Annotated in this window: 57 protein-coding genes (1 of these 57 only partly in view); 27 read left to right on the top strand and 30 right to left on the bottom strand. The window is 62.1% G+C overall.

The features are described 5' to 3' along the window. Nucleotides 1–45: 45 nt before the first annotated feature. The 3 genes from yedA to ACJ8HB_RS04125 form a co-directional block, all read right to left on the bottom strand. A complete protein-coding gene (gene yedA, locus ACJ8HB_RS04135) occupies nt 46–966 on the bottom strand; it encodes a drug/metabolite exporter YedA (RefSeq protein ID WP_094859702.1) in 921 nt (306 codons plus the stop codon). 110 nt (nt 967–1,076) lie between these two features. Continuing rightward, nucleotides 1,077–1,571, bottom strand: a complete 495-nt coding sequence (locus ACJ8HB_RS04130) for a DUF2878 domain-containing protein (RefSeq protein WP_033646919.1) — start codon at nt 1,569–1,571, stop codon at nt 1,077–1,079. 177 nt (nt 1,572–1,748) lie between these two features. Continuing rightward, nucleotides 1,749–2,402 carry a helix-turn-helix transcriptional regulator gene (locus tag ACJ8HB_RS04125; protein WP_033653420.1) on the bottom strand — a complete coding sequence of 218 codons (654 nt, stop codon included), beginning with the start codon at nt 2,400–2,402 and terminating at the stop codon, nt 1,749–1,751. A gap of 103 nt (nt 2,403–2,505) precedes the next feature. Between ACJ8HB_RS04125 and ACJ8HB_RS04120 the strand changes: the two genes are divergently transcribed. From ACJ8HB_RS04120 to ACJ8HB_RS04100, 5 genes are all read left to right on the top strand, one after another. Then, nucleotides 2,506–3,960 carry an MFS transporter gene (locus ACJ8HB_RS04120; protein ID WP_033646916.1) on the top strand — a complete coding sequence of 485 codons (1,455 nt, stop codon included), beginning with the start codon at nt 2,506–2,508 and terminating at the stop codon, nt 3,958–3,960. 187 nt (nt 3,961–4,147) lie between these two features. Then, on the top strand, nt 4,148–4,717 hold the full coding sequence (locus ACJ8HB_RS04115) for a helix-turn-helix domain-containing protein (protein WP_033646915.1): 570 nt from the start codon (nt 4,148–4,150) through the stop codon (nt 4,715–4,717). Nucleotides 4,718–4,719: 2 nt separating this feature from the next. Next, nucleotides 4,720–5,238 (top strand): GNAT family N-acetyltransferase, encoded by a 519-nt coding sequence (locus ACJ8HB_RS04110; protein WP_049212860.1) that lies wholly within the window; start codon nt 4,720–4,722, stop codon nt 5,236–5,238. Nucleotides 5,239–5,303: 65 nt separating this feature from the next. Further along, on the top strand, nt 5,304–5,690 hold the full coding sequence (locus ACJ8HB_RS04105; RefSeq protein WP_236672597.1) for a GNAT family N-acetyltransferase: 387 nt from the start codon (nt 5,304–5,306) through the stop codon (nt 5,688–5,690). Between the two features lie 127 nt (nt 5,691–5,817). Continuing rightward, nucleotides 5,818–5,949 (top strand): hypothetical protein, encoded by a 132-nt coding sequence (locus tag ACJ8HB_RS04100; protein WP_255170871.1) that lies wholly within the window; start codon nt 5,818–5,820, stop codon nt 5,947–5,949. Between the two features lie 123 nt (nt 5,950–6,072). Here the strand turns inward: ACJ8HB_RS04100 and ACJ8HB_RS04095 are convergent, their stop codons facing one another. The 3 genes from ACJ8HB_RS04095 to ompC form a co-directional block, all read right to left on the bottom strand. Further along, nucleotides 6,073–6,903 carry a 5'-nucleotidase, lipoprotein e(P4) family gene (locus tag ACJ8HB_RS04095; protein WP_047568644.1) on the bottom strand — a complete coding sequence of 277 codons (831 nt, stop codon included), beginning with the start codon at nt 6,901–6,903 and terminating at the stop codon, nt 6,073–6,075. A gap of 17 nt (nt 6,904–6,920) precedes the next feature. Next, complete coding sequence (locus ACJ8HB_RS04090) at nt 6,921–7,772, bottom strand: GNAT family N-acetyltransferase (protein ID WP_047568642.1); 852 nt, start codon at nt 7,770–7,772, stop codon at nt 6,921–6,923. Between the two features lie 179 nt (nt 7,773–7,951). After that, entirely contained in the window at nt 7,952–9,049 is a 1,098-nt protein-coding gene (ompC, locus tag ACJ8HB_RS04085; protein WP_033646909.1) for a porin OmpC, read from the bottom strand. 241 nt (nt 9,050–9,290) lie between these two features. Between ompC and ACJ8HB_RS04080 the strand changes: the two genes are divergently transcribed. The 4 genes from ACJ8HB_RS04080 to dinG all read left to right on the top strand — a co-directional run bounded on the left by ACJ8HB_RS04080 (nt 9,291) and on the right by dinG (nt 13,051). Beyond that, nucleotides 9,291–9,947: a glutathione S-transferase family protein gene (locus ACJ8HB_RS04080; protein ID WP_047568639.1), complete on the top strand. Its 657-nt coding sequence runs from the start codon at nt 9,291–9,293 to the stop codon at nt 9,945–9,947. Between the two features lie 124 nt (nt 9,948–10,071). After that, entirely contained in the window at nt 10,072–10,404 is a 333-nt protein-coding gene (locus ACJ8HB_RS04075; RefSeq protein ID WP_033653414.1) for a carboxymuconolactone decarboxylase family protein, read from the top strand. Then, nucleotides 10,394–10,786, top strand: coding sequence for a tautomerase family protein (locus ACJ8HB_RS04070; RefSeq protein WP_033646903.1), 393 nt, complete (start codon nt 10,394–10,396; stop codon nt 10,784–10,786). Before ACJ8HB_RS04075 ends, ACJ8HB_RS04070 begins: the two co-directional genes overlap by 11 nt. Nucleotides 10,787–10,852: 66 nt before the next feature. Continuing rightward, entirely contained in the window at nt 10,853–13,051 is a 2,199-nt protein-coding gene (dinG, locus tag ACJ8HB_RS04065; protein WP_047568637.1) for an ATP-dependent DNA helicase DinG, read from the top strand. Here dinG and ACJ8HB_RS04060 read toward each other — a convergent pair whose 3' ends face one another. Beyond that, nucleotides 13,052–13,486, bottom strand: a complete 435-nt coding sequence (locus ACJ8HB_RS04060; RefSeq protein WP_033646897.1) for an Lrp/AsnC family transcriptional regulator — start codon at nt 13,484–13,486, stop codon at nt 13,052–13,054. Nucleotides 13,487–13,622: 136 nt separating this feature from the next. On the opposite strand from ACJ8HB_RS04060, the gene ACJ8HB_RS04055 reads away from it, so the two are divergent. Further along, entirely contained in the window at nt 13,623–14,531 is a 909-nt protein-coding gene (locus ACJ8HB_RS04055; RefSeq protein WP_047568635.1) for a DMT family transporter, read from the top strand. A 3-nt stretch (nt 14,532–14,534) separates the two neighbouring features. Here the strand turns inward: ACJ8HB_RS04055 and prpR are convergent, their stop codons facing one another. Beyond that, nucleotides 14,535–16,124, bottom strand: a complete 1,590-nt coding sequence (gene prpR / locus ACJ8HB_RS04050) for a propionate catabolism operon regulatory protein PrpR (protein WP_047568634.1) — start codon at nt 16,122–16,124, stop codon at nt 14,535–14,537. Nucleotides 16,125–16,368: 244 nt separating this feature from the next. Between prpR and prpB the strand changes: the two genes are divergently transcribed. The 4 genes from prpB (at nt 16,369) to ACJ8HB_RS04030 (ending at nt 20,667) form a co-directional block, all read left to right on the top strand. After that, entirely contained in the window at nt 16,369–17,259 is an 891-nt protein-coding gene (gene prpB, locus ACJ8HB_RS04045) for a methylisocitrate lyase (RefSeq protein ID WP_033646893.1), read from the top strand. Nucleotides 17,260–17,292: 33 nt separating this feature from the next. Beyond that, a complete protein-coding gene (prpC, locus tag ACJ8HB_RS04040; RefSeq protein WP_033646891.1) occupies nt 17,293–18,456 on the top strand; it encodes a bifunctional 2-methylcitrate synthase/citrate synthase in 1,164 nt (387 codons plus the stop codon). A 50-nt stretch (nt 18,457–18,506) separates the two neighbouring features. Beyond that, on the top strand, nt 18,507–19,958 hold the full coding sequence (locus ACJ8HB_RS04035; protein WP_047571670.1) for a bifunctional 2-methylcitrate dehydratase/aconitate hydratase: 1,452 nt from the start codon (nt 18,507–18,509) through the stop codon (nt 19,956–19,958). A 79-nt stretch (nt 19,959–20,037) separates the two neighbouring features. Next, nucleotides 20,038–20,667, top strand: coding sequence for a LysE family translocator (locus ACJ8HB_RS04030; protein ID WP_033653411.1), 630 nt, complete (start codon nt 20,038–20,040; stop codon nt 20,665–20,667). Here ACJ8HB_RS04030 and ACJ8HB_RS04025 read toward each other — a convergent pair. Further along, nucleotides 20,664–21,503 (bottom strand): helix-turn-helix transcriptional regulator, encoded by an 840-nt coding sequence (locus tag ACJ8HB_RS04025; protein WP_033637650.1) that lies wholly within the window; start codon nt 21,501–21,503, stop codon nt 20,664–20,666. The two genes, ACJ8HB_RS04030 and ACJ8HB_RS04025, sit on opposite strands and share 4 nt — an antisense overlap. 99 nt (nt 21,504–21,602) lie before the next feature. On the opposite strand from ACJ8HB_RS04025, the gene ACJ8HB_RS04020 reads away from it, so the two are divergent. The 4 genes from ACJ8HB_RS04020 to ACJ8HB_RS04005 are packed head-to-tail and all read left to right on the top strand — an operon-like array spanning nt 21,603 to nt 26,614. Continuing rightward, nucleotides 21,603–23,027 carry an MFS transporter gene (locus ACJ8HB_RS04020; RefSeq protein ID WP_094859703.1) on the top strand — a complete coding sequence of 475 codons (1,425 nt, stop codon included), beginning with the start codon at nt 21,603–21,605 and terminating at the stop codon, nt 23,025–23,027. 56 nt (nt 23,028–23,083) lie between these two features. Beyond that, nucleotides 23,084–23,713, top strand: a complete 630-nt coding sequence (locus ACJ8HB_RS04015) for an FMN-binding negative transcriptional regulator (protein WP_047568631.1) — start codon at nt 23,084–23,086, stop codon at nt 23,711–23,713. A gap of 38 nt (nt 23,714–23,751) precedes the next feature. Beyond that, the gene (gene ybiB / locus ACJ8HB_RS04010) at nt 23,752–24,711 is read left to right on the top strand and encodes a DNA-binding protein YbiB (protein WP_094859704.1); all 960 of its coding nucleotides are present in this window, start codon (nt 23,752–23,754) and stop codon (nt 24,709–24,711) included. Nucleotides 24,712–24,757: 46 nt separating this feature from the next. Beyond that, complete coding sequence (locus ACJ8HB_RS04005; RefSeq protein ID WP_047568629.1) at nt 24,758–26,614, top strand: M3 family metallopeptidase; 1,857 nt, start codon at nt 24,758–24,760, stop codon at nt 26,612–26,614. Between the two features lie 66 nt (nt 26,615–26,680). Here ACJ8HB_RS04005 and ACJ8HB_RS04000 read toward each other — a convergent pair whose 3' ends face one another. The 3 genes from ACJ8HB_RS04000 to ACJ8HB_RS03990 all read right to left on the bottom strand — a co-directional run bounded on the left by ACJ8HB_RS04000 (nt 26,681) and on the right by ACJ8HB_RS03990 (nt 28,661). Continuing rightward, complete coding sequence (locus ACJ8HB_RS04000) at nt 26,681–27,316, bottom strand: carbonic anhydrase (protein ID WP_004939270.1); 636 nt, start codon at nt 27,314–27,316, stop codon at nt 26,681–26,683. 287 nt (nt 27,317–27,603) lie between these two features. Continuing rightward, nucleotides 27,604–27,864, bottom strand: coding sequence for a multiple stress resistance protein BhsA (gene bhsA / locus ACJ8HB_RS03995; RefSeq protein WP_015377148.1), 261 nt, complete (start codon nt 27,862–27,864; stop codon nt 27,604–27,606). A gap of 167 nt (nt 27,865–28,031) precedes the next feature. Continuing rightward, nucleotides 28,032–28,661, bottom strand: a complete 630-nt coding sequence (locus tag ACJ8HB_RS03990) for a flavin reductase family protein (protein ID WP_033646882.1) — start codon at nt 28,659–28,661, stop codon at nt 28,032–28,034. Nucleotides 28,662–28,779: 118 nt separating this feature from the next. Between ACJ8HB_RS03990 and rlmF the strand changes: the two genes are divergently transcribed. The 5 genes from rlmF to ACJ8HB_RS03965 all read left to right on the top strand — a co-directional run bounded on the left by rlmF (nt 28,780) and on the right by ACJ8HB_RS03965 (nt 33,753). Continuing rightward, complete coding sequence (rlmF, locus tag ACJ8HB_RS03985; RefSeq protein ID WP_165791075.1) at nt 28,780–29,745, top strand: 23S rRNA (adenine(1618)-N(6))-methyltransferase RlmF; 966 nt, start codon at nt 28,780–28,782, stop codon at nt 29,743–29,745. A 295-nt stretch (nt 29,746–30,040) separates the two neighbouring features. Beyond that, nucleotides 30,041–31,345 carry a methyl-accepting chemotaxis protein gene (locus tag ACJ8HB_RS03980; RefSeq protein ID WP_047568624.1) on the top strand — a complete coding sequence of 435 codons (1,305 nt, stop codon included), beginning with the start codon at nt 30,041–30,043 and terminating at the stop codon, nt 31,343–31,345. Between the two features lie 193 nt (nt 31,346–31,538). After that, nucleotides 31,539–32,108 (top strand): TetR/AcrR family transcriptional regulator, encoded by a 570-nt coding sequence (locus ACJ8HB_RS03975; RefSeq protein ID WP_047568622.1) that lies wholly within the window; start codon nt 31,539–31,541, stop codon nt 32,106–32,108. Nucleotides 32,109–32,119: 11 nt separating this feature from the next. Continuing rightward, nucleotides 32,120–32,758 (top strand): GNAT family N-acetyltransferase, encoded by a 639-nt coding sequence (locus ACJ8HB_RS03970; protein WP_047568620.1) that lies wholly within the window; start codon nt 32,120–32,122, stop codon nt 32,756–32,758. Beyond that, complete coding sequence (locus tag ACJ8HB_RS03965) at nt 32,746–33,753, top strand: alpha/beta hydrolase family protein (protein WP_047568618.1); 1,008 nt, start codon at nt 32,746–32,748, stop codon at nt 33,751–33,753. Before ACJ8HB_RS03970 ends, ACJ8HB_RS03965 begins: the two co-directional genes overlap by 13 nt. Here ACJ8HB_RS03965 and ybiO read toward each other — a convergent pair. The 6 genes from ybiO to dps all read right to left on the bottom strand — a co-directional run bounded on the left by ybiO (nt 33,750) and on the right by dps (nt 39,601). Next, nucleotides 33,750–35,975 (bottom strand): mechanosensitive channel protein, encoded by a 2,226-nt coding sequence (ybiO, locus tag ACJ8HB_RS03960; protein ID WP_047568616.1) that lies wholly within the window; start codon nt 35,973–35,975, stop codon nt 33,750–33,752. The genes ACJ8HB_RS03965 and ybiO overlap by 4 nt on opposite strands. A gap of 154 nt (nt 35,976–36,129) precedes the next feature. Then, entirely contained in the window at nt 36,130–36,852 is a 723-nt protein-coding gene (gene glnQ, locus ACJ8HB_RS03955; protein WP_004939230.1) for a glutamine ABC transporter ATP-binding protein GlnQ, read from the bottom strand. Further along, on the bottom strand, nt 36,849–37,508 hold the full coding sequence (gene glnP / locus ACJ8HB_RS03950; protein ID WP_004939229.1) for a glutamine ABC transporter permease GlnP: 660 nt from the start codon (nt 37,506–37,508) through the stop codon (nt 36,849–36,851). Before glnP ends, glnQ begins: the two co-directional genes overlap by 4 nt. A gap of 101 nt (nt 37,509–37,609) precedes the next feature. After that, nucleotides 37,610–38,353, bottom strand: coding sequence for a glutamine ABC transporter substrate-binding protein GlnH (gene glnH, locus ACJ8HB_RS03945; protein ID WP_004939223.1), 744 nt, complete (start codon nt 38,351–38,353; stop codon nt 37,610–37,612). Nucleotides 38,354–38,690: 337 nt separating this feature from the next. Then, nucleotides 38,691–38,957 (bottom strand): DksA/TraR family C4-type zinc finger protein, encoded by a 267-nt coding sequence (locus tag ACJ8HB_RS03940; RefSeq protein WP_033637659.1) that lies wholly within the window; start codon nt 38,955–38,957, stop codon nt 38,691–38,693. Nucleotides 38,958–39,097: 140 nt separating this feature from the next. Beyond that, nucleotides 39,098–39,601 (bottom strand): DNA starvation/stationary phase protection protein Dps, encoded by a 504-nt coding sequence (gene dps, locus ACJ8HB_RS03935; protein WP_004939215.1) that lies wholly within the window; start codon nt 39,599–39,601, stop codon nt 39,098–39,100. A gap of 355 nt (nt 39,602–39,956) precedes the next feature. Between dps and ACJ8HB_RS03930 the strand changes: the two genes are divergently transcribed. Continuing rightward, on the top strand, nt 39,957–40,508 hold the full coding sequence (locus ACJ8HB_RS03930; protein ID WP_047571668.1) for an AAA family ATPase: 552 nt from the start codon (nt 39,957–39,959) through the stop codon (nt 40,506–40,508). Here ACJ8HB_RS03930 and ACJ8HB_RS03925 read toward each other — a convergent pair. After that, entirely contained in the window at nt 40,490–40,957 is a 468-nt protein-coding gene (locus tag ACJ8HB_RS03925; RefSeq protein ID WP_033646871.1) for a YhcH/YjgK/YiaL family protein, read from the bottom strand. The two genes, ACJ8HB_RS03930 and ACJ8HB_RS03925, sit on opposite strands and share 19 nt — an antisense overlap. A gap of 132 nt (nt 40,958–41,089) precedes the next feature. Next, on the bottom strand, nt 41,090–41,977 hold the full coding sequence (rhtA, locus tag ACJ8HB_RS03920; protein WP_094859705.1) for a threonine/homoserine exporter RhtA: 888 nt from the start codon (nt 41,975–41,977) through the stop codon (nt 41,090–41,092). A 400-nt stretch (nt 41,978–42,377) separates the two neighbouring features. On the opposite strand from rhtA, the gene ompX reads away from it, so the two are divergent. Continuing rightward, nucleotides 42,378–42,896, top strand: coding sequence for an outer membrane protein OmpX (ompX, locus tag ACJ8HB_RS03915; RefSeq protein ID WP_033637662.1), 519 nt, complete (start codon nt 42,378–42,380; stop codon nt 42,894–42,896). Between the two features lie 87 nt (nt 42,897–42,983). Here ompX and ACJ8HB_RS03910 read toward each other — a convergent pair whose 3' ends face one another. After that, entirely contained in the window at nt 42,984–43,967 is a 984-nt protein-coding gene (locus tag ACJ8HB_RS03910; protein WP_094859706.1) for a nitrilase family protein, read from the bottom strand. Between the two features lie 91 nt (nt 43,968–44,058). Between ACJ8HB_RS03910 and ACJ8HB_RS03905 the strand changes: the two genes are divergently transcribed. Continuing rightward, entirely contained in the window at nt 44,059–44,931 is an 873-nt protein-coding gene (locus ACJ8HB_RS03905; protein ID WP_094859707.1) for a LysR family transcriptional regulator, read from the top strand. A 3-nt stretch (nt 44,932–44,934) separates the two neighbouring features. On the opposite strand, the gene ACJ8HB_RS03900 is transcribed toward ACJ8HB_RS03905, so the two are convergent. From ACJ8HB_RS03900 to ltnD, 6 genes are all read right to left on the bottom strand, one after another. After that, a complete protein-coding gene (locus ACJ8HB_RS03900) occupies nt 44,935–45,465 on the bottom strand; it encodes a GNAT family N-acetyltransferase (RefSeq protein ID WP_033646867.1) in 531 nt (176 codons plus the stop codon). Nucleotides 45,466–45,528: 63 nt separating this feature from the next. Next, nucleotides 45,529–46,899 carry a GntP family transporter gene (locus tag ACJ8HB_RS03895; protein ID WP_033646865.1) on the bottom strand — a complete coding sequence of 457 codons (1,371 nt, stop codon included), beginning with the start codon at nt 46,897–46,899 and terminating at the stop codon, nt 45,529–45,531. Between the two features lie 105 nt (nt 46,900–47,004). Beyond that, nucleotides 47,005–47,781, bottom strand: coding sequence for an HPr family phosphocarrier protein (locus ACJ8HB_RS03890; protein WP_047568602.1), 777 nt, complete (start codon nt 47,779–47,781; stop codon nt 47,005–47,007). 3 nt (nt 47,782–47,784) lie between these two features. Continuing rightward, nucleotides 47,785–48,417 (bottom strand): 3-oxo-tetronate 4-phosphate decarboxylase, encoded by a 633-nt coding sequence (gene otnC, locus ACJ8HB_RS03885; RefSeq protein ID WP_033637668.1) that lies wholly within the window; start codon nt 48,415–48,417, stop codon nt 47,785–47,787. Next, nucleotides 48,414–49,673: a 3-oxo-tetronate kinase gene (otnK, locus tag ACJ8HB_RS03880; RefSeq protein ID WP_080289896.1), complete on the bottom strand. Its 1,260-nt coding sequence runs from the start codon at nt 49,671–49,673 to the stop codon at nt 48,414–48,416. Before otnK ends, otnC begins: the two co-directional genes overlap by 4 nt. Further along, nucleotides 49,673–50,587 carry an L-threonate dehydrogenase gene (gene ltnD / locus ACJ8HB_RS03875; protein ID WP_033646860.1) on the bottom strand — a complete coding sequence of 305 codons (915 nt, stop codon included), beginning with the start codon at nt 50,585–50,587 and terminating at the stop codon, nt 49,673–49,675. Before ltnD ends, otnK begins: the two co-directional genes overlap by 1 nt. 283 nt (nt 50,588–50,870) lie before the next feature. Here ltnD and ygbI point away from each other — a divergent pair, with 283 nt between their 5' ends. Beyond that, nucleotides 50,871–51,641, top strand: coding sequence for a DNA-binding transcriptional repressor YgbI (gene ygbI / locus ACJ8HB_RS03870; protein WP_033637671.1), 771 nt, complete (start codon nt 50,871–50,873; stop codon nt 51,639–51,641). Nucleotides 51,642–51,718: 77 nt separating this feature from the next. On the opposite strand, the gene ACJ8HB_RS03865 is transcribed toward ygbI, so the two are convergent. The 3 genes from ACJ8HB_RS03865 to ACJ8HB_RS03855 all read right to left on the bottom strand — a co-directional run. After that, complete coding sequence (locus ACJ8HB_RS03865) at nt 51,719–52,318, bottom strand: hypothetical protein (RefSeq protein ID WP_047568598.1); 600 nt, start codon at nt 52,316–52,318, stop codon at nt 51,719–51,721. A 122-nt stretch (nt 52,319–52,440) separates the two neighbouring features. Beyond that, nucleotides 52,441–53,208, bottom strand: a complete 768-nt coding sequence (locus tag ACJ8HB_RS03860) for a molybdopterin-dependent oxidoreductase (RefSeq protein ID WP_033637672.1) — start codon at nt 53,206–53,208, stop codon at nt 52,441–52,443. Next, nucleotides 53,201–53,575: the 3' portion of a cytochrome b/b6 domain-containing protein gene (locus ACJ8HB_RS03855; protein WP_039566882.1), read on the bottom strand. Its footprint extends 231 nt past the window's final position; only the last 375 of its 606 coding nucleotides appear in the window; its start codon lies off the right edge, out of view; it ends in the stop codon at nt 53,201–53,203. Before ACJ8HB_RS03855 ends, ACJ8HB_RS03860 begins: the two co-directional genes overlap by 8 nt.

Raw genomic sequence — 53,575 nt, 5'->3', positions numbered from 1 at the left:
AAGAATCGTTTTTAACGGCGGCCCGCAGACCGCCCTTTGCGATCGCTACCGTTCGCTGTCGATGGCCTGCACGCGGGCCGGGCGGGCGAACAGGTATTTTCCCAGCGTCACCAGCACCACCGCCGCCACGATGATCACCAGCGCCAGCCACTCGCGCGGCGCCAGCGATTCGCCGGCAAAGCCGATGCCGAGCAGCACCGCCACCACCGGGTTGACGTAGGCGTAGCTGGTGGCGACCGCCGGGCGCACGTTCTTCAACAAGAACATATAGGCGCTGATCGCCAGCATCGAGCCGAAGACGATCAGATAGCCCAGCGCCAGAAAGCCGCCGGTGCTCGGCATCTGAGTCAGACGCTCGCCGCTCAGCTGACTGGCTGCCAATAACACCACGCCGGCGACCAGCATCTCCGCCGCGCCGGCCATCGGCCCGGCCGGCAGCGAGATGCGCGATCCCAGTACCGACCCGAAGGCCCAGCTGGCCGACGCCAGCAAAATCAGCAGCGCGCCGGTCGGGTTGCCCACCAGGTTGTTACCGGTATTAAGCAGCACGATGCCCACCAGACCGAGCGCGATGCCGGCCCATTCCAGTTTGGTGTTGCGCATCCCCCACAGCAGGCTGAAGCAGAGGGTGAACAGCGGCACCGTCGCCACCATCACCGCGGCGATGCCGGACGGCACGTGTTGGTGCTCCGCCACCGTCACCAGGCCGTTGCCCACCGCCAGCAGCAGAATGCCGATGGCGCCGGCGGCCAGCCACTGCTTCGGCGTCGGCAGCGCGTGGCCGCGCCAGGCCAGGAAACTGAACAGCAGGATACCGGCAGCCAGAAAGCGAATGCCGGCCATCATCAGCGGCGGCCACTGCGCGACGCCGAGGCGAATGACGAAATAGGTGGAACCCCAAACGATATATAACGTGAACAACGCCCCGATCAACGGCAGGACGCTACGGCTTTGTTGGCTAAGCATAGAGATATGTTTTTGCAGGGGTGATTATTATTAGAACGCTCAGTAAACCCGATCGGGCAACCGATAAGCAATGGCTTTCGGCATTATTTTTCCCGGCCGCCGCCCGCCGTTCAGCTGTCCCGCCGCTTCCACTGCAGCCAGCTGACGGCCGGCAGGTAAATCGACCAGCCGACGGCCAGCAGCAGCAGCATGAACTCCGGCGGCACGCCGGGCAGCAAGGCGTCCAGTTTCCAGGACACGGCGTAGGCGAAGGGGCCGGCGGCGGCGCCCAGCACCGCCAGCGGCCAGGGGGCCGCTCTGACCACGTCCAGCAGCCAATACCACCAGCAGCCGAAGCCGATCCACAGCGCGATGGTCCAGAGCGGCAGGCCGTGTTGCCCGCTGTAGTGCAGCACGCCGCTGTAGCTCCACAGCCCATCCATGCCGATACCGCCCAGGGCGGCCAGGGCCGCGCCTTTACGGCGGGCGGCCGGGGTAAAGATCAGCGCCAGCGCCGCGCCGGCCAGCAGGATGCCGTTGAGCCGATCGCGAGTCAGCAGCGCCAGCAGCCAGCAGACGCCCAGTCCCAGCGTCGCCAGCCAGAATCCGGCATGCGGCTTCTTCATCGTTCAACTCCCGTGGGGTTACTCTGCCGCTGCGCGCCAGGCGCCGACGGATTTGCCAGAGCGAGTGCGAGGCCCGCTGTTGGTCTGAATATGCGTTAATTCAACCTTAGAAGGGAAGGTGCGGGATGCACAAGCAGAATAATCTGTACCGGTTGAAAACGTGGGCAAAAACCGGCGTTACAGGAGCGAAATCCGGTAGGCGCAGCGGCGCGAGCCGGCCAGAATGTGTTCGGCGCGCTCCACCTGCGCCTGCAGCACTTCGGTGAAGATGCTCAGCTCCGCCCGGCAGAAGCCCTGGCAGACGGTGGCGGCGGCGCAGATCGGGCAGTGGTTTTCCACCAGCAGATAGGAACCGTCTTCCTCCTGACGCCATTCGGCCATATAGCCTTCGCGGCAGCGGATTTCGGTCAGGCGCGCCACGCGCTCCTGCAGATCGGCGGCGCCGATCATCGCCTGCTTGTAGTTGATGCGGTTTTCCTGCTCGCGGGTCTCGATCAGCACGTCGAGCGCCTGTTCGCCCAGCTTGTCGCGCACGGTGCGCAGCAGCTGCACCGTCAGATCCGCATGGGTGTCGGGAAAGCGCGCGTTGCCGGCCGAGGTCAAATGCCACAGCTGCACCGGGCGGCCCACGCCGCGCGTTTCCGCCACCGCTTCGACCAGCCCCTCTTTCGCCAGCTTGACGAACTGCTGGCGGGCCGCCTCACCGGTGGTGCCGAGCACCTTTCCTGCGTCAGAAGCTTGCTGTGGGCCGCGGGTTTTCAATAGCGTCAGCAAGCGGTCACTGACCGATTGTGCGGTGCTGCCGCTATTTTCCAAGTTTATTCTTGACATATTTCTCCGCCTCGCCCTAACTTATTCCAAGATAACTCTTGTTAAATTTAACGCAATCTTATGACCAACTCAATGCCATTCCTCTGAAAACAGGACGACAACCGTGATAACCCATGACGATAGCCGCTGGAGCGACCTTTTCTCCGGCAAAAATGCGGCCAGTGCGATCGCGCTTTCGCTCGGCGTGGCGCTGCATGCCATCAATATTCTGGTCGCCACCACCATTCTGCCCTCGGTGGTGCAGGATATCGGCGGTCTGGATCTCTACGCCTGGAACACCACGCTGTTCGTGGTGGCGTCGATCCTCGGTTCCGCGCTGTCGGCCCGGCTGCTCAGCGGCTACGGCGCGCGCAGCGCCTATCTGGTGGCTTCGCTGTTCTTCATCGCCGGGGCGGCGCTGTGCGCGCTGGCGCCGAGCATGCCGGTGATGCTGATCGGCCGTACGGTGCAGGGCTTCGGCGGTGGGCTGATCTTTGCGCTCTCCTACGCGATGATCAACCTGGTGTTCGAGCAGCGATTGTGGCCGCGCGCCATGGCGCTCATCTCGGCGATGTGGGGCATCGCCACCCTGGTGGGGCCGGCGGTGGGCGGCATTTTCGCCGAGCTGAACGCCTGGCGTTGGGCCTTCGGCATTCTGCTGCCGATCATGGCGCTGTACGCCGCATTTACCTTCCTGATCCTGCCCAAGGGTAAAGCGCAGCAGGCGGCCGCGCCGTTGCCGACCGCGCAGCTGCTGTTGCTGACCGTGGCGGTGCTGGCGGTGTCCGCCGGCAGTCTGGCGCACAGCGCCTGGATCAACCTGGCAGGCATCGCGCTCTCGCTGGTGCTGATGGCCTGGCTGCTGAAGCGCGAAGCGCACTCGCGCGCCCGCCTGTTGCCGCACGGCGCGCTGCGGCGCGGCTCATCGCTGGCGGCGCTCTACATCACGACCGCGTTGCTGGTGATCGGCATGACCAGCGAGATCTTCGTGCCCTATTTTCTGCAGCTGCTGCACGGCCAGTCGCCGCTGATCTCCGGCTATATTGCCGCCGCCATGGCCGCCGGCTGGACGCTGTCCGAGATCCTCAGCTCAGGTTGGCGCGGGGCGGGCATTCGCCGGGCGATCGTCAGCGGGCCGCTGTTTGTGCTGGTGGGGCTGCTGGCGCTGGCGATCCTGATGCCGGTGCCGTCCGGCGGCCACTGGCAGGCGCTGGCGCCGATCGTCATTGCGCTGTTGCTGGTGGGGTTCGGCATCGGCTTCGGCTGGCCGCACCTGCTGACGCGCATTTTGCAGGTGGCGCCCGAAGCGGACAAAGATATCGCCGGCGCTTCGATTACCACGGTGCAGCTGTTCGCCACCGCATTCGGTGCGGCGCTGGCCGGGATGATCGCCAATCTGGCGGGGCTGAACGATCCGGGCGGCGCGGCGGGCGCGGCGTCGGCGGCGCGCTGGCTGTTCCTGGCGTTCGCGCTGGCGCCGCTGCTGGCGGTATTCAGCGCCTGGCGCTGCGCGGCGATCGCGCCGCCGGGCGCCGAGACGGGCAATCTTGTACAAAACCCGCCCTCGCGCGAGTGCTAGAACGCTCCTCCTTCTTCGATAGTGTTTGCCGGTGATAGTGGCGTTCTTGCTGCGCAGTATGCTGGCGGTGGTGTTGCTGAGCATGCTGATATTCATCGCGCTGCGCGGCATTTTTTAAAATCCGCTTGCCATATCTCTAATTTGAGATTATTTCTCTTATATGGGATTTCAAGGCGGAGTGTGAGCGATGGATAACGGTTTGGAGACTGCCGACCTGAGGTTGGCGCAGCGGCTGGCGGATTTGCGCCAGCAGCAGGGATGGTCGCTGGAAGAGTTGGCGCAGCGCACCGGCCTCAGCCGGGCGACGCTCTCGCGGGTGGAGCGCGCCGAAACCAGCCCGACGGCGTCGCTGCTGAACCGGCTGTGCGCCGCCTACGGGTTGACCATGTCGCGCCTGTTGAGCGAAATCGAAGACGAACCGCCGGAGCTGTTGCGGCCGCCGCAACAGCCGGTATGGGTCGATCGCGCCAGCGGTTTCCACCGTCGCTCCGTTTCTCCTCCCGCCGCGCTGTATAAGGCCGAGTTTATCGAAGCCCGGCTCGATGCCGGCGCGCAGATTGATTACGACCTGCCGTCGATACCGGCGCTGGAGCATCACCTCTGGTTGCTGTCCGGGCAGCTGGAATTGACGCTGGAAGGGCGCGTTTTCCGGCTGTCGCCCGGCGACTGCCTGCGCTACCGCCTGTTCGGCGCGTCCCGTTTCCATGTCCCCGGCGATGAGCCGGCCCATTACACGCTCGTTATCTGCAGGCCATAGCCATGATTGAATTGCAACAGTGGGGCGCCGACGCGGCGCAAAGCGCCATGGCCGACTTGGCCGAGATGCTGCACGCCAGCGTGGCGCACGGCGCCAGCATTGGTTTTGTCATGCCGTTTACAGTGGAGCAGGCGCGGGCGTTTTGGCAGGGGTTGCTGCCGGCCCTGGCGCGGGGAGAGCGTGCGATGCTGGTGGCGCTGGCGAACGGTCGGCCGGTCGGCACCGTGCAGCTGTTGCTGGCGATGCCGGACAACGGCCGCCACCGGGCGGAAGTGGCCAAGCTGATGGTGCACCCGCAGGCGCGGCGGCAGGGCGTCGCCCGGCAGTTGATGCAGGAAGTGCAGGCGCTGGCGGCGCGTCATCGCCGCAGCCTGTTGGTGCTGGACACCCTGAGCGGCAGCGCGGCGCAGGGGCTGTACCGCCAATTGGGGTTCGAGGCGGCGGGCGACATTCCGCATTACGCCCGCGCCAGCGACGGCGGGGCGTTGGAAGCCACCTGCTATATGTACAAACTGCTGTGACTCTTCGGATACTATTAAGTGAAGTTGATAGCTCAGACGCGCTGACACTGATGGCGGAATTGTCGGTGCAACTGGCTGAGATCACCGGTGATAGCGGTACATCCTCGTTTGATCCTGCTGCTATACAAGCGGATGGAGGTTGTTTTATGTTGGTACGCAATGCTGCCGATGAAGCCGTAGCTTGTGGGGCGCTGCGTCGATTAACTTCTGGCGTTGCGGAGTTAAAACGGATGTATGTACGTGAGCCTGGTAATGGTATTGGTCGTAAATTATTACATGCTCTGGAACAACAGGCTCGATGGTTGGGGTATCGCCAACTGTGGCTGGAAACTCGAAGAGTGAACCTGCGTGCCATCAAGTTTTATCTGGCTCAGGGGTATCGGATACGCGAAAATTATGGCCGTTATCGAGGTAACCCGCAGGCGGTCTGTTTCGAAAAAGTTCTGGAATGATGTTGTAAGTCCCCATAGCCATTTGACCTTGAAGATCCGTGCCTTGCTGCTTAGGTTACGGCCAGATTAAATCAAAGAGCGGATGCCGCTACGGTTTTCGGACGGTTAAAATCGAGAGGGTTAAGGGATGAACTACTCTGATATTGCTGAAAGGATAGTGAAAGTGCTTGCTTCACCGGGAAGCGGTGTGGGATTGGCTTCACAGGGCAGTGCCGATACCGATTTCTCACATTTCTTATACCCGCAATCAAAAATTTGAGCATACGCATTTCTTTATGTTCATGCCGCCGAGCCAATATCCCCATTGGTTCGGCGGCATGCTCCGTTAATCCCTTTTTGAAAAAATATTAGGTTATATGGTTTTTTTCTCCCTATTCCTGAATCAGCGCCCGCGCCAGGCTTTGATCGCCTGTTGGCGCACCTGCAGCTTCTGCTGCGGCGTCAGCTTGTTGTAGTCGCGGGCCAGCCCGCTTTCCCAATCGCCATACAGCGGGTTGGGCAGCACGATGAATTCGGTGCCGAACTTGTTCTGGTTCTCGCTGACGAACGCCCGGCGCTGCGCGTTGTCCTGGTGGTAAGTCGCGGCGCCGAAGTCGTTCAGGTTGTCGCCCGCGTACACCACGATGTCATAGCCGGCTTGTTTGATGGCGTCGAAGCGCGCCTGCTTATTGGAGGTGTCGGTGCTGAGCAGCACGGTCTTTTCCGACATGCCGGTGAAACCGAGCTTCTGCATGTTGGCCACCGTGGCGGCGTATTCGCTCTGCTTGCGGTTCGATACGTAGAACATCGTCCCCTGATGGGCGTTGACGTAGCGGGCGAACGACACTGCGCCCGGCACCGCGCCGGCCTGTTCGGCCTGCGTCCATTTGGCCCAGGTGGCGCCGTCGTACGGCTGGCCCTGCTGCGCCTGCCAGCCGGAGTAGGCGCTGTTGTCCAGCATGGTTTCATCCAGATCGACCACCACCGCCTTTTTACGGCCCGGTGCGGCCTTGGCCTGATCGAAGGCGCGCTGCGCGCTGTTGAACGCCTGATGCGCCAGCGCGCGGTATTCGCCGGACTGTTGGAACCAGTTCACCGCCAGCACCGACTGATCCGCCAGCCGTTGCTGGGCCTGCGCGTCGGTGTGCGGCGGCTGCGCGCAACCGGCCAACGTCAGCAGCGCGACGCCAACCGCCGCGCCGAGGGTGAGTTTCCTTGCCTGTTTTCCTGCCATCGTTATCTCTCTTGGTTTTAGTCTTGTGGGCTGTCCAGCAACATATCCATCTCGAACTGGCGCAGGGGATCCTGCCGCCAGCCAAGATGCGTAAAGAAGGGGGCGGCCACCTCGGGCACAACGACGTTGGCAGTCAGCGGCAAAGGGGCGAACCTTGTTTGCAGGGCGGCCAGCAAGGCGCGCGCATGCCCCTGGCCGCGGTGCTGCGGCGGCACGTAGATCAGGCGCAGCCAGCAGTGCTCGGCGCCGGGCATCACCACGGCGTAGGCCTGACGATTGAGCGTATAGGCTTGCGGTTTGCCCGGCAGCTTGAACAGCGATTCGGGGGCGATCAGCCAGGGCAGATCGGTGGCGCCTTCCGCCGTCAGGCGATGGCTGACGGTCAGCGGATCGACCGCCTGCAGTTCCGCCGTGCCTGGCGGCGCTTCCGCCGGCGCCTGATGGCCGGTCAGGGTGCGCACGATGCGCAGCCCGGCGCGGTGGTACAGCGCCAGCGCGGCGTCGTTGCCTTCGATCACTTCCAGCGACAGCCGCCGGTCGCCGCGTTGGCGGGCGTCTGCCACCAGCCGCTGCATCAGCGTCTTGCCCAGGCCCTGGCCGCGCATCTCCGGGCGCACGGAAAAGGCTGCGACCCGGCTGTGCCGGCCGCGGCGGGCGATCAGCGCCACCGCCACCGGTTCATGGCGGTGGGTGACGATCAGGCTGTCGTTCAGGCTGAGATCTTCGGCGCCGAAACGGGCGGCGAAGGTCGGCCCGTCGACAACGAAGCGCACGATGTAGTTTTCAAAGCAGTGGCTGAGGATGTTCGCCAGTTCGTCGCTGCTGTAGCGCAGGGCGTTGTGGAAGTCGAAGCGTCCGTCGTTATGCATGGCTGATTTCGCTCGGGGAGAAAGCTATACATGTAGACCCGTTTTTTTTGCAAGGCAAGCGGGGGGATTGGGCAGGGGGAAAATAAAAACAAAAAAGCCGGACGCAGCCGCCCGGCGAAATAAAACTCTGGGTATCAAGTGACGCTAAAGTTTGCAGTGGTGGTTATTCATTCATCACATCAGAACTGGTAGGTCAGGGCGACAACAACCACGTCGTCGTTTTTCAGACCCAGCTTGTTGTCGTCATCGAGCTGGTTGATTTTATATTCGACATAAGTGGACATGTTTTTGTTGAAGTAATAGGTTGCCGCTACGTCGAAATATTTCACCAGATCGACGTCGCCGATGCCTTCAATATCTTTGCCTTTCTGCTGAACGTAACCCAGCGATGGGCGCAGACCGAAGTCGAACTGATATTGTGCGACCAATTCAATCCCTTCCGCTTTATTGGCGAAGCCGCTAACGGAAGTGGCGTTGTTATTGATGGTGGCGGTGCCGGAAATAGGCGCGATATTGCGGCTCTGCGAATAAGTCGCGGCCAGGTAGACGTTGTTGTTGTCGTATTTCAGACCACCGGCCCAGATATCGGCCTTGTCGCCTTTACCGAAGGTGCCCGCTTTTTGCGTGGTGGTGCGGTTGGAAGAGGCATAGGCGGCGCCCACGCTCAGGCCATCGATGATTTCGTAGCTGGAGGAGAGGCCCCAGCCGTCGCCGTTCGCCTTGCTGGCGGAGCGGCCGTCGTTTTCGTTCTTGCCCTGGTACTGCACGGCAAATTTCAGGCCGTCGACCAGTCCGAAGAAGTTGTTATTACGGTAGGTGGCGACGCCGTTGGTACGGCCGTTCATAAAGTTGTCGGTCTTGATGTAAGCATCGTCGCCGAATTCAGGGATCATATCCGTCCAGGCGCCGACGTCGTAAATGATGCCGTAGTTGCGGCCGTAGTCGAAGGAACCGAGGTCCTTATATTTCAGACCGGCGAAGCCCAGACGCGTTTTGGTGTCTTTAGTGCCGTCGGATTCCGTGTGGTTGGCGGCGATCTGATATTCCCACTGGCCGTAGCCGGTCAGCATATCGTTAATCTGAGTCGCGCCTTTAAAGCCGATACGCACGTAGGTTTTATCACCGTCGTTGCCGGCATCATCGGAGAAATAATGCAGGGCCTTTACACGACCGTAAAAATCGAGTTTGTTGCCGTCTTTATTGTAGATTTCTGCTGCCTGTGCCGCTTGCGCAAGTAAAAGTGCCGGAATAATAACGGCCAGAAGATTACGTTTCATGGGTTACCCTGCTTTATTCGATTGAAAGACGCTTATCATCAGTTGCATTGCTGTTTTACTGTGCCGCCTGATTGTTGGCGGCGGAGAATTTTTACCGTAGTAATGTGATCTATTTATGACAAAAAATTCATTTTCATGTCGAACGATTAAAAAAGTCGCGTAAAGAGTGAATTTTTTCTTCGGCCGACGGTCGGCGGCTGGTCTACAGTTATCGATACCTTGTTCCGCTGCGGGAGGAATCATGCACGATACTTATACTTTGTTCGGCACGCAGGGCTGCGGCTCGACGATCGTGGCCGCCGCGTTGGTGTTGACCGCTTTCCCCTGGGGCTATGAGGAGGTGGACTACACGCAGGACGGCCCGGAGCGCGATCGCCTGCTGGCGCTGAACCCGTTGGGCCAGGTGCCCACCTTAGTGTTGCCCAATGACGAAGTGATGACGGAGAGTGCGGCGATCATTCTGTTGCTGCACGATCGCGCGCCGCACGCCGAACTGGCGCCGCCCGGCGGCTCGCCGCTGTTGCCGCGTTTTCTGCGCTGGCTGCTGTTCATCAACGCGGAGATTTACCCCACCTGCACCTATGCCGACCATCCGCAGCGCTGGCAGCCGCAGGCGGCGGGGGCGGAACAGCTGAAAAACGCGGTAATGGCTTATCGCGAGCGCTTATTGCGGCAGCTGAACGCCGCCGCCGGCGCTGCGGGCCCGTGGTTTCTCGGCAAGAGCTTCAGCGCGTTGGATCTGTACGTGGCGGTGATGTGCAACTGGCGGCCGGGCCGCGCGTGGTTCCGGCAACACTGCCCGCGGCTGTACGCCATCGCAGAGCGGGTGGAACAGCGGCCGGAGCTGAATGCGTTGCTGAGCGCCCATTTCGACGGTGTTGCCCCGCTGGAATCGTGATGCCTCCCCGCCGCCCGGCGGGGAACCCTCCCGTTTTTCTGAACCGAGACTGCTGAAAATCCCGATTTTCACTCGCTGCGGCGGCGGGTAGCGTAAGGCTATCCGCAACTGACAGGAGAGTGTGATGCCATCAGAATCCCAGGCCGGGCAGCAGGCGTTCGGCGATATTGCCCCCAAGCTGGCGCAGCTCAGCGACAGCGTCTTGTTTGACGATATTTGGCAGCGGCCGGCGCTGAGCCCGCGCGAGCGTAGCCTGATTACCGTCGCCGCGCTGGTGGCGCTCAACCGCGTGGAACAGCTGCCGTTTCACCTGCAGCTGGCGCAGCGCAACGGCGTGACGCGCCAGCAGCTGGCCGAGCTCATCACCCATCTGGCGTTCTACGCCGGCTGGCCCGCGGCGGCGTCGGCCGTGGCGCGCCTGCGTGAACTGGAACAGGAGGACAACCATGCCGTTTAGCCGCATCGCCCTGCATCAGGGCAAGTCCGCCGACTATCTGCAAACCTTGTCCGACAGCCTGCATCAGGCGCTGGTGGAGGCCTTCGAGGTGCCGCCGACGGATAAATTTCAGGTGATCGATCAATACCGACCCGGTGAGCTTATCTACGATCGCGACTATCTCGGCGGGCCGCGCAGCGCGGATTTCGTGCTGTTTTACATCACCGCCGGGCGGCCGCGCGACACCGACACCAAGCGGCGCTTCTACGGGCGGCTGGCGGCGCTGCTGGCGGAAAACCTGCGGCTGCGCCCCGAGGATGTGATGGTGGTGATCACCACCACCCAGTTGGACGAGTGGTCGTTCAGCGCCGGGCGCGCCTCGATGATCGATCCGCAGGCGTAACTCGGGCTGACGCCGCGGGCGGTCTGTGGGACAATGGCGCCATCATTTCGTTTAGATAAGAGTTGAATGGCGCTCTCCTCCGCAGTTAAAGATCAGATTGGCCAGTGGTACAAAGCCCTGCAGCAGCAAATACCGGATTTCATTTCCCGTGCGCCCCAGCGCCAGATGATCGCCGAGGTGGCGAAGACGCTGGCCGGCGACTACCCGCGCCATCTGGCGATCGAGGCGCCGACCGGCGTCGGCAAAACGCTGTCATACCTGATCCCGGGCATCGCCGTCGGGCGGGCGGAGAGCAAACCGCTGGTGGTCAGCACCGCCAACGTGGCGCTGCAGGACCAGATCTACAGCAAGGATTTGCCGCTGCTGAAAAAGATTATCCCCGATCTGAAATTTACCGGCGCCTTTGGCCGCGGGCGTTACGTGTGCCCGCGCAATCTGGCGGCGATGAGCACCGACGTCAGCCAACAGGGCGATCTGACGCTGTTCCTCGACGACGAGCTGGCGCCGTCCAGCGGCGAAGAGCAGGCGCTGTGCCAGAAGCTGACCAAGGCGCTGGCCCGCTTCGAGTGGGACGGGCTGCGCGATCACTATCAACAGAGCATCGACGATCCTTTGTGGGCCAAGCTGAGCACCGACAAGGCCAACTGCCTGGGGCGCAACTGCCACTATATTCGCGAATGCCCGTTCTATATCGCCCGCAAAGAGATCGAGAGCGCCGACGTGGTGGTGGCCAATCACGCGCTGGTGATGGCGGCGCTGGAGACGGAATCGGTGTTGCCGAACCCGAAAGAGCTGCTGCTGGTGCTGGACGAAGGCCACCATTTGCCGGAGGTGGCGCGCGACGCGCTGGAGATCGACGGGGAAATCACCGCGCTGTCGACCAACCTGCAGCTGGACATGATCGTGCGCCAGGTCGAGCAGTGCATGACGCAGTACCGGCCGAAGAATCCGCCGGGGCTGGCCAACAGCGAGCGGCTGAAAAACCATTGCGAGGAGCTGCGCGAGCTGGTGCAGATCTTCGAGCATCAGGTCAGCGCCTATCTGCCCGGCGACAGCGTGGCGGCCGAGCACCGTTTTGAAATGGGCGAGCTGCCGGCGGAGATGGTGGAGAGCTGCGCGCGGTTGTTCAAACTGACCGACGCGCTGCGCGGGCTGGCGGAGTTCGTGCTTAACGATCTCACCGAGCAGACCGGCAAGCATGACATCGTGCGCCTGCACCGGTCGATCATTCAGATGAGCCGCACGCTGGGTTATCTGGAGGCGATGAGCAAGCTGTGGCGGCTGGCGGCGCTCGACAAATCCTCCAACGCGCCGATCTCCAAATGGGTCACGCGCGAGCTGCGCGATAACGTTACCCATCTCTACCTGCACTGCGTCGGCATCCGCGTCAGCGACCAGTTGGAGAAGCTGCTGTGGCGCAAGGTACCGCACGTGGTGGTCACCTCGGCCACGCTGCGTTCGCTGAACAGCTTCGCGCGTTTGCAGGAGATGAGCGGGTTGAGCGAGAAGGCCGGCGATCGTTTCGAAACGCTCTCTTCGCCGTTCAATCACGTCGAACAGGGCAAGATTGTCATTCCGCAGATGCGCTACGAACCGGCGCTCGCCAACGAGGCGGAACACCTCGAGGAGATGGCGCGATGTTTCCGCGCCGAGCAGGCGAGCGGCAAACACAAAGGCATGCTGATCCTGTTCAGCAGCCACCGGGCGATGCAGACTTTCCTCAGCTACGTGACCGATCTGCGGCTGATGCTGCTGGTGCAGGGCGACCAGCCGCGCTACCGGCTGGTGGAAGAGCACCGCAAGCGGGTGGAGAAGGGCGTCGCCAGCGTGCTGGTGGGGCTGCAATCGTTCGCCGAAGGGCTGGATCTGAAAGGCGAGCTGCTGACCCAGGTACACATTCACAAAATTGCGTTCCCGCCGATCGACAGCCCGGTGATCATTACCGAAGGCGAGTGGCTGAAATCGCTGAAGCGCTATCCGTTCGAAGTGCAGAGCCTGCCGAGCGCCTCGTTCAACCTGATCCAGCAGGTCGGCCGCCTGATCCGCAGCAACCAATGCTACGGCGAGATCGTGATCTACGATCGCCGGCTGTTGACCAAAAACTACGGTTCGCGGCTGTTGGCGTCGCTGCCGGTGTTCCCGATCGAACAGCGCGCGGTGCCGGAGGTCGACAAGGCGCATCTGGCGGCGCTGAAATCCGCCGCCGACGCGGCCAAAAAAGAGAAGAAGCGCGGCAACCCGTTCGCCCGCAAGCGGCGGCGTTAATCAGAGCAGCGGCGGCAGGCGGCGTTTAACCGGCGTGGTTTTCACGATCGAGGTGTTGCTCTGCGCATGCTCGGCCAGCCGATCGAGGGTGTGGTCGAGCTGCGCCATCGAGTGCGCCACCAGCCGCACGATAAAGCAGTCTTCGCCGGTCACCTTATCGCATTCGACCACTTCCGGTATCGCCTGAATCAGCTGCTCGACCTTCTTCAGCATGCCCGGCAGCGGCTTGATGCGCACCAGCGACTCGAAGGCGTAGCCCACCGCCTGCAGATTGACGTTCAGGGTATAGCCCTGGATCACGCCGCTTTCCTCCAGCCGCCGCAGCCTTTCCGACGTGCTCGGCGACGACAGCCCCACCTGCGCGCTCAGCGTCTTCAACGACGCGCGCGCGTCCTGCGCCAAAAGAGTCAGGATCTGGCGATCGATATCATCCATAACGCCTCCGTTAGGTATTTTCTTTATTATAACTACGAGAAAAAGGCAGTTAAGCATATCTGCCTTTTTTATGCTATGGAAAGCCGCCCGGCGAAGCCGCAAGCTATGCCTCTGGGCAAGTTTGGAGGAACGCAGAATGAATGCAGAGATAAAACGCGGCTCGCTGGAGATGACGGCGGCGATGCTGATTTCCGGCTCCATCGGCTGGTTTGTGCTGATGTCCGGCCAGCCGGTGGTCAACGTGGTGTTTTGGCGCTGCGCGGTGGGGGCGCTGGTGCTGCTGGCGGTGTGCGGCGCGCTGGGGCAGCTGCGGCGCGATGTGCTGACGCGCGCCACGCTGCTGCTGGCGATCGCCGGTGGGGTGGCGCTGGTGATCAACTGGCTGCTGCTGTTTGCCGCCTATTCCTATGCCTCTATCTCCATCGCCACGGCGGTGTACAACACCCAGCCGTTTATGCTGGTGGGGCTGGGGGCGCTGTTTCTGGGGGAACGGCTGACCGCCCGCAAGCTGCTGTGGCTGGGGCTGGCGTTCGGCGGCATGATGCTGGTGGTGCTGGCGCAGCCGCGGCAGGCGGGGGAACAGAGTCATTATTTGGCGGGCATTGCGCTGGCGCTCGGCGCGGCGTTTTTCTATGCCCTGATGGCGCTGGCGGCCAAGCGGCTGAAGGGCACGCCGCCGCATCTTATTGCGCTGATCCAGGTGGCGGTAGGGGCGGTGATGCTGTTGCCGCTGGTGGATTTCCACGTTTCGGCCAGCGCTGGGCAGTGGGGCATGCTGGCGACGCTCGGCGTGCTGCACACCGGCCTGATGTACGTGCTGATGTACGGCGCGCTGCAGAAGCTGCCGACCAACCTGATCGGCTCGCTGTCGTTCATCTACCCGATCGCCGCCATGCTGGTGGATCGCCTGGCGTTTGGCCACCGGCTGTCGGCTTGGCAGCTGTTGGGCGCGGCGATCATCCTGCTGGCGGCGGCGGGCATGAACCTGCTGGGCGAGCGGCGAGTGCGACTGCTGCCGGCCTCGGACGGCCGGCGCGCCGGCTGATGCTCAGTTCGTTTTTTTCAGCCGGCGCCATAAGGTGGTGCGGCTGATCCCGAGCAACCGGGCGGCGGCGGCGTGGTCGCCTCCGCATCGCGCCAGCGCTTCGTGGGCGGAGACGGGCGCTGGCGGCGTCTCGGGCGGCGTGGCCGCCGCCAGCTCCGGCAGCAGCCAGCGCAGCGTCTCGCCGCTCGGCGCGGTGCCGGTGCTCAGCATCAGCGCCACCCGCTCCATCATGTTGCGCAGTTCGCGCAGGTTGCCGGGCCAGGCGTAATGATTCAGCGCGGCGTAACAGCCGGCCAGGGCGGCGCGCAGCGGCTCCGTCAGCGGCACGTCGAGCGCCGCCAGCGACCGCTTCAGAAAGTGTTCCGCCAGCATCGCGATATCGTCGCCGCGCGCCCGCAATGGCGGCAGCTGCAGCCGCAGGGCGCTCAGGCGGTAGAACAGATCGGCGCGAAAACCGCCCCGTTGAATCGCCTGCTCCAGGTGGTTGTGGGTGGCGCTGATGACGCGAAAGTCGACCGCCACCGGCTGCTGCCCGCCGACCCGGGTGACGGCCTTCTCTTCCAGCGCGCGCAGCAGCCGGGTTTGCAGGTGCAGCGGCATTTCGCCGATCTCATCCAGAAACAGAGTGCCGCCGTTGGCGGTTTCCAACAGCCCGCGCCGGCCGCCGCGCCGTGAGCCGGTAAAGGCGCCTTCCTCATAGCCGAACAGCTCCGCCTCCAGCAGCGATTCGGCGATGGCGCCGCAGTTGATGGCGACGAACGGCGGCGTCGCGCCCCTGGCCGGCGCGCCGCGCCGGGAAAAGTATTCCCGGTGGATCGCCTGCGCCGCCAGCTCCTTGCCGGTGCCGGTTTCTCCCTCAATTAATACCGCCGCCGGCGAGCGGGCGTACAGCATGATGGTGCGCCGCGTCTGCTCCATCTGCGGGGAATTGCCCTGCAAATCGCCCAGCCCGTAGCGCGGCTGCAGGGTATTGCGCGCGGCGTAATCGCCGCCGCGTTTGCCACCGCCCAGCATCAGGCGCGTCACGTCCAGCGCATCGCTGAAGGCGGCGCGTAGGGTGGCGGCGGAATAGAGAAAAATGGCGGTGAGCCCGGCCTCTTCCGCCAACTCGCTGATGAGGCCCGCTCCAACCACGGCCTGAATGCCGGCGGCTTTCAGCTCGGCGATCTGGCCGCGCGCGTCCTCTTCGGTGACGTAGCTGCACTGCTCCAGCGGCAGATCGAAGGTCTGCTGGAACTCCAGCAGCGCGGGCAGAGGGGTTTTATAGGTGATGACGCCGATCCGATCGGCGGTTCTGCGCGCCTTGCTCAGCGCCTGCAGCAGATCGAAGCCGCCGGGCTTGACCAAAATGACCGGCACCGACAGGCGGCTTTTCAGGTAGGCGCCGTTGGAGCCGGCGGCGATGATGGCGTCGCAAGGCTCGGTAGCCAGGCGGGCGCGGATGTGCTGCACCGCCTCCTCAAAGCCGAGGCGGATCGGGATGATGGTTGCCAGATGGTCGAACTCGAGGCTGATGTCCCGGAACAGATCGAACAGGCGGGTGATGGAGACGGTCCAGATCACCGGTTTGTCCGGCGTGACGTGATCGCTCATGGTGGGTTACCGAATGGAAGTGGCTGCATTAGGTGTAGCCCGGTTTCAGTTATGTTTCAAATTTACTGCGTGAAACAGCGATTGAAACGTTAGCTGAAACGTTTTTTACCCCTTTGCCAGGCTAATGGCGCTGAATATGTTGTAACTCACTTATTTTTATCGTGTTTAATTTTTTCCTCACCGAAGCACAACCTGGCCCGCCCCTTGCTCTGTCTGTTTCATCTGGCCAATCGGAGAAAACGTCATGACGCTGCGCTCACCTGGGCTCGCCTTTCGTCAGGCCCTGAGTAAAGAAAAACCCCTGCAAATCGCCGGCGCGATCAACGCCAACCATGCGCTGCTGGCCCAGCGGGCCGGATTCCAGGCCATCTACCTTTCCGGCGGCGGCGTGGCGGCCGGTTCGCTGGGGCTGCCGGATCTGGGCATTTCGACCTTGGACGATGTGCTGACCGACATTCGCCGCATCACCGACGTTTGCCCGCTGCCGCTGCTGGTGGATGTGGACAGCGGTTTCGGCGCTTCGGCGTTCAACGTCGCCCGCACGGTGCGATCGGTGAGCAAGGCCGGGGCGGCGGCGCTGCATATCGAAGATCAGGTCGGCGCCAAGCGCTGCGGCCATCGGCCCAATAAGGCCATCGTTTCCACCGGAGAGATGGTGGATCGCATCAAGGCGGCGGTGGATGCGCGCAGCGATCCAGACTTCGTGATCATGGCGCGCACCGATGCGCTGGCGGTGGAGGGGCTGGAGGCGGCCATCGAACGCGCTCAGGCTTACGTGGCGGCCGGGGCCGACATGCTGTTTCCGGAAGCGATCACCGAGCTGGGCATGTACCGCCGCTTTGCTGAGGCGACGCAGGTGCCGATCCTGGCCAATATCACCGAGTTCGGCGCAACGCCGCTGTTTACCACCGACGAGCTGCGCAGCGCCCAGGTGGATATGGCGCTGTATCCGCTGTCGGCCTTCCGGGCAATGAACCGGGCGGCGGAGCGGGTGTACCGCGCTTTGCGCGAGGAGGGCACGCAGAAAAGCGTCATCGACACCATGCAGACCCGCAACGAGCTGTATGAAAGCATCAACTATTATTTGTTCGAAGAGAAACTCGACGCCCTGTTCGCTCGCCAGCGCGACGAATAGGCGCCATTCACGCACAAGCCAAACGAGGACGGTATGAGCCAAGCGATCCCCCCGCAAAGCCCGACTGGCGTTAAGCCGAAAAAATCCGTGGCGTTATCCGGCGTGCCCGCCGGGAATACCGCGCTGTGCTCCGTAGGGCGCAGCGGCAACGATCTGCACTATCGCGGTTACGACATTCTCGATCTCGCGCGCCACTGCGAGTTTGAAGAGGTCGCCCACCTGCTGATCCACGGCAAGTTGCCCAACCGCGATGAGCTACAGGCCTACAAACACCGTCTCAAAGCCCTGCGCGGCCTGCCCGCCAGCGTGCGCACGGTGCTCGAGGCGTTGCCTGCGGCGTCTCATCCGATGGACGTGATGCGTACCGGCGTCTCGGCCCTTGGCTGCACGCTGCCGGAAAAAGAGCAGCACGGCGCGGCCGGCGCGCGCGACATCGCCGACCGGCTGCTGGCGTCGCTGGGCTCGATGCTGCTGTATTGGTATCACTACAGCCACAACGGCGAGCGCATTCAGCCGGAGACCGACGACGATTCCATCGGCGGCCACTTCCTGCACCTGCTGCACGGCGAAGCGCCTTCCGCCAGTTGGGAGCAGGCGATGCACGCGTCATTGATCCTGTACGCCGAGCATGAGTTCAACGCCTCGACCTTCGCCGGCCGGGTGATCGCCGGCACCGGATCCGACGTCTATTCGGCGATCGTCGGCGCCATTGGCGCGCTGCGCGGGCCGAAACACGGCGGCGCCAACGAGGTGTCGCTGGAGATCCAGCAACGCTATGAAACGCCGGACGAAGCGGAAGCCGACATTCGCCGCCGCATCGACAACAAAGAGGTGGTGATTGGCTTCGGGCACCCGGTGTACACCGTCTCCGATCCGCGCCACCAGGTGATCAAAGAGATTGCGCTGCGCCTGTCGCGGGAGGCGGGGGCGATGAAGCTGTATGACATCGCCGATCGGCTGGAAAGCGTGATGCGCGACACCAAAAAGATGTTCCCCAACCTCGACTGGTTCTCGGCGGTGTCTTATCACCAGCTGGGGGTGCCCACCGAAATGTTCACGCCGCTGTTCGTCATGGCGCGGGTGAGCGGCTGGTCGGCGCACATCATCGAGCAACGGCAGGACAACAAAATCATTCGCCCGTCCGCCAACTATACCGGGCCGGAAGCGCGGGCGTTCGTACCGCTGGATCAGCGCTGAGCGCCGATCGCTATCGTGTCGTTTTCACTATGGAGCCTTTGGGAATCATGATGCTTGAGTCTGCCAACACCCGCCGTCCGCCGTTCGATCGCGAAATGGTCGATATCGTCGATTATGTGATGAAAGAGGCCGTCGATACCCCGGCGGCGTACCGCACCGCCCACTATTGCCTGCTCGATACCCTCGGCTGCGGGCTGGAGGCGCTGAGCTATCCGGCCTGCAAGAAACTGATGGGGCCGGTGGTGCCGGGCGCCGAGGTGCTGAACGGCAGCCGGGTGCCGGGCACCCGCTTCCAGCTGGATCCGGTGCAGGCGGCGTTCAATATCGGCGCCATGATCCGCTGGCTCGACTTCAACGACACCTGGCTGGCGGCGGAGTGGGGGCACCCGTCGGACAACCTGGGCGGGATCCTGGCGGTGGCCGACTGGCTCTCGCGCCAGGCGGTGGCGGCGGGCAAAGCGCCGCTGACCATGCGGCAGGTGTTGATCGCCATGATCAAGGCGCATGAGATCCAGGGCTGTCTGGCGCTGGAAAACGCCTTTAACCGGGTGGGGTTGGATCACGTGCTGCTGGTGAAGGTGGCGTCCACCGCGGTGGTGGCGCAGCTGCTCGGCCTGAGCCGGGCGGAGATCCTGAACGCGGTGTCGCTGGCGTGGGTGGACGGGCAGTCGCTGCGTACCTATCGCCACGCGCCGAACGCCGGCACCCGCAAATCCTGGGCGGCGGGGGATGCGACCGCCCGCGCGGTGCGGCTGGCGCTGATGGCCGCCACCGGCGAGATGGGCTATCCCTCGGCGCTGACGGCGCCGACCTGGGGGTTCTACGACGTCTCTTTCAACGGCAAGCCTTTCCGCTTCCAGCGGCCGTACGGCGCGTACGTGATGGAGAACGTGCTGTTTAAAATTTCGTTCCCGGCGGAGTTCCATGCCCAGACCGCCGTGGAAGCGGCCATGACGCTGCACCGCCAGATGCAGGCCGCCGGTAAAACCGCCGCCGACATCGCCAGGGTGAGCATCCGCACCCACGAGGCCTGCCTGCGCATTATCGACAAGCAGGGGCCGCTGGATAACCCGGCGGATCGCGATCACTGCATTCAGTATATGGTGGCGATCCCGCTGCTGTTCGGCCGGCTGACGGCCGCGGACTACGAGGATCGGGTGGCCGAGGATCCGCGCATCGATGCGTTGCGCGGCAAGATCCGCTGCCATGAAGATCCCGCCTTCACCCGCGATTATCACGATCCGGAAAAACGATCGATCGCCAATGCGCTGACGGTGGAGTTTACCGACGGCAGCCGTCTGGATGAGGTGGCGGTGGAGTATCCTATCGGCCATGCGCGGCGGCGTGAAGAGGGCATCCCGCTGCTGGTCGAGAAGTTCAAAACCAACCTGGCGCGCCAGTTCCCGGCTCTGCAGCAGCAGCGCATTCTCGAGGTGTCGCTGGACCGGCAGCGGCTGGCGCAGATGCCGGTCAACGAGTATCTCGATCTGTGGGTGATCTGACGCGAGCGGCGCTGACAAGCCACGTCGGCGCCGCTATGATGGACGCTCCATTCCCGTCCGTCTTCTTATCAGGTGATTCATGATTGATGCCGCAACGCTGTTGTTGTTTTCCGGTGCCTGCGTGGCGCTGGCGCTGACCCCCGGCCCGGATATGCTGCTGATCGCTTCGCGCAGCGTCAGCCAGGGGCGGCGCGCCGGTTTCGCTTCGCTGGCGGGCATTCAGCTCGGCACGTATTGCCACGCGCTGGCGGCGGCGCTGGGGTTGTCGCAACTGTTCGTCGCGGTGCCGCTGGCTTACGACGCGGTGAGAATGCTGGGTGCCGCCTATCTGCTCTATCTGGCGTGGAAAACGCTGCGATCCGGCAGCAGTTTGCAGGCTTCCGCCGGGTTGCAGGCGGTGCCGACGGCGCGCATCTTCCGCCAGGGGCTGTTCACCAATATCCTCAACCCGAAAATGGCGCTGTTCGTGCTGGCGCTGTTTCCGCAGTTTATCGATCCGCGTTCAGGCTCGGTGGTGGTGCAGATGCTGGCGCTGGCGACGGTGCTGAATCTGGTGGGCTTGCTGATTAACGGCGGGGTGATCCTGGCGGTCAGCGGCATGAAAAGCCGCTTTGTCGGCCGCCGCTTCAGCGCCCGCTGGCCGAACTACCTGCTGAGCGGGGTGTTCGCCGGGCTGGCCTGCAAGCTCATTTTCGACAGCCGCCGCTAACCCTCACGCAGCAGCGCTTCAAACGCCGCGCTGGCCGGTTCGTCCGGCAGCGCGCTGTACATCACCAGCCGCAGGTGATTCTCTTCGTCGACGATGAAAGAGGCGTGGTCAAAGGTGACCGGGCCGATTTCCGGGATGGCGAAGCTGCGCCGTCCCTGGCAGCGCCCGTGAATGTCGTGCTGCCGCCAGAGCTGGCGGAACTGCGGCGACACCCGCTCCAGCGCCTGTACCCGTTGGCGCATCACCTCATCCTCCGGCGCGCGAGCGTAGTCGCGGCGGAAGCTGGCCAGGATTTGCGGCGCCTGCGCCCGCCACTCCAGCAGGCGCGCATTGAGCTGCGGATCGGCAAACAGCATCCACAACATGTTGCGCTCTTCCGGCGGGCGTTCGGCGATGGCGAACAGCCGCTGAGCCGCCGGGTTCCAGGCGATGATGTCCCAACTCAGGTTCATGACGTAGGCCGGCCGCAGCGCCAAATCGTCCAGCAGCCGCCGCACCAGCGGCGAGACCTGGCACCACTGATGGCCGACCGGCACCGGCGGCCGCTGATGCGCCAATAAAAACAGGTGGTAGCGGCCGGCGGCGTCGAGCTGCAGCACCCGCGCCAGGTTTTCCAAAAACGCCACCGACGCATTGATTTCCCTGCCTTGTTCCAGCCAGGTGTACCAGGTGAGGCCGACGCCGGCCAGCGCCGCGACCTCCTCGCGCCGCAATCCCGGCGTGCGGCGGCGGCTGCCGCTCGGCAAACCGACCGCCTGCGGCGACAGCTGTTCTCGCTTTTGACGCAGAAAATCCGCCAGTTCGTGGCGAGTGCGCTCGAGGGTGCGTGGGGGCATGGCGGCCGTCCTGTTGCTGTCAGTAATAGTATAAGTGGCTATATAGTAACAGTTTAAAACATGTTTCATACTGCGGCCATCATAATCTCTGGAGGTGGTATGGAACATTCATTATCTCGTGAACGGCGAGGGTTGGCCGGCCTGCCGGTGCTGCTGTTGGGCGGTTTTGTCACGGTGTTCGATCTGTTTGTGGTCAACGTGGCGGCGCCGGTGATCCAGCGAGAATTCTCCGCCGATTTTGCCGGCGTCGGGTTGATCGTCGCCGGTTATGAACTGGCGTTCGGGGTGCTGCTGATCGCCGGCGGGCGTCTGGGCGATCGCTTCGGACGTCGGCGTCTGTTCAGCCTCGGCATGCTGGGATTCACGCTGACTTCATTGCTGTGCGGGTTGGCGGGATCGCTCAGCCTGCTGATCGCCGCGCGTATTCTGCAGGGGGCGGCGGCGGCGCTGCTGTTTCCGCAAATTTACGCCTTGATGCGGGTGCTGTACGAGCCGCAACAGCGGCGGCGCGCCTTCGCCTGGCTGGGCATGACGCTGGGGCTGGCGGCAATCTTCGGCCAGATCCTCGGTGGTTTTATCATCGAGGCCAACCTGTTCGGCAGCGGCTGGCGCATGATCTTTCTGATTAATCTGCCGATCGGCGCGCTGGCGCTGTGGGCGGCGCGGCGCATTCCCGAATCGCGGGTGGCGCAGGCGCAGCGGCTGGATGGCGTTGGCCTGGGGCTGGCGGCGACCGGCCTGTCGCTGTTGCTGCTGCCGCTGCTGGAAGGGCCGGCGCGCGGCTGGCCGTGGTGGATCGCGCCGATGTTGGCGCTGGCAATGCTGACGCTGTGGGGCTTCCTGCGTTGGGAGCGCCGTCTGGCGCAGCGCGGCGACGATGCGGTGCTCGATCCGGCGCTGTTCCGCCAGGCGGGCTTCGCGCCGGGTATGGCGGTGGTGCTGGCGATTTATGCCACCGCTTCCTCGTTTTTCTTGTGTTTCGCGCTGCTGCTGCAGGCGGGGGCGGGGCTGACGCCTTTTCAGGCGGGCAGCCTGTTCGCCCCGGCCAGCGCGGCCTTTATGCTGGCGTCGATGCTGGCGCCCCGGCTGGCGCTGCGTTGGGGCAACCGTGCGCTGAGCGCGGGCGTGGCGATTTACGCCGCCGGGCTGGCGCTGCTGATGGCGCAGGCGCTGTGGGGCGCGGCGCTGGCGCATCCGCTGCGGCTGCTGCCGGGGTTGGTGGTGCTGGGATTCGGCCAGGCGCTGAGCATGACGCCGCTGCTGAATCTGGTGCTCGGTTTGGCGCACGAGCGGCAGGCGGGCATGGCGGCGGGGCTGGTTGCCACCGTGCAGCAGGTGGGGGGCGCGCTGGGCATCGTGGTCAGCGGCGTCGGTTTCGTGCCGCTGCTGGCGCACGGCGGCGTGGCGGAGCGCTATGCCGAGGCCTTTGCCGGCGCCATGGTATTTAATCTGTTGGCGATGGGCGTCGCCCTGATCTTGTTAAACCGGATCACGCGAAATAGTCAGAAAGCGGATCTTAAGTAGGCCGCCGGCGGGTGCTTTACTGTCGTCATCATGAGAGAGCGTAAGGAGCCACACTGATGTTTCAACCCGCCGCATTTCGCGAAGACGATCTGGATGCCCAACTGGCGCTGGTGCGCGCCCACCCGCTGGGGCTATTGGTCAGCCACGGCGAGCAGGGATTGACGGCCGATCCGCTGCCGTTTTTGGCCGATGTCGAACAGGGGCAGATCCGGCTGCGGGCGCACCTGTCGCGCGCCAACGAGCACTGGCGGCGGCTGCAGCACGCGGCGGAATGCCTGGTGATTTTTCAGGGTTTGGAAGGTTATGTGTCGCCCGGCTGGTACCCGAGCAAGCGCCAGACCGGCAAAGTGGTGCCGACCTGGAATTACAGCGTGGTGCAGCTGTATGGCGTGCCGACGGTGATGGACGACCCGGCCTGGCTGCGGCGCCAGCTGATCGATCTGACCGCGCAGCAGGAAGGAGGGCGCCCGGCGCCCTGGCGGCTCGACGACGCGCCGGCCAACTACATCGCCGCGCAGCTTAAAGGCATCGTCGGTATCGAGATCGCCGTCACCCGGCGCGAAGGCAAATGGAAAATGAGCCAAAACCGCAGCGCCGACGATGCCGATGGGGTGATCGCCGGGCTGCGCGAAGGCGATGAAACGCAGCGGCGGCTGGCGGCGGAGGTTGAGCGGCGGCGCGGATAGGGTATGCTAACCGAAGAGTGAGCAAGGGGAACCTTCGGATGGATTACACCAAAATTATCAAAGAAATAGGCCGCGGCAAAAATCATGCGCGCGACCTGGACCGGCAGACCGCTTTTGAGCTGTATCAGGCGATGCTGGCCGGGGCGGTCCCCGAGCTGGAGCTGGGCGGCATTCTGATCGCGCTGCGCATCAAGGGTGAGGCCGAAGAGGAGATGCTGGGCTTCTACCAGGCGATGCAGCAGCAGGTGTTGCCGCTGCAGGCGCCGCAGGGGCGGCCGCTGCCGGTGGTGCTGCCGAGCTACAACGGCGCGCGCAAGCAGGCCAACCTGACGCCGCTGCTGGCGCTGCTGCTCGCGAAAGTGGGCCTGCCGGTGGTGGTGCACGGCGTGCTGGACGACAGTACCCGCGTGACCAGCGCCGAGATTTTTCGCGCCCTGGGGCTGCCGTGGTCGGAACAGGCCGCTCACGCCCAGCAGCGTCTCGATAACGGCGAGGCGGTATTCATGCCGGTTTCCACGCTGTCGGCGCCGCTGGCGCGGCAGCTCGGGTTGCGTTGGCGCATGGGGGTGCGCAACAGCGCCCATACGCTGGCCAAGCTGGCGACGCCGTTCGGCGAACAGGATGCGCTGCGCCTCGCCAGCGTCTCACACCCGGAGTATGTCGGCCGGGTGGCGTCGTTTTTCCGCCAGATCGGCGCCCGCGGGCTGTTGATGCACGGCACCGAAGGCGAAGCCTACGCCAACCCGCTGCGCTGCCCGCAGATTCATTATATTGCCGGCGGCGAACAGCGCGTGTTGCTGGAGCGCACCTTGCAGGATGAAACGCCGACGTTGCCGGCGGCGAAAGACGCGGAAACTACCGCGCGCTGGATCGAGCGCTGCCTGGCGGGCGAGGTGGCGATCCCGCAGGCCATCCAGCGGCAGGTCGCCTGTTGCCTGGTGGCCGCCGGCGAGAGCGAAACGCTGGAACAGGGGCTGCAGCGCCTGCGTCAGGCCTGAGCGCGACTATACTGGGATATTTCCTCATCGGCAGAGAAGGACGGTTATGCAACAGGCTCTCGATTACTTCAATCAATTGAACCAGGATTACCTCGACGTACACCGCGCCAAAGAAGAGCTGTTCTGGCAAAACTACATGGGCACCGGCGGTGAAGAGGTGTCGGCGCGCTTTGCCGCCGCGGAAAGTGCCTATAAGCGCTTTATCGCCGAACCGCGCCGGCTGGCGGAGATCCGCAATCTGCTGGCCGGATTGGAAACGCTGCCGCAGACGGCGCAGCGCGAGGTGCTGATCCACGGCCTGCAAGGTTGGCTGCGCTTCTTCGACTGCAACGCCATTGAAGATCCGCAGGCGCAGGCGCTGTTGGATCGGATCATCCACGCCGAGTCCGATCTCTACGCGCGCCGCAAGGGCTATCAGGTTACGCATCTGAACGCCGAAGGCCGGCGGGTGGCGGCCTCGCTCGGCGAGCTGTTGACCAACCAGGCGACCAACCCGAACGAAGACTACCGCCGCAGCTCGCAGCAGGCGCTGCGCGATCTGGAGCAATGGCTGCTGCATAACGGCCTGCCGGAACTGATTGGCCTGCGCAACCGCTTTGCGCGCCAGATGGGCTATCGCAACTATTTCGACTACAAGGTGAACAAAACCGAGCGCATGACGCCGGAGCAGCTGTTCGCCATTCTGGATCGCTTCGAGCGGGAAACCCGCGAGGCCAACGCGCGCAGCCTGCAGCAACTGGCGGCCGACAAGGGCAGCCAGGCGCTGGAGCCGTGGAACGTGCGCTTCGCCAGCGCCGGCGACGTCACCCGCCAACTGGATCCTTACTTCCCGTTTTCTCGTTCGCTGGAGCGCTGGGTCGACAGCTTCAAACGCCTGCACATCGGCTTTGGCGGCGCCGAGATGAACCTCGATCTGCTGGTGCGCAAAGGCAAGTATGAGAACGGCTTTATGCACGGCCCGGTGCCGCCGTTTGTGCGCCAGGGGGAATGGGTGCCGGCGCGCATCAACTTCACCAGCCTGGCGCAGCCGGGGCAGGTGGGCAGCGGCGCTTACGGGCTCAACACCCTGTTCCACGAGGGCGGCCACGCGGCGCATTTCGCCAACATTCGCCAGAATGCGCCGTGCTTCTCGCAGGAATTCCCGCCGACCTCGATGGCCTATGCCGAAACCCAGTCGATGTTCTGCGACAGCCTGCTGGACGACGCCGACTGGTTGAAACGCTATGCGAAAAACGCCGCCGGCGAAGCGGTGCCCGATGCGCTGATCGAAGCCGGCATCGCGGCGCGCCAGCCGATGCGCGCGTTCAACGAACGCCATATCCTGCTGGTGCCGTACTTCGAGTGGGCGCTGTATCAGTGGGATGACGAGCAGCGCACGCCGGAAGCCATCACCGCGCTGGCGCGCGAGGTCGAGCAGAAGATCCTCGGCATCAGCGGCAGCCCGCGCCCGACGCTGGCGATCCCGCACCTGCTGTCGCTGGAGTCCGCCTGCTCTTATCAGGGTTATCTGCTGGCGATGATGGCGGTGGAACAAACCCGCCAGTTCTTCCTGCAGCGCGACGGTTACCTGACGGACAACCCGGCCATCGGCCCGGATCTGGCGCAACACTACTGGTTGCCGGGCAACAGCGTCAGCCATGATGACACGCTGCGCAGCCTGACCGGCGAAGGGTTCAACCCGGACTATCTGGCGCAGGCCTGTAACCAGACGGTGGCGCAGGCGTGGCGCGAGGCGCAGCAGACGATGGCCGCCGCCGCCGCGCGCCCGCAGCCGCCGGCGGATTTCGATTTGGAGGCGCATATTCGGGTGGTGGACGGCGAGACGGTATTGGCGGACAACGCCGACGGCGACGAACGGATGTGTCGCGATTTCGCCGCGGCGATAGAGGCGCGTTTGGTTTAAGGCTGACAATAAAAAAATCCACGCGGCAGCGTGGATTTTATTTAATGATAAAATCTGGGCGTTATTTTATTCGAAATAGACGTCGGGATTATCGGCCAGGGAAACGAAGCTCTTGGTGTTTCTGTCCAGCGTACGAATTTCGCCGCTTTCGATGTCGTACACCCAGCCGTGCAGGCGCAGCCCGCTGTTGCGCAGACCCACCGCAACGGAAGGGTGGGTTTTGATATTATTTAGCTGGGCGATAACGTTCTCTTCCACCATAGCGTTAACTTTGTCTGTTTCGCTATTCCAGGTTTTCTTCTCGACCACCGCTTTGGCCGCATCCGCGTAGTGCAGCCAGTGGGCTACCGCAGGCATGGGATCGAGGCACTGACAGGATGCGATAGCCTTCATGGCGCCGCAGTTCGAGTGGCCACAAATCACGATATCAGTGACGCCCAGCGCCACTACCGCGTATTCGATGGTCGCAGAAACCCCACCCGGCTCCGGGCCGAAGGAAGGGACGATGTTGCCGGCGTTGCGGATAACGAACAGTTGCCCAGGCTCTTGCTGCGTCACCAGCTCCGGCACCAGACGGCTGTCAGAACAGGAGATAAACAGCGCTTTGGGATTTTGGCTGGAGGCCAGGCTGCGAAAGAGTTCCTTACGCTGCGGGAAAATCTCTTTCTGGAAACTGAGGAAACCTTCAATGATATGTTGCATACAACGCTCTCTGCATCTGTAGTCTGCGTAATATGATAATCATCCTCTTCCGTTAGTCCAGCAATGGCACGGTAAAAAAATGTGTGTACATACCTCCCTGTAAACCACATTAAATACGGGGTTTAAACCCGTTTCCGGCAGCATTGTCCGGTTCGTGTACGGGTGGGTTGCTGATAAAGCGGGCGGCAAAAAACTGGCTGTCGTGCCCATGCAGCGCTAACGCACGCGAAGATAAAAAAAGCCCGCCGGGGTGATATCCGGCGGGCTTTTGGCGTCTGGGGCGGTGATTATTTGTAGATAACCGCGGTGGCGTGCATCAGGTTGTTACCGCTGGTGGAAGTGATGGTGAAGGCCTTGGCGCCTGCCGCATCGGCTTTGGCGGCCAGTTGAGACTTCAGGCTGCTCAGGTCGGTTGCGCCGCTGGCGACGATCACGCCGGCTTTTTCGAATTGGGCGGCATCTTGGGCGCTGACGTGTTCAGCGGCGAAAGTGGTGAAAGAAACGGTGGCCAGGGCGATAGCGGCAGCAAAAGTTTTGATGGTTTTCATGTTCGTCATTCCTGTCAAAGTGAATTAGGGAGAAAGGGGTTTGCCTTTCGATGGGAAGATTATTGCGCAGTGACAGGCGGGATGAAATCGGAGAGTGTTGACGGTTTTATTCAGATTTTTTGATTATTAATCCCCCCGTTTATCTTCTGCCTAAACGGGGGAGGCGATCAGCGCGTCGGGCGCGCCAAATCGAAACGGTGCTGTTCGGAAATGCCATAGTAGGCGGTCGGGCCGCCGGCGCGCAGGATAGGTTCGGCAGCGGCGGTCTGGTAGACGCCGTGTTCGTCCAGCAGCGCCGGATCGAGGTGCACCGCCACCACTTCGCCCAATACCAGCCAGGTTTCCACCTGTTCGCCGGCGGCGGTTTGCAGCTGAATGCACTGGGTCAGCCTGCATTCGAAGTTCACCGGGCTTTCGGCCACGCGCTCGGCTTTGACCCGGCGCCCGGGCAGCGGCGTGACGCCGGCGAAGGCGAATTCATCCTCGCCGCGCGGCAGGGGGATGGAACTGTTGTTCATCGCTTCCGCCAGCGGGCGTGTCGCCAGGTTCCAGACGAATTCGCCGGTTTCTACGATATTTGCCACGCTGTCTTTCCAGCCGGTGCTGGCGAAACCGACGATCGGCGGACGGTAGTTGAAGCAGTTGAAAAAGCTGTAGGGCGCCAGATTGCGCAAGCCGGCGGCGCTGCGGGAAGAGATCCAGCCGATGGGGCGTGGGCCGACGATGGCGTTCAGCGGATCGTGCGGCAGGCCGTGGCCGGCGGCGGGTTCATAATAATAACGAGATTCACGGCTCATGGGGGATCCTGTGGTAATCGATGAGGTTTTCATTGTGCCGGGTTTCCCGCCGCTGCGCCATTGCGGGCGGGATGTGTTATCTTACGCGCCGGAAATACCTTCAAGAGAGCCCGTCACGGTGGAAAAAAAGAAAACCTTCCCGCAGCAGAAAAGCGGCCTGCATCCGCGCAACCGTCATCGTTCACGCTATGACTTCCCGGCGCTGATCGCCAGCTGCCCAGCGTTGGCGCCGTTCGTAAAACCGAACGCCTGGGGCGATGTTTCGGTGGACTTCGCCGATCCGGCGGCGGTGAAAATGCTCAACCGTGCGTTGCTGCAGCACTTTTACGGCATCGAACACTGGGATATTCCGGCGGACTACCTGTGCCCGCCGATCCCCGGCCGCGCCGATTATCTGCACCACCTGGCGGATCTGCTGGCGACCAGCAACGGTGGCGAGATCCCGCGCGGCAAGGGCGTGGCGATCCTCGACGTCGGCGTCGGTGCCAACTGCATTTACCCGATCGTCGGCCTGCGCGAATACGGCTGGCGTTTCACCGGGTCTGAAATCGATTCGGTGTCGCTCAACGCGGCCAAAATGATCGTTGAGATGAACCCGACGCTGCGTAACAGCGTGCGTCTGCGGTTGCAAAAACAGCCTGAGCTGATTTTTAGCGGCATCATCGGCGCGGCCGAGAAATTTGACGCCACCCTGTGCAACCCGCCGTTCCACGCATCCGAGCAGGAAGCGCGCGCCAGCACCCGCCGCAAGCTGCATAAATTGGGCAAAGGGGAAGTGGCCGACAAGCCGGTGCAAAACTTCGGCGGCAAGAACAACGAACTGTGGTGCGAAGGCGGCGAAGAGGCCTTCGTGCGCAAGATGGTGGAAGAGAGCGTCGGCAAGGCCAACAACTGCCTGTGGTTCACTTCGCTCATCTCGAAAAACACCACGCTGCCGGCCATCTACCATGCGTTGAAGGTGGCGGGCGCGGCCGAAGTGCGCACCATCGAGATGGCGCAAGGGCAGAAGATCAGCCGCTTTGTCGCCTGGACCTTCCACGACGCCGAGCAACAGGCCGCCTGGGCAGCCGAACGCTGGCGCTAATCCTTCCGGCGCTGGTTATCCTGCCGGCGCCGACAAAAATCTGCATTTTACCTTTCAATTTTCATCACTTACGTTATTCTCAATACGGAATTAATAATAAAAATCTTAGGCTGTTGGTTTATTTAAATTCGAATAATTACTTTACTGAATAAATAAATTTAATCCGGTTAATAGCAATAACCAGAAGGAACGGCGCTGCCCGTTCCTTCCGCGATGGCACGTCTGCGTGTGGGCGCGGCATGTGGCCAGGCAAAAATAAGAAAAGCGCCATCATCTGCCACAAGGACTACACCTTATGCTGTTACGATTCAGTCAGTTAACTACCCACAAAGGCGCCGAACTGAGCGCGATAGAACACGCCGTTCCGATGATCGTATTCTCGCCCGACGGCACGGTATTGCGCGCCAACGATCTTTTCCTCAGCACGCTGGGATTTCAACGCGATGACGTGATTGGCCGCCATCACCGTATTTTCTGCGATCCGAACTATGTCGCCAGCCCGCTATACCGCAAACATTGGGAGACGCTGAATAAGGGGCAACCCATCACGGACACCATAAAACGCATCGCGAAAAACGGCGAGGCGGTGTGGCTGCAGGGCACCTATGCGCCGGTGCTGAATAAACAGGGTAAGGTGGTGGAGATCGTCAAGATCGCCAGCGAAGTGACCGAGCGAGTGACCCAGGCGCAGGAACACCGCAGCCTGCTGGCGGCGCTGAATCGATCGATGGCGATGATCGCTTTCACGCCGCAGGGCACCATCGTCAGCGCCAACGACAATATGCTGGCGCTGATGGGCTATCGGCTGGAAGAGGCGTGCGGGCAGTCGCATGCGGTGCTGTGCCCGCCGGAGTTCGCCAATTCCGACGATTATCGGCGGCATTGGCAGCGCCTGGCGCGCGGCGAGTTCATCACCGGGCGTTTTGAGCGCCTCAACCGGCGCGGCGAACGGGTATGGCTGGAGGCCAGTTACAACCCGATCCTCGACAACGAAGGCCAGGTGGTGAAGGTGGTGAAGATTGCCCAAGACATCACCCGGCTGATGCAACAGCAGCAGCATGAAGAAGAGATGGTGCGCAACGCGCATCATCTGTCGCTCGATACTGACCGGCAGGCGGCGCAGGGCGCGATTATCGTGCAGCAGGCGGTGAAGGGCATGCAGCAGGTCGAAGCGGCGGCGCGCGAAACCTCGGACGTGGTCACCGAGCTGGGCAAGTGTTCTCAGCAGATCGGCACCATCGTCGAAGCCATTCGTAAAATCGCCTCCCAAACCAACCTGCTGGCGATTAACGCCTCGATCGAAGCCGCCCACGCCGGCGAGCACGGGCGCGGTTTTGCGGTGGTGGCCAACGAAGTGCGCACGCTGGCGGAACAGTCGCGCAAGGCGGCGACCGAGATCGAACGCATGACCAAATCTATCCAACAAGGCGTGGCGGCGGCGATTGCCGGCATGGCAACCTGCGTAGAGCAGGCCGGCGGCGGCGTGGCGCTGACCCATGACGCCGGGGAAGTGATCAACCAGGTCAACATCGGCATGCACGACGTCGTGAAGCTGATGCAGGCGTTCACGTCGGTGAAGCAGGGCGACGCGCTGCACTGAGTTTTCATCACGCCGCCCGCCGAAAACGGGGGCGGCGTTTTTATCTTCCCGCCGATTAGCATGCCGTTGAGCCGCGGTTCAATTTTACCGGCTATGCTATTCTTAAATACGAACGAACGTTCGTTCATTCATTCATTCATTCATATCTATGCGATGGCGCCAGGCGCCCCCTTCACCGTTTCGGGAGTTGCCGATGGGAAATCGAGAAAAGATTGTCGAGGCCGCGCTGCACAGCTTTACCCATAAGGGATTTCACCAAACCAGCATGCGGGATATCGCGCAGGCGGCGGGCGTCAGCGTCGGCAACCTCTATAACTACTTTACCGGCAAGGAGGCGTTGATCGGCGAGATTGCGCTGCTGGAAAACGGCGTATTCACCGAGTTTGCCGTCGGATTGCGGGCCGACAGAACGCGGCCGAAACAGGCGCTGTCGGCCTTTTTCACCGGCTATCACGCCTTTGTCGCCGAACCGGCCAATGTGCAGCTGTCGGCGGAGATCGTGGCGGAGGTGGCACGCAACCCGGCGTTGGCCGAGCCGTTCAGCGCCAACCAGCGGCAGTTGATTGAGGCGCTGGCGACGGTTATCGCCGAGGCGCAGCAAACCGGTGAGATCGCACCGGCGATAGCGCCGTTGCCGCTCGCGCAGTTGGTGCTGGACGTGATCGAAAGTCAGGCCTGGCGGCAGGCGATCTTTGCGTCGTCTGCGCCGGAGGAGACCACGCCGGTGCGGCTGTTGGAACAGCTGCTCTACCGGCATCCCTAGTCGAGGTGGATATGCTGCACATTGAGCCGTACCGCGATGCTGACCGCCGGCAAACGGCGGCGCTGATCTACGCCGCGTTCTGCGACAAGTTTCAGCGCGCGCGCCGTCTGAGCGCCCGCCTTCAGTGGCGTCTGTTCTATCGGCTGTGGCGTTGGAAGCAAAGCGGCAGCCGGGAGCGCAGCTTCGTGATGAAGCAGGATGAACAGGTGGTGGCGGCCTTTGCCCTCAATGTGGCCCCTGGCGAGAATAACGCCGGGCGGCGTCCGTGCACCTTGCCGATTTGGCGGCTGTGCCGCCGCTATGGCTGGCTGAACGTTTGGCGCATGTATCTGCAAATGGCGGTGTTGCAGCACACCCCGGCGGCCGATGAACTGTATCTCTCCTACCTGGCGGTGGCCGAGAGTCAGCGTGGTATAGGGGTGGGCAAGCGTCTGCTGCAGTTGATGAACGACTACGCTGCCGAACAAGGCGCGGGCCGGCGTCTGAGCCTGCACGTCAGCCGGCGCAACGTGGATGCGCTGCGCCTGTACCGGCGCTGCGGTTTTCAGGTGCGGCGCGAAGAGCATTACGCTTCGTTAGGATTGCTGTTCGGTCAGGCCGACTGGGTGTTGATGGAGAGACGCTGCGGGGAGGCGACGTGCGCAAAATAGGACTGTGCTGCGTGGCGCTGCTCCTGCTGGCGCTCGGGTGGGTCATTTTCGTCAACGACTTTCGCTTCGTCACCGAACCGGTCACGGTGACCGCCGGCGGCAACCGGCTGACAGGCACGCTGGTGTTGCCGCAGCATGCGCCGGTCAAGCCCGGCGTCGTGGTGTTCGTGCACGGCGATGGGCCGGCCAACGCCAGCCGCGACGAAGGCTATTACGGCATTTGGGAGGCGATGGCGCAGCAGGGCTACGCGGTTTTATCCTTCGATAAGCCGGGCGTTGGCGGCTCCGGCGGCAACTGGCTGCATCAGACCATGACGGATCGCGCGCGGGAAACCGCCGATATCATCGACTGGGCCCGGCGGGACGGGCGCTTTGATGCGCGCTGCGTGGGGCTGTGGGGCACCAGCCAGGCGGGATGGGTGATGCCGGAGGTGGCGCGTTTGCGCCCCGACATCGCCTTCACGCTGGTGCTGGCGCCGGCGATCAACTGGCTGCGGCAGGGGCGCTATAACACCCGGGCGGCGATGGCGGCCGCGGGGGATGATGAAGCACAAATCCAGGCGCGCGAGGCGCATTGGCGCCACATTCAGACGCTGCTCGAACAGCCGGACGGCTACACGCAGTACCGCCGCGAGTATGGCGTCGCCGCATTGAGCGCCGACCGCTGGCGCTTTATTCGCGCCAACATGGCCAGCGACGCGACGGCGGGATTGCGGAATTTCAACACGCCGGTGCACCTGATCCTGGGCGGGCGCGACGTCAACGTGGACGCGGACGAAACCGAGCGCGTGTATCGGCAAACGATCCCGGCCTCGCTGCTGACGGTAACGCGCATCGACGAAGCTGACCACGTGATGGTCAAACCGCTGTTCGCCCGCCATCCGTGGCTGATCAACGTGGTGGGCCTGTTTGCGCCGCGCTCGGTGCAATACGACGCCTACCGACAGGACGTGGCGGCCTTCCTGGCCGCTCAGCCCTGCGGGCACGGGCGCTAACTGCCAGGAGCCGCGGGCGGTGCCTGTTCTTCGTGCGGCTGCGGCGCGCGGGAGATCTGCATCGCCTGCTGCGGCATGCCGATGCCGGCCCGATCGAAATGGATTTTCACCAGCCGATCGAGGGCGTACTGGACCACCCACTGTTTCAGCGCCTGCGTGCGCACCGTCACGCGGGTGGTGAACGAGCGGTCGCCCAGCGCGACCACGCCGTTGAAGACCGGCTCGCCAATCAGGAAATGCTTCACCTGTTCATCCTGCTTCAGCGCCGCGACGGCCTGATGCAGCACCTCATTGACCCGATCGATGTCCTCGTCGCGGCTGACGGTGTAGTTGGCGCGATACACTCCGAATTCACGCGCATAGTTGGCCAGCGTGGTGATCGAGGAGTACGGCACGATGTGGTAGACGCCGTAGTCGTCGCGCAGGCCGATCGAGCGGATGGTCATGCGCTCCACGGTGCCGGTGATGCCGCTGACGGTGACGTATTCGCCGGTGTTCATGCCGTTTTCGAACTGGATGAACACGCCGGTGATCACGTCTTTCACCAGCGTCTGGGCGCCGAAGCTGATGGCCAGCCCCAGCGCGCCGGCGCCCGCCAGCAGCGGCGCGATGTTCAGGCCCACCTGCGACAGCACGATCATCACGGTAATGGTGCTGATAACGATGGCCAGCACGTTGCGAAACAGCGTCAGCAGCGTGCGTTCGCGTGCGCTCGGCCGCACGCCGTTGCTCAGTTCCAGCGCCAGGCGGTGCTCGATGATGCTGGCCATCAGCGTCCAACTGAAGACGGCGATCAGCAGGATCAGCAGGATATGCACCAGCCCGCCGAGCGTTCGCTGGCCATTTTCGCTGCCCGCCCACTGGTACAGGTTGATCAGGTGCCAGGCATCGAGCAGGAACAGCGTCACTGCCAGCACCACCATCACCCGCAGTATCTTCAGCCCGTTGGGGATGTAGGAGTTGATGCGCCGCTCGAGCATCGGATAGCGCAGATTAACGTCGGTCGGCAGCGAAATGCGGCGGAAAATCCAGCGGGTCAGCATGCCGGACAGCAGAGCGCCGACGCCGACCACCAGCAGGCTTTTCACCGTGGCGCTCATCATAAAGCGCAGGCTGTTGCCGATGTCGAACTGGGACAGCACGAACAACACCAGAAAATAGGCGATCGCCAGCAGATGCCAGATATGCCCCAGGCCGCGCAGGATCGCGCTGAAAAACGCCATCGACCGTTCGGCCAGCAGGTTGATCTGTTGCTGTATCGGCTTGCGGTTGTGCAGGATCAGCCAGATGGCGTACAGCGTCAGCGCCAGCATCACCACCAGGTTGACGGCGGCGGCGGCCGGGTAGCTTATTTGTACCGCCACCACCGGCACCACCACCATCAGGCCGTAGCCGATCAGGCCGCTGAGCCAGGCGAGGCGCGTGTTCCAGTAGCGCGCGCTCTGGTCGCTGAAGGGGAAGGGGCGCAGGTAGTCGAAGTTGGGGGCGAAAATCAGCCGCAGCACCGCTTTGAAAAACTCAATCACCGCGAAGGCGCTGAGAAACAGGGTCTGCAGCCGCAGAATGGTGGCGCTGTCGGCGTGGACGTGGCGGGCGAACAGGTTGCCCGCCGCCAGCGCCAGCAGCAGCACCAGCAGATCGACGGCGAAAGCGCCGAGAATGGCGGCGGGGCGCTTATACCACGGGCCGCGCTGTAGCCGCGCGTTGTGCCCCCAGCTGCCCATGCGTTTGTACAGCGGCGCGATCAGCCGCCGGATCAGGTGGAACAGCGCAAAGGTGACCGCCACCGTCAGCAGAAAGTAACCCAGCGCGCGGAAAAAGCCGGCGGGATTGAAAACGCGCTTCGGGCCGGAGTCGATCAGTTTTTGCAGCGCGCCGAGCTTCTGGTTAAAGGTGCCGATGCCTTCCTGCGCCAGCGAGTTCAGGCTGTCGCTCAGCGTGGCCGGCGTTGATTCCTCCGGCGTTGTTGGGGCGGCGGCGGGGGCGTCGCTGGCGGCCTGTTTCAGGTGGTTGATGAGTGCCGCGCGCGCTTTGTCGTCTTGCAGCAGATCGGCCAGCGCGGCGTAGGCGGCCTTCTGCTGCTCGCTCTTGTCGGCGGGCGCGGGCGGCGCGTTTTGCGCCAGCGCCGGTGGCGCGAAGACGTTCAGGGTCAGCAACAGCAGCAGGAAAAGCAGGTGTTCTCGCAGATGAGAACCTCGTCGGGAGTCTGCGTTTGGCGGCATTGTTCCTCTCTTTGGCGTTCTGTGATCGGCGGATGTCAGAGCAATACGATGAAAAACAATGAATATAGTAGGAAAGGTGGCGCGATGTGGCGTGGGAACGCGTGCGGAATGAAAGCGGCGGGCGCGTGGCGCGCCCGCCGTGAAACCGCCAGGATCAGGACACGTGCTGCAGGAACTCCTGCAGACGCGGGCTTGGCGGATGGTTGATCAGGTCGTGCGGGTTGCCGTCTTCGGCAATCCGGCCCTTATCGATAAAGATCAGGCGCGACGCCACTTTTTCGGCAAAGCCGACTTCATGGGTGACGATGACCATCGTCATGCCTTCCTCGGCCAGATCCTGCATCACCTTCAGCACTTCGTGGCGCAATTCCGGATCGAGCGCGGAGGTCGGCTCGTCGAACAGCATCATTTTCGGCTTCACCGCCAGCGCGCGCGCAATCGCCACGCGCTGCTGCTGCCCGCCCGACAGTTCGGACGGATAGTGGTGGGCACGCTCCGCCAGACCGACCTTGGCCAGCAGCTCGCGCGCCAGTTTTTCCGCATCGGACTTCTTCGCGCCGCGCACGCGGATCGGGCCGAAGGCGACGTTTTCCAGCGCCGTCAGGTGCGGGAACAGGTAGAACTGCTGGAACACCATGCCGGCTTCCTGGCGGATCAACCGATCGTCCACTTTCGGATCGTTGGCTTTCAGGCCGTCGACGATCAGATCGCCGCTGGTGACCTCTTCCAGCTTGTTGATGCAGCGCAGCAGGGTGGATTTGCCGGAGCCGGACGGCCCGATGATCACCACCACTTCGCCTTTGTCGATCTTCAAATCGATGTTATGCAGCACCTGGGTTTGGCCAAAATGCTTGGAGACGTTTTTAAATTCAATCACAGGATTTTCATCCTTCTTTCCAGACGACGCAGCACGAAGCTCAGCACCAGGGTAATAATCAGATAGATAACCGCCACGGCGCTCCAGATTTCCAGCGCGCGGAAGTTACCGGCAATAATTTCCTGACCCTGACGGGTCAGCTCCGCCACGCCGATCACGATGAACAGCGAGGTGTCTTTGATGCTGATGATCCACTGGTTGCCCAGCGGCGGCAGCATGCGGCGCAGCGCCAGCGGCATAATGACGTAGCGGATGGTTTCGCGGCGCGACAGGCCGAGCGCCAGGCCGGCCTCGCGGAAACCGTTATGAATCGACAGCACCGCGCCGCGGGTGATTTCCGCAATGTAGGCGCCGGAGTTGATCATGATGGTCACCACCGCCGCGGTGAACGGATCGATGCGCAAATCGGTGAACGCCATCGGCAGGGCGAAGTAGATGAACATCACCTGCACCACGATCGGCGTGCCGCGGATCACTTCGATAAACACCAACGCGATGTGGTTGGCGATCCAACCGCCGTAGGTGCGGGCAAAGCCGGCGACGAGGCCGATGATCAGGCCGCCAATCAGACCGAGGACCGAAATCCACAGGGTCATTTTGGCGCCCTCTAACAAGATAGGAATGGCGGGCCAGATGGCGCTCCAGTCGAACTGCATGATATTTCTCCCGGTGATCCCGAACGTGGGTATCAGATACAACGAAGCGCAGGGGGTAAGCGCCCCCTGTGCTTAAGTTAATAGCTTGCCAAATTCACAGCTTACTTAGGTTCGGTGCCGAACCACTTCTTGTAGATCTCGTTATAGGTGCCGTTCTCACGCAGGGTCTTCAGCGCGCCGTTCACCTTCTCGCGCAGCTCGTCGCTGCCTTTAGGGAAGGCGATGCCATACTGCTGTGCTTCCAGCGAATCGCCCACGGTTTTGAACTTGCCGGCGCCGGCCGTCTTGATGAAGTACAGGATGTTTGGCGTGTCGTGCAGCACCGCATCGGCGCGCTTGGTGCCCAGCTCCATGTAGGCGTTGTCAATGTTAGGGAACTGACGCAGATCCTTGGTTTTGATGTGCTGCTTGGCGTAATCCACCGAGCCGGTGCCGCTCTTCACCGCCACCACTTTGCCGTTCAGATCGTCGATGCTTTTCACGCTGTTGTTGTCGGCGTTGACCATCACCAGCAGGCCGCTCTTGTAGTAGCCGTCGGAGAAGTCGATGGCTTTCTTGCGCTCATCGGTGATGGTGATGCCGGCCAGCGCCAGATCGACGTTTTTGGTCTGCAGCGCCGGAATGATGCCGCCGAAGTCCATTGGCTTCAGGGTGTAGTCCAGCTTCAGTTCTTTGGCGACGGCGGCCCACAGGTCGATGTCGAAGCCGACGTATTTGTCGCCTTGTTTGAACTCAAAAGGAACGAAAGCGGTGTCGGTGGCGACCACCAGTTTGTCTGCTGCGTGGGAACTTACGGCAAAGGCCAGAGAGAGTGCGGCCAGGGAGACTTTAAAAATCGACTTCATGAGAGGAATTCCTGTACAGGTTGCGGATTACCCATTTTTTATATTGCAGTTGGTGCCATGAAAAAATCGTGCCATGTTTTCAACTACTATAAAAACAAAGAGTTATTGCGTGATGTTGTGCCGTAAAGGCGAATTGTTATGGTTGCGCACCAAGGTGAGGCACCAAAATGGTGCGTAAGAATTATCTTGGTGCACGGGGCTATCATTAACCAAACTTTGGCTGTGAAACAACCGTTCTTTAACGTTTTTGCTTCAATATTGATAACTAACTCTAACTTTCATGATGCACTGACGGTGCAATCGGAGCCGCGTGCGGCGAAAAGGGGGGCAGATAATGCTAGCGCAACTGGCTGTCTTTGCTGCCGCGCCGGTTATACAGGCTGGCGGCCGCGTGTTTTTTGTCTTGTTCGGTCTGGCAGGCGAGGCAAAAACGCACGCCGGTTAACGCCTTGCGGCGCGCCTCGGGGATCGGCTCTCCACATTCCTGGCAATAGCGCTCGCTCTCGCCGTGCCCGAGCGCTTCACGCGCGCGCTGCACCGCATCGTCGACGGTGGAATCAATCTGATCTTGTACGGCGCCGTCCGCCGCCCAGCCGCTGGCCATCGTTACCTCCTGACAAAGGAACCTTACCGTTTAATATGGGCCGTTTTTTGTACAATGCAACGGCCGCGCAAAAGAAAACAGGCCGGGCGAAGCCCAGCCTGTTCTGCCCGGAACGACGGGCGCTCTGCAACTTTTTAGCGTTATTCGATGTTGGATTCGATGAACCACAGGAACTTGTCCAGATCGCGCGAGGCGGCGGTGAACATGTCGGCGGTATCTTCGTCTTCCACTTCGGTAATGGCTTTACGGATGTCATTCGCGACCGCGCCGTAGCGATCGGCCAGCGCTTTCAGGTGCTCTTGCACGCTGTGGATATTGGTCGGATAGCTTTTCAGCGGCGTGCGATCGTTAACCACCTGTACGGTGCCCAGCGCCACGCCGCCCAGTTGCACCACGCGTTCGGCGAAGGTGTCCTGATGCTCGATGATGGCGGTGCGGAAGCCGTCCAGCATTTCATGGACCGCGATGAAGTTTGCGCCGCGCATGTTCCAGTGCGCCTGCTTGGTGATCAACGAAAGATCGATGAATTGCACGACCTGATGGTTCAGCGCCTTGATGGCGGCCAGTTTGACTTTTTCGTCCAGATCGTTACGGGTATACAGCAGATCAGAAGATTTCGTTTTCACCAGTTTAGCGGTACTCATATCAGATATCCTCTTGATTAGTCGTTGTCCTATTTCGTTACGGGATCAATTATAGCAGGGGTATTTATTTTTGCCGCACGAAAATGGCTATTGCACAAATAGGAATGGCCGAATGGCACTATTTTTATTTGTTTTTTGTTTTTGTGTAACTTTATGAAAGTTATTATTATTTCAATTTAAGGTATTATTTATGTCAGTGAAGATTTACCCCTGTTATTTTATTTTCTGCCGGCATGCGGGTTCGGCTAAATATCTGCTTTGTTATCGGGATGTTAATTTCAAGCCTATTCAGATTGATAGCCGTAATTGATGCGGATAAAGTAAGGGAATTAACCCCGGTCTTTATTGGCGAATGATGAAAATTAACGTCGTCGGCACCAGCGGCAGCGGTAAAAGCACCCTGGCGCGTCAACTGGCGGAACGTCTTGACGTTCCCTATATCGAGATGGACAGGCTCTATTGGCGGCCCGAGTGGCAGGGGACGCCCGATGACGCGTTTCTGGCGCGGCTTGAGCAGACGCTGGCCGAAGCGGGAGGGGGCTGGGTGCTGGACGGCAACTACAGCCGCACGCAGCCGATCAAGTGGCGCGAGGTCGACTATATCCTGTGGCTGGACTACGGCTTCTGCCGCACGCTGTGGCAGGCCGTGCGCCGCGCGTGCCGGCGCGCGGCCAGCAAACGCGAGCTGTGGCCGGGCACCGGCAATCGGGAAAGTTTCCGCCGTTCTTTCTTCAGCCGCGAGTCGATCGTGCTGTGGACGATCCGCACTTACTCGAAGAACCGGCGAAAATACCTGGCGGAGATGGCCCGTACCGATGCAGGGCGCCGTTTCAAGCGCTTGCGCTCTCCCCGCCAGGCCGCCGATTTTCTACGGACGCTGCCGCAGGTTCACAGCAACAGGCGGTGATGGATCCTCACCACCGCTTTCTTGATGTGCTGCGGCCGCTGCCACAGGCAGCCGGTTTTGTGCGCTTCCATCTGGAAAAAGATCGCGAACATGCCGTGCGTCATGTGCAGCGTTTGCGGGTGGCGTTTGATGTCCAGCAGCAGAAGGTCGCTATTTTCCGCGTGGGGATGTTCGCGGTGCCAGTCGCCCGCCAGGCCGTATTCGATGCGTTCTTCGCCGCTGATCAGCAGATGCAGCGCGATGTACTCCTGATGCATTTCGGCGCGCTTTTCCGCCGCCGGTACGGTGGTCAGCGTCATCACGTCCATAAAGATGTTGTCGCCGTCAATCGGGTGATGGCCCAGCGCCAGTTCGGGCAGGTCGCATCGGCGTAACTCGGTCAGGGTTGAAACCAGCGCCGGCGCGAGTCCGCGGCCGAAGCGGGGGTTGAACAGGCTGTTGTGAATCACTGTTATTCTCCATGTGAGCGAAAGTCCAAAGAGCCTGCGATACAGGCTAAGGGGAAGTATGCCGATTTGTCACGAGGAAAACAGTTAACCCGCCTGCATTCCGACGTTGCGGTCGGCAGGCGAGTCAGGCGATCAGGAAAGGCTTTCGAGGCGCGGCTTGGGGCGAATGGTCAGGGCGGAGCCCATGGAGGCGGCGATAATCGCCGCCAGCGCCAGCCATTGCACGCCGCTCAGGTGTTCGCCGAGGAACAGCATGCCGGACAGCGCCGCCATCGCCGGTTCGAGGCTCATTAAGGTGCCGAAGGTGCGCGCCGGAATTTTGGGCAGCGCGATGATCTCCAGCGAATATGGCAGCGCGGTGGAGAGGATCGCCACCGCCAGCGCCACCGGCAGAATATCGAGGTTGAACAGCACGCTGCCGGTTTGCCAGGCGCCGATCGGGCAGAACACCAGCGCGGCGATCAAGGAGCCGAGCGCCACCGTACCGGGGCCGTGATCGCCGCCGGCCTTCTGGCCGAAGATGATATAGACCGCCCAGCAGGCGCCGGCGCCGAGCGCACAGGCGGTACCGAACGGATCGATCCCGCCCACGCCGTGGCCGAGCGGCAACAGGAACCATAACCCGGCGATCGCCAGCGCCACCCAAAGAAAGTCGATCGGCCGGCGCGACGAGAACATGGCCACCGCCAACGGGCCGGTAAACTCCAGCGCCACGGCGATGCCGAGCGGCACGGTGCGCAGCGACAGGTAGAACAGGTAGTTCATCGCGCCGAGCGACAGGCCGTAAATCAGCAGCGGCAAGCGGCTGCCGGCGACGATGCGCATACGCCACGGGCGGAAGATAATGAACAGAATCAGGGTGCCGATGAAAAGGCGCAGCGTCGTAATGCCTTCGGCGCCCACGATCGGGAACAGGCTTTTGGCCAACGAGGCGCCGCTCTGGATAGACACCATGGCGATGATTAACAGACAGATGGGCAGCAGCGCGGAGGGCGCTCTGCCGGAAGTAGATAACGACATCCTTAACGAGCCTTTTTTGCGCCGTTCCTCAGCCTTGAGAAAACGGTCGAAACGGGGATGCGAGCAGTGTAAATGAAATGGCGAAAATCTGTCTGAGAAAAGCGCGCATCGCGGTGAAATCCGCCGATCCTCGGATGAGATGTGGCGGATTTGGTCAAAAAGTGCGCTTTTTCTTAAGAATTATCTGGATATTAAATTGGTGATTTTTGTCACAGAAAGCCGTAGAATACGGCCGAAAATAGAGCGAAAAGAAGCAGATACACTGTTCTTGAAATCTTCTGTTACACGATATAAAGCTTTAGACACTCATTTCAAGGCAGAGTTTCACGCTAATTTTTGTTATATTTTCAAAGCATGAACAAATGGATGTACTTAATAATAAAACGCGTTTGAGGTGGTTATGAAAAAAATTGCATGTCTTTCCGCAGTAGCAGCTTGCGTATTAGCAGTTAGCGCAGGTACCGCATTCGCTGGTCAGAGCACCGTATCCGCTGGCTATGCGCAGGGTGATCTCCAAGGCGTTGCTAACAAGGCCGACGGTTTCAACCTGAAATACCGTTACGAGTTCGACAACAACCCACTGGGTGTGATCGGCTCCTTCACCCACCTGGAAAAAAATCGTTCTGAAAACGGTTTCTACAAGAAATCTCAGTACGATTCCATCACCGCAGGTCCAGCTTACCGCTTCAACGACTGGGCGAGCATCTACGGTGTGATCGGTGTTGGCTACGGCAAAAACATCGACAACGCCCAGGCTGGTGGTAACAAAGGTGGCAACAGCGACTACGGCTTCACCTACGGTGCCGGTCTGCAGTTCAACCCAATCGAAAACGTTGCCCTGGACGTTGGCTACGAGCAGAGCCGCATCCGCAGCGTGGACGTTGGCAGCTGGAACGTTGGCGTAGGCTACCGCTTCTAAGATTTCTTCATGCCTGCGGGCGTGAATGCGCGGCACAGGTTGCCGCGCGGATAAAAAATCCGCCTTCGGGCGGATTTTTTTTATCTGTCATTGGCCGCCGCGCCCCGTCGGCTGCGTCGAAAAGCGTGCGCTGCGGGCATCGCGCTCATAGCCTTGCGGTTCGGTCAGTAAACCGTACAGCTCGGGGCGGCGTCCGTAAATCCAGCGGCGGCCGGTGCTGAGCGGGATCAGCGTCAGATCGAGATCGGCGCTGACCATCCGGTCTTCCGCCGCCCAGGTCTCCGCCACGATGCGGCCGTAGGGATCGAGGATCATCGCATTGCCGGTGCGTACCTCATCGTCATCGCGGCCCACGCCGTTGCTGAACAGCAAAAACAGCCCGTTGTCGTGAGCGCGCGAGGGCAGCCAGCGCATCAGCCAGCCGCGGCCGTGTTCGCCGCGAAAGGCGGCTTCTATCGCCTGCGGATCTTCCGCCCGCCGCTGCCACAGCGCCTGTGGGATCGGCTTCATGCCGTGCGGGCTGCGCGAATGGGTGCCGCCGGTCTGGTGCGGGGCCATCAACACCTCCGCGCCCAGCAGCGCCGTTGCGCGCACATTCTCCACCAGATTGTTGTCCCAGCAGATCAATACGCCCACGCGCACGCCCCAGGGGGTGTCGAATACGGTATAGCGATCGCCGCTGGCGATAGCCGGGTGTTCGAAGGCGTGCAGTTTACGGTGCACATGCAGCGCGCCGTCCGGCAGGCATACGGCGTAGGCGTTGTAGCAACGGCCGTCGTCGCCCAGCTCGATCAGCCCGACGCCGATCGCCATGTTGTAACGCTCCGCCAGCGGGCGAATACGCGCCAGCGAAGGGCTGGCGGCGATCGGTTCCGCCAGCGCCCGCACTTCGGCGTCGGACAGATGGCGCACGTGCCAATAGCCGGTGATGCACATTTCCGGGAAGGCCAGCAGCTGTACCTGCTGCTCGGCCGCCTGAGCGATAAAGCGCTCAATGATCGACAGGTTGTAATTCTTATCGCTGGCGCGATGCTGGAACTGCACCGTGGCGGCGCGCAATGAGATGGTCATGGTGTCTCTCCGGTTAGGGTCTGCGTTGATTACAGCAGGTGGATTGATTACTGTATAATCAATTAAATTCCCTATTTGATAACCTGATGGAATGGACATAAAACAACTGCGCGCCTTGGTGGCGCTGGCCGAGCAGGGCAACTATCGACAGGCGGCGAGCCGGCTGTGCATCAGCCAGCCGGCGCTGAGCAAGCAGATTCAGGCGCTGGAAACCCAGCTCGGCGTTCGATTGTTCGAGCGTGGCCGACAGGGCGCGGTGCTCACCGCCGGCGGGCAGCGGCTCTACCCGGAGGCGCAGGCGCTGGTGGAACAGTACCTGCAGTTTCAGCGGCGCGCCCGGCGGGTGGCGCTCGGGGAAGCGGGGCTGCTGGCGCTGGGATTTGGCCTCTCCAGCTTTCATCTGGCGCCGCAGCTGGTGGCGGCTTTTCGCCAACGGTTTCCCGAGGTGGCGATCGGCCTGGAGGACATCCCGTCGGAGCGGCAGTATCAGTTGCTGTTACAGGGGGAGTTGCAGGCGGGGTTCGTGCGTTTGCCGGTCAATACGCCGCTGTGCGGCGTGGCAATGCTGAGTGACCGGTTGGTGCTGGCCGCGCCGGGCGCGCTGGCGCTGCGCGCCGACGATCTGATGGCGCGTTTCAATCAGCTGCCGCTGTTGCAGTTGACTCCGAAGCGCGGGCGCGGGCTGAGCGATCAGTCGCTGCGGTTTATCGCCGCTCACCGCTTGACGCCTAACGTGGTGCAGCAGGCCGGCGATATTCAGACGCTGTTGGCGCTGGTCGCCGCCGGCGTCGGCGTTGCGCTGCTGCCGCACAGCATCACGCATATCGCGCCGGCCGGCATCGATATTTTACCGCTGAGCGGCGAGGAAACGGAGTGGCAGGTCGGTATCGCCTGGGACCCGCAGCGCGCCGACGCGCTGCGGGACAACTTTGTTCAGACGGCGTTGGCGATGCAACGCGGTTAGGTTTTAGAGCGGGCAATGCATCACGACGATCGGGCTCTGGTGATACTCGCTGCGGCGGCTTTCGCTAAAGCCGACTTTTTTCGCCAGCGCCAGCGAAGCCTGGTTTTCCGGCGAGATGATGCAGACGGTTTTCTCCCCCGGCAGGTGCGTTTTACCCCAGGCCAGCGCCGCCCGCAGTGCCTCGGTGGCGTAGCCTTTGCCGTGCGCCGAACTCACCAGCGTCCAGCCCATCTCCGGCGCGTCGAGCGCCGGGGTGATATCGCGCAGGCCGTCGAAGAAGCCGATGCTGCCGAGGTACTCGCCGTTCTGTTTGTCACGCACCGCCCAATTTCCATACCCCAACAGCGCCCAGTGGCCGGCGTAGCGCATCAGGCGCCCCCAGGAGTCTTCCCGGTCGCGCGGCGTGCCGCCGATATAGCGTACCACCAGCGGATCGGCCCACAAGGCGGCCAGCGACTCGAAGTCGTCCAGCCTGTGCGCGTCCAGCCGCAGGCGTTCGGTGACAAGCGTTGGCGCGGTGTTGATTACGGTCATGTTGCTGCTCCTGCACAGGGTGAAAGGCGATGAAAAACAACGGCGTTCAGTATGCCAGAGAAATCACACCGCCAGCCACAACAGCCAGGTGAACAGAAAGCCGCTCAGGCCGAGCAGGGTGGTCAGCACCGTCCAGGTTTTCAGGCCGTCGGCCACCGACAGCCCCAGATAGCGCGTGACGATCCAAAAACCGGAGTCGTTGACGTGGGAAAGCCCCAGCCCGCCGAAACAGGTCGCCAGCGTCACCAGCACCAGCTGCAGCTGATTCAAGCCGCTGACCGCCTCCGACAACAGGCCGCCGGTGGTCAGGATCGCCACGGTGGCGGATCCCTGCGAAGCGCGCAGCGCCAGCGAAATGATAAAGGCGGCGGGCACCAGCGGCAGGCCGATGGCCGTCAGCACCTCCGCCAGCGCCTTGCCGACGCCGGATTCCACCAGCACCTTGCCGAACACGCCGCCCGCGCCGGTCACCAGGATCACCACCGCGGCGGTCGGCAGCGCAGCGCCCATCACGTCGCTGGCGTGTTGCAGGCTCCAGCCGCGGCGCAGCGCCAGGAAATAGAAGGCCAGCAGCAGGGCGATCATCAGCGCCACCGCTGGCGAGCCCAGCAGCGACAGCGTATCGCGCAGCGCCGAGCCGGCAGGCAACAGCGTGGCGGAGACGGTGCCGAGCATGATGATGGCGATCGGGATGACGATCAGCGCCGCCACCAGCCCGGCGCCGGGCGGGTTGATGCGATCGCTGAGCGGCGCTTGCCCTTCCGGACGCGGTTCCGGCGCCGCCAGCTGCAGCTGTTCCAGCACCTCTATCGATAACGGATAGGTTTTGCGGTTGAGGTAGTTGGCGGCGAAATAGCCGATCGCGCCGACCGGAATACAGATCGCGAGGCCGATGATGGTCAGCCAACCGATGTCGGCGTTGAGCAAACCGGCGGCGGCCACCGGGCCGGGGTGCGGCGGCAGCGCGACGTGGACCGTCAACATCACGCCGGCCATCGGCAGGCCGAACTTCAGCGGCGACACTTTGGCGACCTTGGCGAAGCCGTAGATAATCGGCGCCAGAATGATAAAGCCGACGTCGAAGAACACCGGAATGCCGAGGATAAACGCGGCGAGGGTCAGCGCAGCGACGGTGCGTTTCGGCCCCAGCCCCTGGCTGAAGCGCTGCGCCAGCGACTCGGCGCCGCCCGAGTGTTCGATCATGCGGCCAAGCATCGCCCCCAGGCCGATGATGATGGTCACCGAGCCGAGCACGCCGCCCATCCCGGCGGTCATCACTTTCATCACTTCACCGGTCGGAATGCCGCTGGCCAACGCCACTAGCAGACTGACCACCAACAGCGCGACAAAGGGTTGCACCTTCGCCTTGATGACCATCAATAACAGCAGCACCACGCCGAGAACGGCAATCAGCAACAGCAGAGAGGTAGACATGAAAAAAGCCTTTCGTTGGGTAAGCGTTGGGCACCGCGATCGCCGCGTGGCGATACGGGTGCGTTTCATTGTTATAAAATCGATTTCCTGGTGTCGGCGACGGCGTTAGCGGTAAGGTTTCAGCCAGCCGAGCCCGGCGGCGGTGTCGCCGCGCGGCCGGTATTCGCAACCTACCCAGCCTTGATAACCGAGCGCATCCAGCCTGTCGAACAGCCACGGGTAATTCAGTTCGCCGTCATCCGGCTCATGGCGATCCGGCACCGAGGCTATCTGGATATGCGCGTAGCGCCCGGCCAGCGTTTCCAGCAACCCGCTGATATTGCCATCTACTAACTGCGCGTGGAAAAAGTCGAACTGAATGAACACGTTCGGTCTCTCGATAGCCGCCACCGCCTCCGCCGCCTGATATTGACTGGCGAACAGGTAGTCGGGCTTGACCGGTGGGCTGAGCGCTTCGATCAGCACCTTGACGCCGTGCGGGGCGAAGGCGTCGGCGGCATAGCGCGCATTGGCGATAAAGGTGTCGAGATAACGCTGCCGGTCCGCGCCCGCGGGCACCACGCCGGCCATCAGGTGCACGCAGGGGCAGGCGAGGGCGATGGCGTAGGCCAGCGCGCGATCGATATCGGCGCGCGCATCCTGCTCGCGGCCCGGCAGCGCCGCCAGCCCCCATTCGCCGGCGGCGACATCGCCGGGCGCGGTGTTGAACAGCACCTGTTGCAGGCCGTGTTCGCGCAGTTTTTCCGCCAACAGCTCGGCGGGATGCTCGTAAGGGAACAGGAACTCCACCGCGTTGAAGCCTTGTTCGGCAGCGGCGGCGAAGCGCTCGAGGAACGGCACTTCGTTAAACATCATCGATAAATTGGCGGCAAATTTAGGCATGGGTCAGCTCCGTAATTCGGCAATTTCATCATCGGTCAAATAGCGGATCGGACGATCGCCGAGGGTGAAGATCAGCCGCGCCGCATCTTCCATCTCTTCGGTATTGTCCGCCGCCGCTCGCAGGTCTTTACCCGTCACCACCGGCCCGTGGTTGGCCAGCAAAAAGGCGCGGTGGGTGGGCGCCAGGCGGGCCAGATCCTGCGCCAGCCTTTCGTCGCCGGGGCGATAGTAGGGCACCACCGGCACCTTGCCGACGCGCATCACCACATAGGGGGTGAACGGTTTGATGGCGTTGTCGACGTCCAGCCCCTGCAGGCAAGAGAGCGCCGTGAGGTAGGTGCAATGCAGGTGCACCACCGCTTTGCATTCCGGGTTGTTCAGATACAGCGCGCGGTGAAAGCTGATCTCTTTCGACGGCTTGTCGCCGGACAGCCAGTCGCCGTTCAGGCTCACTTTAGACAGGCGGTCGGCCTGCAGCTCGCCGAGACAGGAGCCGGTCGGCGTCGCCAGCAGCGCGCCGTCCGGCAGCAACAGCGAGAGGTTGCCGGCTGAGCCGGTGGCGTAACCGCGTTGGAAAAACGAGGCGCCCAGGCGCACCATCTCTTCTCGTGCCTGCTGTTCGATGGTCGTGGTCATACTGGAAACTCCGTTTGCGCGCGCGCGAAGAAGGCTTCATCGCCAAAATTGCCTGATTTCAATGCCAGGGAAATGGCCCGATCGCTGGCGCGCACCCAGGGAACGCCGGGGGAAATGCTGGGGCCGATATGGAAGCCGCGAATGCCCAGCGCCTGCGTGACCACGCCGGAGGTTTCGCCGCCGGCGACGATAAAGCGGCTGAATCCCAACTGGCGCAGTTGCACTACCAGCTCGGCGAACAACGCCTCCACCGCCTCGCTGGCGGCGCTACCGTACTGCCGTTGCGTTTGCTGCAGCGCTTCCGGCGCTGCGGTGGCGTAGATCAGCGGGGCAAGCGCCTCCCCGGCGTGACGCTGCGCCCAATGCGCCAGCTCGGCGGCGTAGGCGGCGCGCGCCTGCGGATCGAGACAGCGGCCGATATCGATGGCCTGCGCCGCCGCGCGTTCGCGGTAGTGCGCCACCTGCCGGTTAGTCATGACGGAGCAAGAACCGGACAGCACCGCCGCTTTCTCGCCCTGCGGCGCGCCGGCCGCCTCTGCCGAACGCTCGCCGTTCTGCGCCCACTGCCGCGCCAGGCCGATCGCCAGGCCCGAACCGCCTGTCACCAGCTTCATCGTTTTCAACGCTTCGCCCTGGCTGAGCAGATGCCGTTCGTTGAGCGTATCCAGCACCGCGTAGCGCACGCCTTCCTGCGCCAATTGCCGCAGTTTCTCGCTGACCGCCCCGGCGCCGCGATCCATTTCCGCCGCCGTCACCAGCCCGCAGCGCCCGGTGGCCTGGGATTCCATCAGGCGCAGCAGGTTGCTGTCGGTCATCGGCGTGACCGGGTGATGACGCATGCCGGATTCGGACAGCAGCTGTTCCCCGACGAACAGGTGGCCCTGATAGACCGTGCGGCCGTTTATCGGCAACGCCGGAGATACCACAGTGAAACTTTCCCCCAGCGCGGCGAGCAGGGCGTCGGTCACCGGGCCGATATTGCCCTGCGCGGTGCTGTCGAAAGTGGAGCAGTATTTGAAGTAGAACTGGCGGCAGCCCTGTTTTTGCAGCCAGGCCAACGCCTGCAACGACAGTTCGACCGCCTGCTCTGCCGGGCAGGAGCGCGATTTCAGGCTGATGACCGCCGCCTGCGCACTGACCGGCGTTTCGTCTTGCGGCACGCCGTTCAACTGCACCGTCGGCAGGCCGTTTTGCACCAGAAAACTGGCGATATCGGTCGCGCCGGTAAAATCATCCGCGATTACGCCGAGCAGCATCAGATTGCCTCCTTTTTCTGCGGCAAATCGATGCCGGCAAAGATTTTGATTACCGCACTGTCGTCTTCTTTACCGTAACCGGCGTTGCTGGCGGCGGTAAACATGGTGAAGGCGGTGGAGGCCAGCGGCAGCGGGAAGTGCAGCGCCTTGGCGGTATCGGCCACCAGCCCCAGATCCTTGACGAAGATATCCACCGCCGATTTGGGCGCATAGTCGCCGTCGACCACGTGGCGCATGCGATTTTCGAACATCCAGGAGTTGCCGGCGGCATGGGTGACCACGTCGTACATCACGTCCAGCGGGATGCCGGCGCGGGCGGCCAGCGCCATGGCTTCCGCTCCGGCGGCGATGTGCACCCCGGCCAACAGCTGGTGGATGATTTTAACCGTCGCGCCCAGGCCGATCGCCTCGCCGATGCGGTAAACCTTGCCGGCGATGGCGTCCAGCACGGGTTGCAGGCGCTCGAAGGTGGCGTCGGCGCCAGCGGCCATCACCGTCATCTGGCCTTCCTCCGCCTTGGCCGCTCCGCCGGAAACCGGCGCATCCAGCATCGGCAGCCCGTAGTCCAGCAGCCGTTGCTCGATCTGTTTGGCGTCATCGGCGGAAATGGTCGAAGAGACCATCACCGCGGTGCCCGGCTTGAGCTTTGGCGCCAGGCCTTGTTCGCCGAACAGGATCTGCTTCACCTGGGCGGCGTTCACCACCAGCAGCAGCACGGCGTCCAGTTCGGCGGCGAAGTCGCGCGCGCTGGTAGACGCGTGTTTTGCGCCGGCCTGTTGCAGCGCCGCCAGCGCCTGCGGATTCAGGTCCGCCCCGTAGGTGGTCAATCCGGCGCGGAGGCACGAACGCGCCGCGCCCATGCCCATCGCGCCCAGCCCAATGACGCAGACGGCATAATTCCCTGGGTGTGTCATACTGCACTCCTGTTAATTTTAGTGATAATTTGTTTTGTTGTGTTAAATGTAAGCGCTTGACGGCCGTTTATCCGCGATCGATATCACAATAATTAACAATGCGTGAGACGAATTCTTCGTACGGTTTCTGGCCTGCATCAACATTATTGTTATGTTTTTAAATAAGTTTATGTTTTTCTGGCGTCACTGCGCGCGCCGTCACGCCGCGAAAAATTAGGGCTATCGGCGAACGAAAATTGACGTAAAATCACAATTATTATCACCGCAGCAACGAGAGGGAACCGTGATACCTGTAGAACGCCATCAACAAATTCTTGCGCTGGTATCCGAACGCGGCGTCGTCAGCATTGCCGAGCTGACCGAACGGCTGGGGGTGTCGCATATGACGATCCGCCGCGATTTGCAAAAGCTGGAGGAACAGGGCGCGGTGCAGTCGGTCTCGGGCGGCGTGCAGGCGCCCGAGCGGGTGGCGAGCGAACCTTCGCACCAGGCCAAAGAGGGGATGTTCAGCCGGCAGAAAATCGCCATCGGCCGGCTGGCGGCGCGGCAAATTCCCGCCAATAGCTGTATTTATCTGGATGCCGGCACCACCACGCTGGCGCTGGCGAAGCAGATCGGTGAACGTGACGATTTGACGGTGGTGACCAACGACTTTGTCATCGCCGGCTTTCTGATCGAACACAGCCAATGCAGAATCATCCACACCGGCGGCACTGTGTGCCGGGAAAACCGCTCCTGCGTCGGCGAAGCGGCGGCGCAGGCGCTGCGCGGTCTGTTTATCGATCTGGCGTTTATCTCCGCCTCTTCGTGGAGCATGCGCGGCCTGTCGACGCCGAACGAAGACAAGGTGATGGTAAAGAAGGCCATCGTCGAGGCCAGCCGCCGCTGCATTCTGCTCAGCGACACCTCGAAATACGGCAAGATCGCGACCTACCTGGCGCTGCCGATCGCCGCCTTTGACGCCGTCATTACCGACGAGGGGCTGCCCGCCGCCGCGCGGGAGGCAATCGAGCAAGCTGGGCTTGCGTTGCTGACGGCAGGGGAAGAAGAGTAAGAACGAACCGGAGTCAGGATGAAAGTTCGGTATCGATGCCACGTGCGGGCGGTTCACTTGCTTCAATGCCGCCGCGTTCACGCCATTCGCGGCGCCTTTGTTCCGCCCATTCTTCGTGGAAAGCTTGCATCTCTTTTTGGTGCCGTTCCTTCATGCTCATAGGGGTTGGGTGGGATTCTGCCGTTAACAGGCGGGATTTCGATGACATATAATCCGTCCTCAATAAGCTCCTGGTTGTACAAATAATGTACGCGACGCGCGTGTTTTTTCAAGAGCGAGTCATAAATTCTGGCTAATGCCGGCCTGAGCGGTACGCTGAAAACCAATCTCGCTTGGTATTGCGCAACAAAGGTGACGATCGCCAGATCAATGCCATTAATGAAGAGTTGTTCTCGTTCATATCGGCTGTACGCCATCCTGGTATAGGTATCAAATAAGGATCTGGCTACTTCGGCGCGGACTTCCAATGCTTTTACATCATACAGTTCAATGGCATACGCATTGTCCAATATTTCCGAGGTGGGATAAGCCCCAATAAGCCATTGACGCATCCTTAACGTCGCTTTTTTAAAATCAAGGTAATACGCAGCAGCAGCGCCTGCATTTTTATAAACCGTTATTCGGTATCTATACTCTGTGGCCGGTCGCGCATTGATCTCCCTCACATCAATCTCCATGATGAAATCCTTTTTACTATTATTTTTCCTATAGTTATCCCCTTTGTGACGAACCGATTATTAACTGCGGCGGAGAAGATCCTCCAGCCGCCGATGGAGCTTATGCGCAGCGCCGCGCAAAACTAAATGCCGCTGAACCAGTTGTAGCCCTGATCTTCCCAATAGCCGCCCGGATTGACGTCGCTGACGAAGATGGCGGCGATATGTTTGGCGTTTTTGAACCCCAGCTTGGTGGGCACCCGTAGCCGCAGCGGGTAGCCATAGTCCGCCGGCAGCGCCTTGCCGCCGAAATCCAGCGCCAGAATGGTCTGCGGATGCAGCGCGGTGGCCATGTCGAGGCTGGAGTAGTAGCGATCGGCGCATTTGAAGCCGACGTAACCGGCATTCAGGTCCGCCCCGACGTGCTGCAGAAAGGTGCGCAGCGGCACGCCGCCCCATTGGCCGATGGCGCTCCAGCCCTCAATGCAGATCAGACGCGTGATCTGGCTTTGCTGCGGCAGCCGCTGCAGCTGTTCCAGCGTCCAGGGCGCTTTTTTTTCCACTTTCCCCGCGACCTCTAGCCGGTAGCCGGCTAGATCGATCTCGGGGACGTTGTATTCCGGGTAAAACGCGTTGAAGGGGAAAGGCTGGGTAATCTGATCGGGCCGGTAAGTTTGCGCCAGCCGCTGGCCGCTGAACAGCCAGGCCTGCACCCGGTCGTTCCAGCGCGACATGGCCCACAGCACCTTATCCACCCGATCGCCGTCTTGCAGGTTGCAACCGGTGAGCATGGCGATGCCGCCCAGCGTCAGGCCGGAGCGCAGCATCAGGCGGCGCTGCAGATTGACCAGCTGCTTTTTTTGGTCCGGTTCCAGTTTTGGCGCGGTTGCCCGCGGCTTTTTCTCATTCATGTTTGCCACCCGTTATCATCGCCCACAGCGTTTTGGGCACGACGATCACCATAAAGACGTGGATCGCCACGAACAGGCCAATGCCGACCATGGCGAAGAAATGCACGTAGCGCGCGAAATCGAAGCCGCCAAACAGGGCGACCAATCCCTGCAGCTGAACCGGCTTCCAAATCGCCAGGCCGGACAGCACCAGCAATAGGCCCAGCGCCAGCACGCCGAGATACATCAGCTTTTGAATGGCGTTGTAGTGGCCATGCCGGTGGCGCAGGCGCAGCGTCAACGCCAGCCAGATATCCTGCCGCAGCGCGCCGACGCGAAGCGGCAACAGATCGCGGCGAAAATGGCCGCTGAACAGGCTCCACAGCAG

It is taken from the genome of Serratia sp. CY27727, from assembly GCF_052169275.1.
In the GTDB taxonomy this organism is placed as follows: Bacteria; Pseudomonadota; Gammaproteobacteria; order Enterobacterales; family Enterobacteriaceae; genus Serratia; species Serratia sarumanii.
Note: the sequence above shows the minus strand (reverse complement) of the source record. Positions and strands in the feature narration are given on the sequence as shown.

Excerpts from the sequence above, each read along its gene's own strand:
- ACJ8HB_RS04020 (WP_094859703.1), top strand. The coding sequence starts at position 21,603 with ATGGAACATTCATTATCTCGTGAACGGCGAGGGTTGGCCGGCCTGCCG.
- ACJ8HB_RS04015 (WP_047568631.1), top strand. The coding sequence starts at position 23,084 with ATGTTTCAACCCGCCGCATTTCGCGAAGACGATCTGGATGCCCAACTG.
- bhsA (WP_015377148.1), bottom strand. The coding sequence starts at position 27,864 with ATGAAAACCATCAAAACTTTTGCTGCCGCTATCGCCCTGGCCACCGTT.
- ybiO (WP_047568616.1), bottom strand. The coding sequence starts at position 35,975 with ATGCCGCCAAACGCAGACTCCCGACGAGGTTCTCATCTGCGAGAACAC.
- otnK (WP_080289896.1), bottom strand. The coding sequence starts at position 49,673 with ATGCTGCTCGGCGTAATCGCGGATGATTTTACCGGCGCGACCGATATC.
- ACJ8HB_RS03895 (WP_033646865.1), bottom strand. The coding sequence starts at position 46,899 with ATGTCTACCTCTCTGCTGTTGCTGATTGCCGTTCTCGGCGTGGTGCTG.
- ACJ8HB_RS04030 (WP_033653411.1), top strand. The coding sequence starts at position 20,038 with ATGATTGATGCCGCAACGCTGTTGTTGTTTTCCGGTGCCTGCGTGGCG.
- yedA (WP_094859702.1), bottom strand. The coding sequence starts at position 966 with ATGCTTAGCCAACAAAGCCGTAGCGTCCTGCCGTTGATCGGGGCGTTG.
- glnH (WP_004939223.1), bottom strand. The coding sequence starts at position 38,353 with ATGAAGTCGATTTTTAAAGTCTCCCTGGCCGCACTCTCTCTGGCCTTT.
- ACJ8HB_RS03975 (WP_047568622.1), top strand. The coding sequence starts at position 31,539 with ATGGGAAATCGAGAAAAGATTGTCGAGGCCGCGCTGCACAGCTTTACC.
- ACJ8HB_RS04090 (WP_047568642.1), bottom strand. The coding sequence starts at position 7,772 with ATGCATAACGACGGACGCTTCGACTTCCACAACGCCCTGCGCTACAGC.
- ACJ8HB_RS04060 (WP_033646897.1), bottom strand. The coding sequence starts at position 13,486 with ATGGATGATATCGATCGCCAGATCCTGACTCTTTTGGCGCAGGACGCG.
- ACJ8HB_RS04080 (WP_047568639.1), top strand. The coding sequence starts at position 9,291 with ATGCACGATACTTATACTTTGTTCGGCACGCAGGGCTGCGGCTCGACG.
- ACJ8HB_RS03890 (WP_047568602.1), bottom strand. The coding sequence starts at position 47,781 with ATGCCTAAATTTGCCGCCAATTTATCGATGATGTTTAACGAAGTGCCG.
- ACJ8HB_RS03940 (WP_033637659.1), bottom strand. The coding sequence starts at position 38,957 with ATGGCCAGCGGCTGGGCGGCGGACGGCGCCGTACAAGATCAGATTGAT.
- ACJ8HB_RS04125 (WP_033653420.1), bottom strand. The coding sequence starts at position 2,402 with ATGTCAAGAATAAACTTGGAAAATAGCGGCAGCACCGCACAATCGGTC.
- ACJ8HB_RS03990 (WP_033646882.1), bottom strand. The coding sequence starts at position 28,661 with ATGAGCCGTGAATCTCGTTATTATTATGAACCCGCCGCCGGCCACGGC.
- ompX (WP_033637662.1), top strand. The coding sequence starts at position 42,378 with ATGAAAAAAATTGCATGTCTTTCCGCAGTAGCAGCTTGCGTATTAGCA.
- ACJ8HB_RS04110 (WP_049212860.1), top strand. The coding sequence starts at position 4,720 with ATGATTGAATTGCAACAGTGGGGCGCCGACGCGGCGCAAAGCGCCATG.
- ompC (WP_033646909.1), bottom strand. The coding sequence starts at position 9,049 with ATGAAACGTAATCTTCTGGCCGTTATTATTCCGGCACTTTTACTTGCG.
- prpC (WP_033646891.1), top strand. The coding sequence starts at position 17,293 with ATGAGCCAAGCGATCCCCCCGCAAAGCCCGACTGGCGTTAAGCCGAAA.
- ACJ8HB_RS03860 (WP_033637672.1), bottom strand. The coding sequence starts at position 53,208 with ATGAATGAGAAAAAGCCGCGGGCAACCGCGCCAAAACTGGAACCGGAC.
- ACJ8HB_RS04130 (WP_033646919.1), bottom strand. The coding sequence starts at position 1,571 with ATGAAGAAGCCGCATGCCGGATTCTGGCTGGCGACGCTGGGACTGGGC.
- ACJ8HB_RS03930 (WP_047571668.1), top strand. The coding sequence starts at position 39,957 with ATGAAAATTAACGTCGTCGGCACCAGCGGCAGCGGTAAAAGCACCCTG.
- ACJ8HB_RS04115 (WP_033646915.1), top strand. The coding sequence starts at position 4,148 with ATGGATAACGGTTTGGAGACTGCCGACCTGAGGTTGGCGCAGCGGCTG.
- prpB (WP_033646893.1), top strand. The coding sequence starts at position 16,369 with ATGACGCTGCGCTCACCTGGGCTCGCCTTTCGTCAGGCCCTGAGTAAA.
- ACJ8HB_RS04055 (WP_047568635.1), top strand. The coding sequence starts at position 13,623 with ATGAATGCAGAGATAAAACGCGGCTCGCTGGAGATGACGGCGGCGATG.
- ACJ8HB_RS03980 (WP_047568624.1), top strand. The coding sequence starts at position 30,041 with ATGCTGTTACGATTCAGTCAGTTAACTACCCACAAAGGCGCCGAACTG.
- ACJ8HB_RS04025 (WP_033637650.1), bottom strand. The coding sequence starts at position 21,503 with ATGCCCCCACGCACCCTCGAGCGCACTCGCCACGAACTGGCGGATTTT.
- dinG (WP_047568637.1), top strand. The coding sequence starts at position 10,853 with ATGGCGCTCTCCTCCGCAGTTAAAGATCAGATTGGCCAGTGGTACAAA.
- ACJ8HB_RS03905 (WP_094859707.1), top strand. The coding sequence starts at position 44,059 with ATGGACATAAAACAACTGCGCGCCTTGGTGGCGCTGGCCGAGCAGGGC.
- dps (WP_004939215.1), bottom strand. The coding sequence starts at position 39,601 with ATGAGTACCGCTAAACTGGTGAAAACGAAATCTTCTGATCTGCTGTAT.
- ybiB (WP_094859704.1), top strand. The coding sequence starts at position 23,752 with ATGGATTACACCAAAATTATCAAAGAAATAGGCCGCGGCAAAAATCAT.
- ACJ8HB_RS03910 (WP_094859706.1), bottom strand. The coding sequence starts at position 43,967 with ATGACCATCTCATTGCGCGCCGCCACGGTGCAGTTCCAGCATCGCGCC.
- ACJ8HB_RS04075 (WP_033653414.1), top strand. The coding sequence starts at position 10,072 with ATGCCATCAGAATCCCAGGCCGGGCAGCAGGCGTTCGGCGATATTGCC.
- rhtA (WP_094859705.1), bottom strand. The coding sequence starts at position 41,977 with ATGTCGTTATCTACTTCCGGCAGAGCGCCCTCCGCGCTGCTGCCCATC.
- ACJ8HB_RS03900 (WP_033646867.1), bottom strand. The coding sequence starts at position 45,465 with ATGACCGTAATCAACACCGCGCCAACGCTTGTCACCGAACGCCTGCGG.
- prpR (WP_047568634.1), bottom strand. The coding sequence starts at position 16,124 with ATGAGCGATCACGTCACGCCGGACAAACCGGTGATCTGGACCGTCTCC.
- ACJ8HB_RS04000 (WP_004939270.1), bottom strand. The coding sequence starts at position 27,316 with ATGCAACATATCATTGAAGGTTTCCTCAGTTTCCAGAAAGAGATTTTC.
- glnP (WP_004939229.1), bottom strand. The coding sequence starts at position 37,508 with ATGCAGTTCGACTGGAGCGCCATCTGGCCCGCCATTCCTATCTTGTTA.
- otnC (WP_033637668.1), bottom strand. The coding sequence starts at position 48,417 with ATGACCACGACCATCGAACAGCAGGCACGAGAAGAGATGGTGCGCCTG.
- ACJ8HB_RS04005 (WP_047568629.1), top strand. The coding sequence starts at position 24,758 with ATGCAACAGGCTCTCGATTACTTCAATCAATTGAACCAGGATTACCTC.
- ACJ8HB_RS04035 (WP_047571670.1), top strand. The coding sequence starts at position 18,507 with ATGCTTGAGTCTGCCAACACCCGCCGTCCGCCGTTCGATCGCGAAATG.
- ACJ8HB_RS04095 (WP_047568644.1), bottom strand. The coding sequence starts at position 6,903 with ATGGCAGGAAAACAGGCAAGGAAACTCACCCTCGGCGCGGCGGTTGGC.
- ACJ8HB_RS03865 (WP_047568598.1), bottom strand. The coding sequence starts at position 52,318 with ATGGAGATTGATGTGAGGGAGATCAATGCGCGACCGGCCACAGAGTAT.
- ACJ8HB_RS03970 (WP_047568620.1), top strand. The coding sequence starts at position 32,120 with ATGCTGCACATTGAGCCGTACCGCGATGCTGACCGCCGGCAAACGGCG.
- ACJ8HB_RS04070 (WP_033646903.1), top strand. The coding sequence starts at position 10,394 with ATGCCGTTTAGCCGCATCGCCCTGCATCAGGGCAAGTCCGCCGACTAT.
- ltnD (WP_033646860.1), bottom strand. The coding sequence starts at position 50,587 with ATGACACACCCAGGGAATTATGCCGTCTGCGTCATTGGGCTGGGCGCG.
- ACJ8HB_RS04100 (WP_255170871.1), top strand. The coding sequence starts at position 5,818 with ATGAACTACTCTGATATTGCTGAAAGGATAGTGAAAGTGCTTGCTTCA.